The 57671-nt window shown below is 46.9% G+C and carries 45 protein-coding genes and 1 tRNA gene (1 of these 46 running past the window's edge); 29 read left to right on the forward strand and 17 right to left on the reverse strand.

Annotated elements, in window-relative coordinates; translation table 11 throughout:
• Positions 1–560, forward strand: a 560-nt coding sequence (locus B9A32_RS12345) for a transposase (protein WP_232367020.1), incomplete at its 5' end; no start/stop codon positions are given.
• A gap of 123 nt (positions 561–683) precedes the next feature.
• Here the strand turns inward: B9A32_RS12345 and B9A32_RS12350 are convergent.
• Positions 684–1325, reverse strand: a complete 642-nt coding sequence (locus B9A32_RS12350) for a GntR family transcriptional regulator (protein ID WP_084069758.1) — start codon at positions 1323–1325, stop codon at positions 684–686.
• A gap of 1007 nt (positions 1326–2332) precedes the next feature.
• Between B9A32_RS12350 and B9A32_RS12355 the strand changes: the two genes are divergently transcribed.
• The 15 genes from B9A32_RS12355 to B9A32_RS21750 all read left to right on the forward strand — a co-directional run bounded on the left by B9A32_RS12355 (position 2333) and on the right by B9A32_RS21750 (position 18587).
• The gene (locus B9A32_RS12355; protein WP_084069759.1) at positions 2333–3103 is read left to right on the forward strand and encodes an ABC transporter ATP-binding protein; all 771 of its coding nucleotides are present in this window, start codon (positions 2333–2335) and stop codon (positions 3101–3103) included.
• Between the two features lie 427 nt (positions 3104–3530).
• Positions 3531–4667, forward strand: a complete 1137-nt coding sequence (locus B9A32_RS12360) for a branched-chain amino acid ABC transporter substrate-binding protein (protein WP_084069760.1) — start codon at positions 3531–3533, stop codon at positions 4665–4667.
• A 192-nt stretch (positions 4668–4859) separates the two neighbouring features.
• Positions 4860–5771 (forward strand): branched-chain amino acid ABC transporter permease, encoded by a 912-nt coding sequence (locus B9A32_RS12365; protein ID WP_084069761.1) that lies wholly within the window; start codon positions 4860–4862, stop codon positions 5769–5771.
• Entirely contained in the window at positions 5755–6978 is a 1224-nt protein-coding gene (locus tag B9A32_RS12370) for an ABC transporter permease subunit (protein WP_084069762.1), read from the forward strand. Before B9A32_RS12365 ends, B9A32_RS12370 begins: the two co-directional genes overlap by 17 nt.
• A gap of 8 nt (positions 6979–6986) precedes the next feature.
• Positions 6987–7709 carry an ABC transporter ATP-binding protein gene (locus tag B9A32_RS12375; RefSeq protein ID WP_084069867.1) on the forward strand — a complete coding sequence of 241 codons (723 nt, stop codon included), beginning with the start codon at positions 6987–6989 and terminating at the stop codon, positions 7707–7709.
• Between the two features lie 98 nt (positions 7710–7807).
• A complete protein-coding gene (locus B9A32_RS12380; RefSeq protein WP_084069763.1) occupies positions 7808–9049 on the forward strand; it encodes a DEAD/DEAH box helicase in 1242 nt (413 codons plus the stop codon).
• Positions 9046–10086 carry a TRAP transporter substrate-binding protein gene (locus B9A32_RS12385; protein ID WP_084069764.1) on the forward strand — a complete coding sequence of 347 codons (1041 nt, stop codon included), beginning with the start codon at positions 9046–9048 and terminating at the stop codon, positions 10084–10086. Before B9A32_RS12380 ends, B9A32_RS12385 begins: the two co-directional genes overlap by 4 nt.
• Entirely contained in the window at positions 10070–10612 is a 543-nt protein-coding gene (locus B9A32_RS12390; RefSeq protein WP_232367153.1) for a TRAP transporter small permease, read from the forward strand. The genes B9A32_RS12385 and B9A32_RS12390 overlap by 17 nt, the downstream gene beginning before the upstream one ends.
• Before the next feature lie 82 nt (positions 10613–10694).
• A complete protein-coding gene (locus B9A32_RS12395) occupies positions 10695–11996 on the forward strand; it encodes a TRAP transporter large permease (protein ID WP_084069766.1) in 1302 nt (433 codons plus the stop codon).
• Positions 11997–12228: 232 nt separating this feature from the next.
• Positions 12229–14091, forward strand: a complete 1863-nt coding sequence (locus B9A32_RS12400) for a bifunctional acetyl-CoA hydrolase/transferase family protein/GNAT family N-acetyltransferase (RefSeq protein ID WP_084069767.1) — start codon at positions 12229–12231, stop codon at positions 14089–14091.
• A 432-nt stretch (positions 14092–14523) separates the two neighbouring features.
• On the forward strand, positions 14524–14958 hold the full coding sequence (locus B9A32_RS12405; protein WP_084069768.1) for a M14 family metallopeptidase: 435 nt from the start codon (positions 14524–14526) through the stop codon (positions 14956–14958).
• Entirely contained in the window at positions 14955–17648 is a 2694-nt protein-coding gene (locus B9A32_RS12410) for a P-loop ATPase, Sll1717 family (protein WP_084069769.1), read from the forward strand. The genes B9A32_RS12405 and B9A32_RS12410 overlap by 4 nt, the downstream gene beginning before the upstream one ends.
• 179 nt (positions 17649–17827) lie before the next feature.
• Entirely contained in the window at positions 17828–18052 is a 225-nt protein-coding gene (locus B9A32_RS12415) for a helix-turn-helix domain-containing protein (RefSeq protein WP_232367144.1), read from the forward strand.
• A 61-nt stretch (positions 18053–18113) separates the two neighbouring features.
• Positions 18114–18266 (forward strand): helicase-related protein, encoded by a 153-nt coding sequence (locus B9A32_RS22535; protein ID WP_408607035.1) that lies wholly within the window; start codon positions 18114–18116, stop codon positions 18264–18266.
• Between the two features lie 18 nt (positions 18267–18284).
• The gene (locus B9A32_RS21750; RefSeq protein ID WP_212637920.1) at positions 18285–18587 is read left to right on the forward strand and encodes a hypothetical protein; all 303 of its coding nucleotides are present in this window, start codon (positions 18285–18287) and stop codon (positions 18585–18587) included.
• A gap of 58 nt (positions 18588–18645) precedes the next feature.
• On the opposite strand, the gene B9A32_RS12425 is transcribed toward B9A32_RS21750, so the two are convergent.
• Positions 18646–18721 (reverse strand) — tRNA-Phe (locus B9A32_RS12425).
• A gap of 35 nt (positions 18722–18756) precedes the next feature.
• A complete protein-coding gene (locus tag B9A32_RS12430; protein WP_139795815.1) occupies positions 18757–19515 on the reverse strand; it encodes a 16S rRNA (uracil(1498)-N(3))-methyltransferase in 759 nt (252 codons plus the stop codon).
• Between the two features lie 208 nt (positions 19516–19723).
• Between B9A32_RS12430 and B9A32_RS12435 the strand changes: the two genes are divergently transcribed.
• Both B9A32_RS12435 and B9A32_RS12445 read left to right on the forward strand, forming a co-directional pair.
• A complete protein-coding gene (locus B9A32_RS12435) occupies positions 19724–20086 on the forward strand; it encodes a hypothetical protein (RefSeq protein WP_084069772.1) in 363 nt (120 codons plus the stop codon).
• A gap of 317 nt (positions 20087–20403) precedes the next feature.
• Positions 20404–23064: a valine--tRNA ligase gene (locus tag B9A32_RS12445; protein ID WP_084069774.1), complete on the forward strand. Its 2661-nt coding sequence runs from the start codon at positions 20404–20406 to the stop codon at positions 23062–23064.
• Positions 23065–23270: 206 nt separating this feature from the next.
• Here B9A32_RS12445 and B9A32_RS21755 read toward each other — a convergent pair whose 3' ends face one another.
• Complete coding sequence (locus tag B9A32_RS21755; RefSeq protein WP_212637921.1) at positions 23271–23408, reverse strand: hypothetical protein; 138 nt, start codon at positions 23406–23408, stop codon at positions 23271–23273.
• A 156-nt stretch (positions 23409–23564) separates the two neighbouring features.
• Between B9A32_RS21755 and lepA the strand changes: the two genes are divergently transcribed.
• Both lepA and B9A32_RS12455 read left to right on the forward strand, forming a co-directional pair.
• Positions 23565–25358: a translation elongation factor 4 gene (lepA, locus tag B9A32_RS12450; protein WP_408607036.1), complete on the forward strand. Its 1794-nt coding sequence runs from the start codon at positions 23565–23567 to the stop codon at positions 25356–25358.
• 87 nt (positions 25359–25445) lie between these two features.
• Positions 25446–26018 (forward strand): chalcone isomerase family protein, encoded by a 573-nt coding sequence (locus B9A32_RS12455; protein ID WP_170923811.1) that lies wholly within the window; start codon positions 25446–25448, stop codon positions 26016–26018.
• Between the two features lie 353 nt (positions 26019–26371).
• Here the strand turns inward: B9A32_RS12455 and B9A32_RS12460 are convergent, their stop codons facing one another.
• From B9A32_RS12460 to ilvD, 5 genes are all read right to left on the reverse strand, one after another.
• Positions 26372–27919, reverse strand: a complete 1548-nt coding sequence (locus B9A32_RS12460) for a 2-isopropylmalate synthase (protein WP_084069777.1) — start codon at positions 27917–27919, stop codon at positions 26372–26374.
• Positions 27920–27927: 8 nt separating this feature from the next.
• A complete protein-coding gene (gene cimA, locus B9A32_RS12465; protein WP_084069868.1) occupies positions 27928–29529 on the reverse strand; it encodes a citramalate synthase in 1602 nt (533 codons plus the stop codon).
• A gap of 151 nt (positions 29530–29680) precedes the next feature.
• A complete protein-coding gene (gene ilvN, locus B9A32_RS12470; RefSeq protein ID WP_084069778.1) occupies positions 29681–30178 on the reverse strand; it encodes an acetolactate synthase small subunit in 498 nt (165 codons plus the stop codon).
• 123 nt (positions 30179–30301) lie between these two features.
• Entirely contained in the window at positions 30302–32002 is a 1701-nt protein-coding gene (gene ilvB / locus B9A32_RS12475) for a biosynthetic-type acetolactate synthase large subunit (protein WP_084069779.1), read from the reverse strand.
• A 1-nt stretch (position 32003) separates the two neighbouring features.
• Complete coding sequence (gene ilvD, locus B9A32_RS12480) at positions 32004–33677, reverse strand: dihydroxy-acid dehydratase (protein ID WP_084069780.1); 1674 nt, start codon at positions 33675–33677, stop codon at positions 32004–32006.
• A gap of 1035 nt (positions 33678–34712) precedes the next feature.
• Between ilvD and B9A32_RS12485 the strand changes: the two genes are divergently transcribed.
• The 3 genes from B9A32_RS12485 to B9A32_RS12495 all read left to right on the forward strand — a co-directional run bounded on the left by B9A32_RS12485 (position 34713) and on the right by B9A32_RS12495 (position 39265).
• Positions 34713–36389: a long-chain-fatty-acid--CoA ligase gene (locus B9A32_RS12485; protein WP_084069781.1), complete on the forward strand. Its 1677-nt coding sequence runs from the start codon at positions 34713–34715 to the stop codon at positions 36387–36389.
• A 71-nt stretch (positions 36390–36460) separates the two neighbouring features.
• Complete coding sequence (locus B9A32_RS12490; protein ID WP_084069782.1) at positions 36461–38599, forward strand: sensor histidine kinase; 2139 nt, start codon at positions 36461–36463, stop codon at positions 38597–38599.
• A 24-nt stretch (positions 38600–38623) separates the two neighbouring features.
• Positions 38624–39265: a response regulator transcription factor gene (locus B9A32_RS12495; RefSeq protein ID WP_232367145.1), complete on the forward strand. Its 642-nt coding sequence runs from the start codon at positions 38624–38626 to the stop codon at positions 39263–39265.
• Positions 39266–39498: 233 nt separating this feature from the next.
• On the opposite strand, the gene B9A32_RS12500 is transcribed toward B9A32_RS12495, so the two are convergent.
• Positions 39499–40473 (reverse strand): DctP family TRAP transporter solute-binding subunit, encoded by a 975-nt coding sequence (locus B9A32_RS12500; RefSeq protein ID WP_139795816.1) that lies wholly within the window; start codon positions 40471–40473, stop codon positions 39499–39501.
• 515 nt (positions 40474–40988) lie between these two features.
• Between B9A32_RS12500 and B9A32_RS12505 the strand changes: the two genes are divergently transcribed.
• The 3 genes from B9A32_RS12505 (at position 40989) to B9A32_RS12515 (ending at position 44588) form a co-directional block, all read left to right on the forward strand.
• Complete coding sequence (locus tag B9A32_RS12505; RefSeq protein ID WP_084069784.1) at positions 40989–41963, forward strand: TAXI family TRAP transporter solute-binding subunit; 975 nt, start codon at positions 40989–40991, stop codon at positions 41961–41963.
• Positions 41964–42218: 255 nt separating this feature from the next.
• Entirely contained in the window at positions 42219–43949 is a 1731-nt protein-coding gene (locus B9A32_RS12510; RefSeq protein ID WP_084069785.1) for a TRAP transporter permease, read from the forward strand.
• A 108-nt stretch (positions 43950–44057) separates the two neighbouring features.
• Entirely contained in the window at positions 44058–44588 is a 531-nt protein-coding gene (locus B9A32_RS12515) for a universal stress protein (protein WP_084069870.1), read from the forward strand.
• A gap of 12 nt (positions 44589–44600) precedes the next feature.
• Here B9A32_RS12515 and aat read toward each other — a convergent pair whose 3' ends face one another.
• The 6 genes from aat to argC form a co-directional block, all read right to left on the reverse strand.
• On the reverse strand, positions 44601–45293 hold the full coding sequence (gene aat, locus B9A32_RS12520; protein WP_084069786.1) for a leucyl/phenylalanyl-tRNA--protein transferase: 693 nt from the start codon (positions 45291–45293) through the stop codon (positions 44601–44603).
• 170 nt (positions 45294–45463) lie between these two features.
• Positions 45464–47716, reverse strand: a complete 2253-nt coding sequence (gene clpA / locus B9A32_RS12525; protein ID WP_084069787.1) for an ATP-dependent Clp protease ATP-binding subunit ClpA — start codon at positions 47714–47716, stop codon at positions 45464–45466.
• Between the two features lie 3 nt (positions 47717–47719).
• Positions 47720–48034: an ATP-dependent Clp protease adapter ClpS gene (clpS, locus tag B9A32_RS12530; protein WP_084069871.1), complete on the reverse strand. Its 315-nt coding sequence runs from the start codon at positions 48032–48034 to the stop codon at positions 47720–47722.
• Positions 48035–48041: 7 nt separating this feature from the next.
• Positions 48042–50564 carry a preprotein translocase subunit SecA gene (gene secA, locus B9A32_RS12535; protein WP_084069788.1) on the reverse strand — a complete coding sequence of 841 codons (2523 nt, stop codon included), beginning with the start codon at positions 50562–50564 and terminating at the stop codon, positions 48042–48044.
• 101 nt (positions 50565–50665) lie between these two features.
• Positions 50666–51766 carry a M23 family metallopeptidase gene (locus B9A32_RS12540; protein WP_084069789.1) on the reverse strand — a complete coding sequence of 367 codons (1101 nt, stop codon included), beginning with the start codon at positions 51764–51766 and terminating at the stop codon, positions 50666–50668.
• Between the two features lie 216 nt (positions 51767–51982).
• A complete protein-coding gene (gene argC, locus B9A32_RS12545) occupies positions 51983–53020 on the reverse strand; it encodes an N-acetyl-gamma-glutamyl-phosphate reductase (protein ID WP_084069872.1) in 1038 nt (345 codons plus the stop codon).
• A 234-nt stretch (positions 53021–53254) separates the two neighbouring features.
• On the opposite strand from argC, the gene B9A32_RS12550 reads away from it, so the two are divergent.
• The 3 genes from B9A32_RS12550 to B9A32_RS12560 all read left to right on the forward strand — a co-directional run bounded on the left by B9A32_RS12550 (position 53255) and on the right by B9A32_RS12560 (position 57359).
• Positions 53255–55351 (forward strand): AsmA family protein, encoded by a 2097-nt coding sequence (locus tag B9A32_RS12550; protein WP_170923812.1) that lies wholly within the window; start codon positions 53255–53257, stop codon positions 55349–55351.
• Between the two features lie 27 nt (positions 55352–55378).
• Positions 55379–56038 (forward strand): DUF4126 domain-containing protein, encoded by a 660-nt coding sequence (locus B9A32_RS12555; protein WP_084069791.1) that lies wholly within the window; start codon positions 55379–55381, stop codon positions 56036–56038.
• Positions 56039–56111: 73 nt separating this feature from the next.
• Complete coding sequence (locus B9A32_RS12560) at positions 56112–57359, forward strand: CinA family nicotinamide mononucleotide deamidase-related protein (RefSeq protein ID WP_084069792.1); 1248 nt, start codon at positions 56112–56114, stop codon at positions 57357–57359.
• A 196-nt stretch (positions 57360–57555) separates the two neighbouring features.
• Here the strand turns inward: B9A32_RS12560 and B9A32_RS12565 are convergent, their stop codons facing one another.
• Positions 57556–57671: the 3' end of a DUF2156 domain-containing protein gene (locus tag B9A32_RS12565; RefSeq protein WP_084069873.1), read on the reverse strand. It continues 787 nt past the right edge of the window; 116 of the gene's 903 nt are visible here — the last part of the coding sequence; its start codon lies beyond the right edge, outside the window; it ends in the stop codon at positions 57556–57558.

Here is a 57671-nt window from a genome sequence, read left to right on the forward strand (position 1 = left end):
AATCCCATAAAGATTTTGATTTGCTACAGGCTGAGGGAAAACATTTTGTATGCCGAATCAAAATCAAAACTACGCGAACTATCATCAAACAGAACTTTGTGCCGGAGGACACTCATATTTTTTATGATGCAGAAGTCCTACTTGGAACTCCAGGGGTAAATCAATCAGAGACACCAGTCCGAGTCGTTGGATATAAAATTGCAGGCTCAACATTTTACGTGGCAACTGATCGACATGATCTGACTGCCGAGCAAGTGGCAAAAATCTACAAGCTCAGGTGGGACATTGAGTCTTTTTTCAAATGGTGGAAAAAACATCTCAAAGTGTATCACTTAATTGCTCGCAGTGAGTATGGAGTCATGGTACAAATCCTTGGTGGGCTTATTTCATATCTACTCATGGCCATATATTGTCATGATAAATTCAATGAAAAAGTTTCCATCAAAAGAATCCGCCAACTGAGAAATGATATACAAAATGAGCTCAGATACCCTTTATCAGGCGATAGGGCTGTCAAAAAAAGGACCAAAAAAAAGAAAAAGAAGTCTGCAAAAACCTAACCGGACATCACTGGCCCATGGCAGTTTTATATGAAATACTCCGCAAATCTGTGGAAAATTTCTATCTTTGTTGTGGGCGGAGCGGGATCAAAATACGGTCCGCCCGTGGCGGTTATATGAAAATCAGGCTTGTCCCATGAATTTTTTACTGATTCTGTCGTAGTGGAAACTTAAAAAATTTTTTTTAAGTTTTGCAGATTTTATGGGATCTTTCTGGGCCAGTGCTGCAATCAATGCCTCCATTTCCCTGGAGATAAAACGCACTTCCTCTTTCCAGGTTCCCTTATCCATGGTGACCACCCATAATCTCAGGGTCAGCTCATACAATGACTGGGCAATATTTTCCAACACACTGTTTCTGGACGCTGAATATAAAATTTTTCTGAATTGTGTGTCCAGTCGGACCAGTTTCTTTTTGTCTTTATTGTTCTCCAGATTGGCACACTTTTTTTGTATCTTTCTAAGCGCTGCAAGGTGCTTTTCGGTCATCTCTTCGGCGGCAAGTTTACCCAGGAGCCCTTCAATTTCTCCTCGCACCTGAAGTGCATTCATCATTTGCTGAAATTCCAGCTCAGTCACCATGGTTCCCATGCGTGGAAAAATTCGAACCAGATTTTCATTTTTAAGTTGATTGAGCACCTCACGAAGCGGGGTTCTGCTCACATTGAATTCTTTGCACAATGTACTTTCGTTGAGAATGAATCCCGGGGTATATTCCAGAAATAATATTCGTTCTTTGATGGTTTCATACATGTTTTGGTTCATTAAGAATATCCTTGATTTTTGTATGAAACCCTGACCGGACTGCTGCAATGATAAGAGTTTCAATCTTTATTTTGATTTTTCAGTATATAAATTAAAATTTCAGTGGTCAATAAATAAATACGACATTGAAATACTTGCGGTATGGAAAATTTTCATTGACACATTTTAAAAAAGCAGATACAAAATTTTATTATATACAATTCAGTTTTTAAGTTTTGGTTTGGTTTTTTGGCGTTTATTTTGTTTTGTCAGGGCTGTGCGATGTAAGGTGCTTCATCTCCGCAACGGGCGGATTTCGTTTTAACTTTTTTCGTAACCACTTACATTGATAAAAACGTTGGCTCAACCTTTCGTCGTGCATTGCCAATGAAGGAAATAATCATCATTATATCAAAACTGTATTTTTTATTGCCTATAATGTATCGCAATGGTTAGATAAACACCGATATGCTGCGATGAATTCCATCATAATTATATCACCGCCACGGGCGGATCTTTATTCTGACCTCGTTCCGCCCACAACAAAGCTTACATACGCTCGTGACCAGCGAAGTCTTTAATATAACGGGCCTCTCCCGGCGGATACAACAAATATAGGGTCGTAGACGCGGAGCCAAATGGTATTATACCGCCGCCCCCCCCCCCCCCCGATGGGCAATGGACCCGGACCGGAACTGTAGACGGCTCAATTGTCCGGTTCCTATTACCCATCGGGGAGGCGGCTCTGCTGAGGTTGCCCTGGAGGTTGCCTCTTCATATAATGGTCATGATGCGCTGCATCACAACAAATAATGAAAGTCTATTATAAAAACACCCAAATGGTTCTACCATTTTGTATGTGTCTGAAATTATGACATTTAAAATTGCTTTTTTATAAAAAAAAGTGGCCACACATTTTAATTTTTAATCTGACTATACGGTGGATCAACCCCTGGTCCTTTAATCTTATCACAATGCACGATTCAAGCATTGTGGCTTAATCTTTATATGGTGAATGGCTTTATACTATGGCAGAATTGGAATTAAGAAATATCACCGTAAAATTTGGTGGGCTGTCTGCCCTTTCTAATTTGAGTTTTTCCATTAATTCCGGGGAAGTGCTGGGGTTAATTGGACCTAACGGTGCAGGAAAAACAACAGTTTTTAACGTATTAACAGGTGTTTATCAGGCGACCAATGGCGATGTCTTGTTTCAGGGAGAAAGTATTCTGGGGCATCGTCCCTATGAAATATTTTCCAAGGGAGTGGCAAGAACTTTTCAGAATATTCGCCTTTTTGCCAATATGACAGCTGTGGAAAACACCATGGTTGCAAGGCATTGCCGTTCCAGACGGGGGATTGTCAGTGCGCTATTCAAAACCCGTTCCCAGCAGGAAGAAGAGCGATTTATTCGGGAAAAAGGGCAAGAAGCCCTTGATTTTATGGGGGTGGGCAAATTCGCAGACACTGTGGCGTCAAATTTGCCTTATGGGCTACAGAGACGACTTGAAATCGCCAGAGCCATCGCATCGGAACCCAAGGTGTTGCTTCTGGATGAACCTGCTGCCGGAATGAACCCTTCTGAAAGTTCAGAATTAATGAAGGATATTTCACGCATATCAGATCTTGGCATAGATATACTCCTTGTGGAGCATGACATGAAGGTGGTCATGGGGGTGTGCAATCGTATTGTTTGCGTTGATCATGGCGTTAAAATTGCTGAAGGGTCATCACAGGATATCCAGAATGATCCCAATGTGATTGAAGCGTACCTGGGGCAACCTGCCGCTGCCGATTAAACCCACTGCTGAGAAAAAATTAATTGCGCGTTATATGTTTTTAAGGGACTCAGGCCTTATTGATTTAACATTTAATACTCAACTTTCGGTGTTGGCATTTCGTGGTGGGGTCAGGCTTTCGTTATTGACATTATCGAGGCTTTTTTCGTTGGCAAAGGCCTTGGTCGATAACATCAATAACAAAAGCCTGACCCCGTCGGCACACTGAGCCCATCGGTACATTTAAAAATGCTGGCTTTGAAATGAAGCCCGAAAGTTGAGATTTAATAGTATCTGGTTATTCTCTTTCGTGAATGAGATCCTGAATAAACAGGCATTACCAATGTTATTGAAGCATCTTACCCATCAGCAAATTCGGTTGATAACCATAATTAAATTCAGAATTGCTGAAAGTTGAGTGAACAACTAAACCCTAAGGAGAATTAAGATGAGGAAAAAAAGCATTACACTGTTAATCATGGGATTGATGATTGTGCCTTTTCTGGTGACCATGGCTGCTGCCAAAACCCTTCACATCGGCTCCATGAGTCCTTTGACCGGTCCCTATGCCTCGGATGGTACGGATATTAAAAATGGGGTACTCACCGCCATTGAGGTGTTTGAAGAAGCAGGCGGAGTCCCCGGTTATGATAAAATTGAACTGCATGCCCAGGATACAGCATGCGATCCCAGGCAGGCCGTTGCCTCTGCCAACAAACTGATTAATCTGGAAGTGGCAGGTGTCATCGGTGCTTATTGCTCATCTTCAACTATTCCTGCATCCACCACACTGGATGAAGAAAGTATTCCCATGATCACCCCTGCTTCCACCAATGAAAAAGTGACAGACAGAGGCCTTGAATACATGTTCAGGATGTGCGGCAGGGATGATGATCAGGCACCGGCATCAGCAAAGTTCATGAAAGAGTCTCTTCAGGCCAAGTCCATTTTTATTGTGGATGATAAAACCACTTACTCCCAGGGCCTTGCTGACGGAGTTAAAAAAAGCTGTAACGAATTGGGTATTAAGGTTCTGGCCCATGAGCATGTGAATCAGGGAGATAAAGATTTCTCTGCCATTTTAACCATGGCAAAAACCGCAAATGCAGATGTGCTCTACATGTCTCTCCAGGGATTTTCCCCGGGTTCCATGATGGCCATCCAGGCCAAACGCCTGGGAGTGAAATCCCAGATCGTAACTCAGGATGCCATGTTTCAGCCCAAGTTCATGGAAGTTGCCAAAGATGCTGCCGAAGGCATTTACCTTACCTATGGTTTCACAGACCCCACCACCCCGGAATATAAAGCATTTGAAAAAAGATATGTTCCCAAATACGGGGCCATTGCCGCCTATGCCACCTATGCCTACGATTCTGCCACAGCACTGTTAAAAGCCATTAAAGCTGCCGGATCCACAGATCCTGCTAAAATAAAAGCAGAATTAATGAAAATGGAATTTGCCGGTGTTTCCAAACACGTAAAATTTAAAGCCAATGGTGATACCGGATCATCCTACATTGCATTTAAGATCATTGACGGCAAATTTGTTCCCTACTGGGATCCTGAAAAAGGATTGTTAAAGTAACGGATTTTCCATTGATATGTCCACCGGCAGTGCAGGGGTGGGCATATCCGGCACAATGATAGGATGCCGTCCCCGGAGATCTTTTTCTCACCGGAAAAGATTCTTCGGGGGGATTTTCAAGCTTTGTTGTGGATAAACCCGGGTGCAATACGAGGTCTGTCCGTGGCAGTTAGATGATAAAAAGTAAATACTATGGAATATTTTATTCAGCAATTGATCAACGGACTCACCCTGGGTGGTGTATATGCCCTGATTGCACTGGGTTACACCATGGTTTACGGTGTCATCCAGCTCATTAACTTTGCCCATGGTGAATTTTTTGCCGCAGGTGGCTACATGGGTGTCATTGTTTTGAGTTATTTTGCAGGTCTCGGTTACATGGAAACCCATCCTGTTTTTTGTCTCACTGCTTCCTTTGCCCTGTCCATGGCATTTTGTGCCTATCTGGCCATTGGTGTGGAAAAAATTGCTTACAAACCCCTGCGAAAAGAATCGCGTCTTGCTGCGTTGCTGTCAGCCCTTGGTATGTCAATTTTTTTATCCAACGGGCTCATGCTCACCCAGGGAGTATATGACAAGGCTTATCCCAGTGAGCTGTTCCAGGGGGGGCTCAGTTTTGGTCTGGTAACCGTCAGCTATCTGCAAATGCTCATTGTATGCCTCACCGGGGCGTTATTGGTGGGACTCAATATTCTGGTGTTTAAGACCAAAATCGGTATGGCCATGCGGGCCACGGCCCAGGACAAAACCATGTCTGCCCTGGTCTCCATCAGCAGTAACCGGATCATATCTCTTACCTTTGCCATTGGTGCCGGACTTGCGGCAGCGGCAGGTATCATGGTGGGGCTTTATTATGGTTCTGTGCGGTATGATATGGGGTTTGTGCCGGGTATTAAGGCCTTTGCCGCCGCCGTACTGGGGGGAATCGGTAATATCACCGGTGCCATGGTGGGGGGCCTGATCATCGGCATGGTGGAAATTTTTGGTGCCGGGTATCTTTCTGGAGAGTATAAGGATGTATTTGCATTTATTATTTTGATTGCGGTTCTCTATTTTAAACCGACTGGAATTATGGGCGAGAATATCGATGATACAAGAGTTTAAAAAAATCTGGAAACAGTATGCCATTGGCATGCTTTGGCTGCTGGGGCTCTTATGGCCTTTATTGGGAATACACCCGGACGGAACTCTTACCTTTCAAAAAACCTTCACCGTGTGGCTCTATATTCTGGCAGGAACCCTGGTGTGCCTGTTTGTTTATGTGGCCAACCAGGGGGGACAGCTTCGGTTCATCACAACCCCCGTTGACGGTGTTAAAAAGAGCATATCTCTTTTTGTGAAGCCCTTTCCCAGGTGGGTGTGGTTTGTTGTTATCTTTGTCCTGGCCGTTATTTATCCCCAGATCACCGGTCGGTATGCCACGGATGTGGCCATTAATGTGCTTCTTTATATCTGTCTGGGGCTGGGGCTTAACGTGGTGGTGGGCCTTGCCGGTATGCTGGATCTGGGCTATATCGCATTTTATGGTGTGGGAGCCTATACCTATGCGGTGCTCAACGTTACCTATGGTGTGGGATTCTGGTTCTGTCTGCCCCTGGCTGCTGTCTTTGCCACCATTGCCGGTTGTATTGTTGGATATCCCACTTTGAGGATGCGCGGGGATTATCTTGCCATCGTTACATTGGGATTTGGCGAAATTGTGCGCATTGTTCTCAACAACTGGATGGAATTGACCAATGGTCCCAACGGTATTCTGGGAGTTAAGCCGGTGTCCATTTTAATTCCGGTGTTTGAAAATGGATTCTCCTTTGAGATTTTCTGGGTGAAAAAACTCCAGTTTTTTTACTATTTTGCACTGGCTCTGGCTATTTTGGTTATTATTGGCGTACATCGGTTGAATTATTCCAGAATCGGCAGGGCCTGGGAATCCATCAGAGAGGATGAAACCGCAGCAGAACTCATGGGGGTTAACACTTTTATTTATAAACTGCTGGCCTATGCCATGGGCGCTTTTTTTGCCGGTCTTGCCGGTGCTTTTTTTGCCGCCAGAATGCGATTTGTCAGCCCGGAGAGCTTTACTTTCCTTGAATCTGCCATGGTGTTGTGCATGGTGGTGCTCGGTGGGATGGGTTCCATTCCCGGAATTATGCTGGGGGTGGTTGCTCTGATTGCACTTCCCGAGGTGCTGCGGGATTTTGAATCCTATCGAATGCTTATTTTTGGTGCCACCATGATTATAATGATGCTGTTCAGGCCCGCTGGACTGATCCCTGCCCAACGCGTTGGAAAAAGATCTGAAGAGAAGGAGTGATGCAAAATATGTCGGCTGAACCCATCCTTGAATTAAGAAATGTTCATTCCGGTTACGGAACCATTAAAGCGCTCAAAGGGGTATCACTTAAGGTATATCCGGGTGAGGTGGTTGCCATCATCGGTGCCAATGGTGCCGGTAAATCCACCACTCTTATGACCATATGCGGCATTATTGCAGCAGAAAAAGGGGAGGTGCTGTATGATGGCAAAAAGATTAATAAGGTTTCCCCGGAAAAGCTGCCCATAAAGGGGTTGTGCCAGGTACCCGAGGGGCGGCGTATATTTCCCCGGCTCTCTGTGGAAGAAAATTTGATCCTGGGGGCCTTTCACCGAAAAGACCAGGAAGGGATTAATAAGGACATTGAGTATATGTACTCACTTTTCCCCATTCTGGGGGAGCGATGTAAACAGCACGGGGGAACCCTTTCCGGTGGAGAACAGCAGATGCTTGCCATTGCAAGGGCATTGATGACCCAGCCCAAGGTTCTGCTGCTGGATGAACCCTCCCTGGGGCTTGCCCCCATCATTATTCAGCAGATTTTTGATATCATTAAAGATATCAATGAAAAAAACGGCACCACCATTTTGTTGGTGGAGCAAAATGCCAACCTGGCCCTCCAGGCTGCCACCCGGGGATATGTATTGGAAACCGGTGAAATTACCCTGGAAGATAAAGCCGATGCCCTTTTGCACAATCCGGAAATTCGAAAAGCCTATCTCGGGGAGTAGAATTATGGGTTAGGATTGAAATCGGTTGTTTTTTTGGAAATTTAAAGGTACTTTAGAACTTCATACGCAGTGATTGACCCAAAACCCATTGAGGTAATATGAAGTTCGAAAAGTATCACATATCAAGTGCCATTAAAGACAATCTTGCCGTCTTAGGATTTAAACGTCCCACAGATATTCAGTTTAAATCCATACCTGCCATTTTAAGGGGGGAAGATGTCCTGGCCATCGCCCAGACAGGCACCGGTAAAACAGCAGCCTTTGCCATTCCCATCATTGACGGTATTCATAAAAGAAAATCCAGTAAACGCTCCCTTGGAATAAAATGCATTGTAATGGTGCCCACCCGGGAGCTTGCATTGCAGATCGGAGATGTATTCAATGACATTGCCAGACATACAAAGGTAAAAGCCTTTGCTTTGTTTGGCGGTGTGGAGCAGGATGCCCAGATCAAAAAACTCCAGGACGGTATTGATATTCTCATTGCCACCCCGGGTCGCATGTTTGATCTCATCCATCAGGGATATATTCGCCTTTCAAACATCCAGACCCTGGTGCTGGACGAGGCGGATCACATGCTGGACCTGGGATTTATCCAGGATATCCGCTCTGTGAAAAAAATGCTCACCAAAAAACACCAGACCCTTTTCTTTTCCGCCACCATCAACAAAGAAATTAAAAAACTTGCCTATTCCCAGGTGAGAACCTCTGCCATTCGCATTGAAATTTCCCCGGAAGATCCTGTGTCAAAGAATGTCACCCATGGCGTGGTGTTTGTAGAGATGGATGACAAGCGATTTTTCCTTGCCGGTTTTATCAAACAGCATTCCCAGAGTCGAATCATTGTGTTTGTGAGAACCCGTGTCCGGGCAGAGCGGGTGGAAAAGGCCCTGGCCCGGGAGAACATTGTTTCCTGCAATATCCATGGGGGCCGGGAACAGGCCCTGCGCACCCAGGCCATGGACCGATTTAAAAAAGGTGAATTTAATGTTCTCATTGCAACGGATGTCTCTGCCCGGGGCATTGATGTGCCGGATGTGGATTATGTGATTAATTATGATATGCCTGAAAAAAATGAAAATTATGTCCATCGGGTGGGAAGAACCGGCCGGGGGGTGCAAAAGGGCACGGCACTTTCCTTTTGCAGTGAAGGGGAAAAACAACGCCTTACCGAAATAGAAGGATTTTTGCAGAAAAAAATTGAGGTATTTCATCTCACCCGAAGAGAGTATGAAACGGTGATTGAAAAGCCCCTGGAAACAATGGATATTCAAGAAATGATTGAAGAGAATGAATCATTTCTGAAAAATAAAAAGAAAAAAAGGAAAAATCGAAAATGATCAAAAAGATTGTTTTTATCATCATGGCGTTGCTCTTGACAGGGGTATTGTTCTTGGTGCCGGACACTAAGGCGGGGGATGGAAAAATCAATATTCGTTTCAGCACTTGGCATGTACCTGCAGGTGCTGATGTGCAGAAGTTGTGGATACCCATGCTCGAAGAGATGAAAAAAAGAAGTGACGGCCGCATTACTTACACCATGTACGCAGGGGGGGCACTGGGCAAAGGACCCCAACATTATGATATTGTAAAAACAGGGCTGTCTGACATGGGGTATGCCACCCTGAGCTGGACCCCGGGTCGCTTTCCTTTAACTGACGTGCTCTCTTCCCCCATTGTGTGCCCGGCAAAATGGAAAGGGGTGGAAGCAGGCATGGCCATGCATGATAAACTGCTGCACAGTGAGTTCAAGGATGTGAAAGTGCTTCACATTAATAATTGTGTCATGGCCCATCTGTGGACCACCCGAAAGGTGACAAGCCTTGAAGATTTAAAGGGTATGAAAATAAGAAGTCCCGGGGGGCTGCAGACCAAAGCCATTGAAGCCCTGGGTGCCACCCCCATATTCATGCCGTTGGGGGATGTGTATCTTTCCATGGAGACCGGTGTCATTGACGGGGTGGTCACCTGTCCTGCCCTTGTTAAGGCATTTAAACTTTATGAAGTGGCAGAATTCGGGGTTCCCACCTCCTTTGGATGTGTGTCTGAAGGTCTTTTTGTGAATAAACGATTCTGGAAAAGGGTGCCTGATGATTTAAAGGAGATCATTGAAGATGTGGGCCGCAACGCCTATGCCGTTGCCGGTATCTTTGATGAGCACTGGTATGAAAATACCATGTCCGGATTTAAAGAAAAAATCAATATTGTTCCTTTAACCCCGGAAGAGCAGAAAGTGTGGGATGCAAAACTCAGTGCCATGCTGTCAAACTGGGCATCGGAACTGGAAACAAAGGGACTGCCTGCAAAAAAAGCGTTGACCATGTTTAAGGATGAACTTGAAAAGGTGGATGTTCATTTTGATGCCTGCCCCTACTGATTTCGGCCTGGAATTATTTCTGTCCAGGTGTAAAACCGTCACCCGTCAGCTGAATCGCTGGGCCTTGGCACTTGGCATGGGATGGGTTCTGGTCATGATGTGCCTGACCACTCTGGATGTGGCCGGTCGTCATTTCATGTCGTCCCCTGTTCCCGGGACCATTGAGCTCAGTGAGTTCATGCTGGCCGTTTTTGGCATCCTTGGCATTGCATATACCCATGAAAGTGGTGCCAATGTTCGAGTGACCCTGCTCATTGATAAGCTTCCCCGGCGCATTGTTTTATTTTTAACGGCCTTTACTGATTTTTTGGCCTTTCAGATTATTTCCATGCTGGCATGGTATGCCGGGGTCATGGTGCTGGAGGAGTTCCACAGCGGCACCACCACAGACACCCTGGCCATTCCTGTGTATCCCTTGTATGTATTGCTATGTGCGGGGGCTTTTCTGCTGGCCCTGGAAATTATGGTGGACATGATTGTTTCTTTTGTCAGTGCTGTCAGGGGAAAAGAGATAACGCTTCAATGATGTTGTGATGGTTCATCTCCCGGATCACAGATTTTGGGAGGGAACTTTTCGCTTAAAAATAAAAGGGTAAGTTTAAGCTGGAATGGATCCTCAGACCGTTGGATTGATTGGAATTGTTGTATTGTTTTGTTTGTTGCTTCTGGGCATGCCCATTGGGTTTTCCCTGGCCTTTGTGGGTTTTTGGGGGATCAGTTTTTTAACGGATATTTCCGTTGCCCTGCCTGCCATGGTAAGATCTTTTTTTGGCACTTTTACCACATACTCATTCACCGTGATTCCTTTGTTTGTGATCATGGGGGAACTTGCCACGGTGTCCGGTCTGAGCCGGGGAATCTATGATGTGGCTGACAAGTGGCTTCGAAGATTGCCCGGAGGACTTGCCATTGCCACCATTGGTGCCTGTTCCGGGTTTGCTGCGATCTGCGGATCATCTGTGGCCACGGCCGCCACCCTGGGACGGGTGGCCCTTCCTGAAATGAAAAAATATAATTACGACATACACCTTGCCACGGGAAGTGTGGCTGCCGGGGGAACCCTTGGGTTTTTAATTCCCCCCAGCATCGGGTTTGTGGTGTATGGTATCTTAACGGAACAATCCATTGGAAAACTTCTTATTTCAGGGGTTGTGCCGGGGTTTCTTCTGGCCTTGACCTATGTTGCCATCATTGTTGTCTGGGTTGGCGTCTCTCCGGCAGCGGCCCCCAAAAATTCCCAAGGTGTTTTGTTCCGGGATAAAATGGCCTCACTTTTAAAGGTGTGGGAGCTGATTGTGGTTTTTTTTCTTGTCATGGGGGGCATTTATCTTGGGATGTTTACCCCCACCGAAGCCGGTGCCCTGGGGGCCTTTTTTCTATTTGTGGTGACCCTGCTCCGAAGAAAATTGACATGGAAATCCCTTGTGACTGCCATGACCACCACCACAAAAGTGTCTGTGATGATTTTCATGATCCTTGCCGGTGCCTATGTCTTTACCTATTTCATGGCCCTGACCATGATCCCCATGGATCTTTCCGTGTGGCTTTCAAATATCTCTTTGTCCCGTTATTTAATTTTAACCATTATTTTGTTGATCTATCTGTTACTTGGGTGTTTTTTGGATGCCACTGCCATGATGGTGCTTACCCTGCCGGTGATTTTTCCCACCATCGTGGCCCTGGGGTTTAATCCCATCTGGTTTGGTGTGATATCGGTTCTCATGATGGAGGCAGGTTTGATCACCCCTCCACTGGGATTGAATATATTTGTAATCGCCGGGGTGGCAGATGTTCCCATGGAGGTTGTTTTTAAAGGGACTGTTCCCTTTCTCCTGGCCATTGCAGTGGTGGTGACGCTGGTTACTGTTTTTCCTCCCATTGCATTGTTTTTATCCGGCATTATGGGGTGAGAAAGACAGGGGCAAGGCGTGTTCTATGGCCTTCCCCCCCAATGACCTGCCATCTGTTTTTCAAAATTTTTTTAAGATTTGTTCCGGGTGGACAAGGTCAGAATACGCTCCATCCGTGGCGGTTATAAACTCGTTTTATCTGTTGTCATAAAGTTACGTTCATGATTTTGAGTTCTGAATCCGAAAATTGAATATCTATTTTTTTAATATTCCTCGAACTAAGGAGCTTTTCATGCCAAACACCAGCTATTGGGCGGATGATATTGTCACAAAAAAAAGAACCGTTGAACAGGCCATCGGGATGATCAAATCAGGGCACCGGGTATTCATCGGTTCATACTGTGGAGAGCCCCAGGCCCTTGTCAAAGGCCTTGCCGATGCCCATCGACGACTCACCGATGTGGATATCATTCGGCTCATGTCCCGGGAGATTACCCCCCTTACCCGCATTGCCGATGAAACACTGGATAAGAACATGAATATCCGTTCCATTTATCTGGGATCTGCCAAGTGCGAGGCATTGGCACAAAATAAGCGTTTTTATACCCCGGTGAACATGGCGGCCATACCGGAACTTTTTTCCAGCCGTAGAATCCCCATTGATGTGGCATTGATCCAGGTAAGTCGTCCGGATGATTTTGGATGGATGAGTCTTGGGGTGTCCGTGGATGTCACCCTGGCTGCGGCCATGGCAGCCGATGTGGTCATTGTCCAGGTGAACGCCAAAATGCCCATGGTATTGGGTGAAAGTTTTATTCATGTCAATGATGTGGATGCCATCGTGCCCTACGACGAAGATCTCATGGCAGTCTCTTCCTCACCCCCTTCTGAGGTGGCATTGAGCATTGGCCAGAACATTGCCCGGCTCATTGAAGACGGCTCCACATTGCAGATTGGCCTTGATGCCGCCTCCCAGGCAACCACCCAGGCCCTTTCCAATAAAAAAGATCTGGGAATTCATTCCCAGTTTCTCACCGATGATATCATGCATCTTTATGCCATGGGGGTGGTGAACAACCATAAAAAAGGATACAAAAACGGCAAACTTGTGGCCAGCTGCTCCGTGGGAAGCCATGCGCTTTATGAATTTCTTCATCTCAACCCTGCCGTTGAGTTCATGTCATCGGAGGATGTTAATGATATTGAGGTGATTGCAAGGCATAATAAAATGGTTTCAATGAATGTGGCCGTGGGGGTGGATCTGGCAGGCCAGGTGAGCTGTGAAGCCCAGGAACATACCCATTTTGCCGGGGTGTCCGGTATTTCTGATTTTATCCGGGGGGCCAACCGGTCCAAGGGGGGTAAATCCATTATCATGGTCAACTCCACCACAGATGACGGCAGTGAAAGCCGCATTGTTCCCTTTATGAATAATACGGTGATCACCGTTCCCAGGGAGGATGTCAGATATGTGGTAACAGAGTATGGGGCTGTGAATCTTTTTGGAAAAAGCACCCAGGAAAGAGCCCTGGCACTTATCAGCATTGCCCATCCGAAATTCCGGGATGATTTGTTAAACAGCGCAAAAGAGCTTGGCATGATTGGGCAGGATCGGCACCTTGGTGAGTCTGTGTACGGTATCTATCCGGTTAAGCTTGAAGAGGTATTGACCATCAAAGATCACTCTGTGACCTTTCGGCCGGCAAAACTGGTGGATGAAAGAAGAATCCAGGAGCACTTTTATCATCTTGATAAAAAAGATGTGGTCTCCCGGTTTTTCAATGAAAGGACCCATTTTTTAAGGGATGATGTGGAGGTGATGAGCCACATTGATTACAAGCGAAACCTCACCATCATTGCCCTGGTGGGGGAGGCCGGTTTTGATACGGTTGTGGGTATTGGCAGTTATTATCTGGAACCTTCCACCAACATGGCAGAGGTGGCGTTTTCCGTGAGCAAAGATCACCAGAGCATGGGGCTTGGCCGCATTTTAATTCGAAAACTTGCCGAGGCCGCCCGGGATCTTGGCATAAAAGGGCTTTTTGCCGTCACCTCTCCCGGAAATACCAAAATGGTGAAATTATTTAAAACTTTGCCCTACAAAGTTACTTCTGAACTGGATGAGGATATTTTGCTGCAATGTCTTTTTGAGTGATCTGTTTGATTATTAAATCCTTAATGTATTCCATGGGGTTGGTCTTGATGTGGCCGTTTGTCATAACCGGCGAACCGACGGGCTCATAATAAAATCCGCCCGTGGCGGTTTATAACGGTCATGTTCTGACGAAAACAACGAATATAAAAAATGGTATCATGCCGCCCCCCCCGACGGTGAATGCTCCCGGCCGGAACCGCATACGGCTCAATTGTCCGATTCGGGGGTGATCATAAGCTGGGGCACTATACGTGAGATTAAATTTTATTAGCCATAAGATGCTGCAATTAAAGGTGTTATTTTTTTATCGTTAAGGCTTTTTTGCAAAATGGCCCACGTTATGACCAAGCCCAATAATGTAAAATGGTGTACAATGGATTTTAAAAAAGAGATGCCGGAAATAATAACTGTTGGCACCCCTGGAAAGAAATCATGATTCATGTCAGCCAGAAAAAATTGGATAAATCCTATCGCCACCTGAGACAGGAGTGTGAAAAGAATACTCCCGGCTCAAATGCTAAACTATTATTGTTTATCTATGCCATTGAGTCCGGTGTAAAAGCTCTATTGCTAAAAAAAAAGCATATAACTGACACATATAAACTCTCAAAAGATAAAGAGGAGTCAGAAAATTTAACCCATAATCTGAGGATGCTTTTAATTAATGCCTCTTATCCTGGTCCCAGACCGCTTCCTGAAAATTTTAAATTTCTAAACCGATCCCGGAAACCTGAAACTGTATCACTGGCAGATTTGCACCAAGCCCTGAGATACGGGGGAACCTTTGTCGATTCCATTGACAAAGAAACACTCAACGCCAAATTACAAAAAATAGATTCCTGGTTGCAGGAGGAGTTGGAATCATGAAATATATCAGCTGGCTGGATATTAAGAATAAAATCAGAAAAGAAACCGATAACTTCAGAATTTTGCCCCAAGGGATTAAAAATCTTCATTTTTATCCGGATGAAATTATCGTTGAACAGAAAGAAGAAAATGCTGATACCGTAAAGGCGGCCTTTGAAAAATGGTTTCCAAATCCGGACACTTATGCTGCTGAAGATCAAAGAATCTATCTGGATATTGCCCGTTCAAGTATGGAGATTTCCATTGAAACGAATTCTGAAGGCCGTATGGGGCTTGCAGAAAGACCAAGATTTGATCAACTTTATTTTTCAAAGGTGTTTCTTTCCGATGATGCATTAAAGCAAACTCCTAAACCTCGGCATAAAATCATTGCATTCCATTCCTTTAAAGGCGGCGTGGGAAGAACGCTTCACCTTGCGGCAATGATCAAATCCCTGAGCGATGTAGTTAAAAAAAAAGGAATGGAAAAAAAGGTGTTGATCATTGACGGGGATCTTGAAGCACCGGGCATTACCTTCTGGGAAAAAAATAAAGTCGGTGGAACTGCCAACATTGGATTTACACAGTTTCTGGATGCTGTCCAATATGCTGACCCGGATACCGATTACACCATGGAGGCCATAACCCAGTATTTTGCCGAAGAAATTCAACGGTTCGAGCAGGTTGTTGAAACTACCAAACTATATGTTTTGCCGGCGTTCAGCGACCCTGCGGACCTGTTCCATATCAACGTCAAGCCCGAACATCTTTCACACCATGACCGCCCATGGAAACTCAGGGAGTGCATTGACAGGCTTGCCGGCGAGATCAATGCCGATTATGTGTTCATTGACCTGCGTGCCGGAATCAGTGAACTGAGTGCACCCTTTCTTCTTGATCCGTATATTGACCGTTTTCTTGTCACAACATTATCGGAACAGTCCATTTCAGGAACGGAACTCATTTTGAAAGAAATGGCAAAAATAAATATGACGGAAAATAAAGTTAAAAAAACATTGCTACCTGAAATTCTTATTTCCATGGTATCGCCGGATCAGGATGATAAACGTTTAATAGAGGCCAAAGCCCGGTTTGACAAAACGATTTTCGGTATTGAAAATGCGGCTGGAACCGATCCGGATACGGAAGGGGAGTTATTATCAGATCCAATTGCAATAAAGCAAACCCCATTCAAGAGTGAATTGCTCGGAGTTAGATCATGGGAAGATGTCTGGCAGAACGGCGGTTCTTTAATTCAAACATTTACGGATTATTTTGAAGGCCTTGAAGAATCTGAGGATGAGGACAGCTTGCCTGGTGGCGGGGATCATGATGAGCAGTTGAAAAAATTGAAAGATTTTTGCTCAAACCATGTTTTTGCTGAAAATGTTCAATCGGGCAGTTTTTTAAAAACCGGTTTTTTTAAAGAGTTCCCAAGGCAATATTTTCGGACCCTGCCTTTGGTCGTGTCTCTGGGCACGAAAGGTGCCGGAAAAACTTTCCATTTTATGCGCATGACACAGTTAATGGCCTATAAAAAATTTTGCGACAGCATTGAACCCGATAAGGTTGAGATCAACGCAGATTTTTTTCCAATATTGCGATCCAGTGAAATTGATGGGGAATCCGATATTATACAGCAACTGAAATCAGGCCTGCCCTTGTTTGACGCCTTTGATTATGATGACTTTACAACAAGCATAGAACGGTTTCGGGATGAGGAACATTCTGAATCTGAGTGGAAAGATTTCTGGGGAAAAAAGATCATTCAGGCAGTATCCGGGAACAATGATAATATAACGAGCTTCAGACAACTGAATGAGACCTTGAAAGATAAGCCTCTTGTTCTCCTCATTGACGGATTGGAGAATTTTTTTCCGGATATTCATTCAAGTGAAAAACAGCAAAATGCCATTTCCGCATTGCTCAATATTCCAGGCCGGCTCAGCGAAATACGGGAGCGTCATATGGGCTTGATCATTTTCCTGCGTCAGGATTATCTTGACAGTGCCAAAAGACAGAACAGCGGTCAGCTTGAAAAGAAATATGAAAATTATAAGCTTTTATGGGATGAAACCGCTTTTTTACGTCTGGTGTTCTGGCTTGCTATAACTTCAGGAGCCCTTGAAACAGAGAGGGCGCTGGACCCGTCTGCCATGGGCAAAGAACAGTTGAACCGGCAACTGAAAAAACTCTGGGGTCTCAAACTGGGGCAGGACAAGTCCAAAGAAGCTTATACCATTAACTGGGTATATGGGGCTTTATCCGATTTTAAAGGGTACCTCCAGGCCAGGGATGTGGTTCGTTTTCTTGCAGAAGCAGCAAAAGAATCTGAAATACTTGCAACGGGCCAATGGAAAGGTCGATTGCTTCCCCCTGCTGCAATACGAAAGGCCATCAATGGGTGCAGTACGGATCGTGTTAAAGAATTGAAACAAGAATCAAAAGTGTTCCGGAAGTGGACCGAGTCTCTGGAATCCCAAAAAGAGGAGCTTGTCATTCCTTTTTCTAAATCATTGCTCCCTGAGGACAGCAGAGAATTGAAAAAGCTGGGTGTTGTTTACGAAGATATCAGTGATTCCGGTGAGGAATTTCGGTTTTATATTCCCGAGATTTACCGCCTTGGCCTGGGATTTAAATTTAAAAGCGGGGCTCGGCCCAAAGTATTGAGCATTAAACGCAAGGCAGTGGGAAAAGGCCTACTTTCATAGAATTTCATTTTATTTGTTGTGAAAAATGAATTTAAAACTTATATTATTAGGTTTTAGCACTATTAAAAACTAATATTATGGTGTTTAAAATGAAAAGACAATTACCTTTGCCGGTCCGGTCAGGGTTAAAAAAATTGGGGGATGATATCAGGAGAGCCCGCTTAAGAAGAGGCCTTAAAATGAGCGTTTTGGCGGACAGGGCCGGCATCAGTCTTGAGACATTGTCCAAAATTCAAAAGGGACATCCCGGGGTCGGAATGGGTAAATATGCGGCTGTTATTTTCGGATTGGGTCTTGGGGTGGAGTGGATGAAATTGGCATCCATTGAAAATGATACCATGGGCCGTATGCTGGACGATGAAAATATGCCCAAAAGAGTCCGGGATAAAAAAAGAAGTACCTGATGTCAAAAACAATTTTGGTCCATATTGATTTAAATGGTCTGATCCACCATGAAAAGCAGCAATAAAGAGTCGAGATATCCGAATTGTTGTGGCCACTGATGCTGCTTGTGAAGGATTGAATCTTCAAACCCTTGGTACCTTGATTAATATCGATCTGCCCTGGAATCCATCCCGGCTTGAACAGCGTCTGGGGAGAATTAAACGGTTTGGTTAGGCCAGAAAATTTGTGGATATGGTAAACTTGGTTTATAGCGGCACCCAGGACGAAAAAATTTATAATGTCCTTTCCGAACGTTTAAAAGATACCTACGACATTTTTGGGAGTATTCCAGACACCATAGACGACGATTGGATAGATGAGGAAGAAAAGTTAAAAGAAAGAATGGATGCGTATATGCACGAAAGAAGAAAAGCTCAGAATGCTTTTTCCATAAAATATCAATCGAGCCTTAATCCCGAAACCCATCTCTGGGAACGATGTGCAAAAGTCCTTTCCCGCAGGGATATTATAAACAAGCTCAGCCAACCATGGTGATTTAACAGCACAAACAAAAAAAGAGTTGCACCCTTTAAGGATGACAACTCTTTTTTTGTGGTGCCCAGGAACAGAATCGAACTGCTGACACGGGGATTTTCAGTCCCCTGCTCTACCGACTGAGCTACCTGGGCCCGTCAAAAACAATGACGTTATAGTTGAATGGCCCCTATGTGTCAAGGGCTTTTTTGCCAAGATCTCCAAAATAGTGCTGCACAAGGGCACAGGCCGTCAAAGAAGCGGTTTCGGCCCGCAGTATTCTGGAACCAAGGGAAAAGGCTGAAAAACCGGCAGCCCTGGCCGCTTCAATTTCAGATTCCGGGAATCCACCCTCGGGGCCGATGAGCACCATGATTTTTTTGGGGGGAGACGTTTTGGAAATAGCAATGTTGCCAAAGGGAACAGATTCCTTTTCCCAAAAGGCAATTTTTTCATCATGGTCTTGGCTCATACCAAGCAGAGCATCAAAGGAGACAGGGGGGGCAATAAGGGGCAATTGGCTTCTTTTGCATTGTTTCATGGCTTCCCTGGAGATTCTTTGCCACCTTTCCACCCGGGCTGAAAGCTTTTTGGGATCCGGCCGGGGGATGGAGCGGTGGGCAAAAAAGGGAATCCATTGGGTAATACCAAGCTCTGTGAGATGGCGGATAATCATATCCATTTTTTTATCCTTGAGCATTCCCTGGGCCACGGTGATGGACACAGGGGATTCCCCCCGGGAAATTGTCCGGGATAAGAGGGACAGTTCAACTTTCCCGGCATCCATGGATACAATGCAGGCTTCCCAGCAGGTGCCGTCCCCATGGACAAGTTCCACACGGTCTCCAATGTTTTGCCGAAGGACCTGGGTCAGGTGTCTGGCATCCTGTCCTTCTATGAAAGCGGTGTTTTGTGAGATATTTTGCCGGGGGATGTAAAATCGATGCATGGGCTTTCCTTTTAACCTGATTTGGGGGCAACAACCCAGGTGATAGCCTGGGTGGGCTTTGCCCCGGGGTGTGCCTTTGCATTGTCCGGTTGATTCAGGTTCACTGACAGGACTTGACACAAAAACGCGCCTTTGATATTTCTATTATGTTTTGGAGTGAACAATAATTTTAAAATGAGCTGGTGTCAACAGCTTGTCAGGAGTTTTCATGGTAAATCCGGAAGACCTGAAATTGGATGATGTTCAAGATTTTGACCCTGATGGGGAAATCATTGAATTGACCCAGATTGTTGACGAAGACGAATCTCTTGATGATGTCATTGAATTGACTGAGCCCATTCAGGACGATGACCCATCAGCACCTGTCATTGAGAAAACCGTTACCGGTGATGAAGCGGTTTCCCATGAACAGGTTTGCCGGGCACTGGAAAAAATCATTGAGGAAAAATATGGCCATCGCATGGATGCGCTGTTTTCCGAGGTGATTGAAAAAGTGGTGACAAAAGAGATGGATGCCATTAAAAATAGTTTATTAAAGGTCCTTACAGAAAAAACAATCCCCCTGGGCTGAAGACCCAGGAGGTTAAGGCCCCTTGTAAGGAGTACTTTTTTTAAAATACACGGGTTGAAAAAAATATGCCGTACCCGGCAGTTCATTCCTTGGGCAATGGGGTTCATGGGCTTTTTTGCCGTTTTTTTACAGGGCCGTATTTTGACCTTGATCTGTGCGCAAAGATGGAAACTCCCCACGGATGTGGGGTACGTTTCCCATAAAGCGTTTTGCCGGCGGGTTTGTATATTGATGCGGTACATGGCGTGATGAAATGGATTTTGAGGGGGACTCTATGTATCCCCTTTTTTTATTAATACGTTTTTAGGAGTTAGTGTATGAGTTCTGATTCTCTTGACAAAGGATATGATCCTTCTGGAATTGAGGAAAAATGGTATAAATACTGGGTGGACAACGGTTTTTTTAAAGCCAATGAAGAAAGTGATCAAAAGCCCTATGCCATTGTGATCCCCCCTCCGAATATTACAGGTGTGCTTCACATGGGTCATGCCCTGAACAATACCGTACAGGATATCATGTGCCGTCACAGACGACTTTGTGGAGATAATGTCCTGTGGATGCCGGGGACAGACCATGCCGGTATTGCCACCCAGAATATTGTGGAGAAGAATCTGGCAAAAAAAGGGGTGACCCGGGATCAGCTCAAGAGAGAAGAATTCATTGACGAGGTGTGGAAGTGGAAGGAGCATTCCGGCGGTGCCATCATCAATCAGCTGAAACGTCTGGGGGCGTCCTGTGACTGGGATCGTGAGCGATTCACCATGGACGAGGGCCTGTCCGATGCCGTGAGAAAAGTTTTTGTAAGGCTGTACAAGGAAGAACTCATCTACCAGGGCCTTTATATCATCAACTGGTGTCCTCGGTGTAAAACCGCTTTGTCCGACCTTGAAGTGGATCATGAAGAGCAGGACAGCTTTCTTTATCACATCCGCTATCCCTTTGAAAGTGGTGAAGGTGGGCTTGTGGTGGCCACCACCCGGCCGGAAACCATGTTCGGGGATACGGCAGTGGCTCTTAATCCCAATGATCAACGCTATCAGGATCTCACAGAAACCCATGTGTGTCTGCCCCTCACAGACCGTAAGATTCCCATTATCCGGGATGACTATGTGGACACAGAATTTGGCACCGGTGCCCTGAAAGTGACCCCGGCCCATGATCCCAATGACTTTCATCTGGGCAATCGCCATAATCTGGAAAGTATTAAAGTCATTGACGATGACGGTATCATGACCGACGGGGCAGGGCGGTTTAACGGCCAGGAACGATTTGAGTGCCGTAAACAAGCCCTTGAGGCCCTGGAAGCCGAAGGGTTTCTGGTGAAAAAAGAGCCCCTTAAGAATTCCGTGGGCCATTGTTATCGTTGTAAAACCGTGGTGGAGCCGTCCCTTTCCAAGCAATGGTTTGTAAAGGTGGGACCCTTGGCCAAGGAGGCGGCAGATGCCGTAAGGGAGGGAAAAACCCGTATCATCCCTGAAAATTGGTCCAAAACTTATTTTGAGTGGATGGACAATATCCAGGACTGGTGCATCTCCCGGCAGATCTGGTGGGGACACCGCATTCCGGTGTGGACATGTAAGGATTGTGGTAAAATCATGGTGGAAGAAGTTGATCCCACCGCCTGTGACAGCTGCGGTTCCAAAGAGCTTGTCCAGGAAACCGATGTGCTGGACACCTGGTTCAGCAGTGCCCTGTGGCCCTTTTCCACCATGGGATGGCCTGAACAGACTCAGCTTTTAAAGACCTTTTATCCCACCAATGCCCTGGTCACCGGATTTGATATCCTCTTTTTCTGGGTGGCCCGGATGATGATGATGGGCATTCATTTCATGGATGAAGTCCCCTTTAAAGATGTTTATATCCATGCATTGGTCCGGGATGAGCATGGCAAAAAAATGAGTAAATCCAAGGGCAATGTGATTGATCCGTTAAAGGTGATTGACCAGTATGGTGCCGATGCCTTCAGGTTCACTCTGGCCGCCTTTGCTGCCCAGGGGCGGGATGTGAAAATGTCCGAGGACCGGGTGGAGGGATATCGCAATTTTGTGAACAAATTGTGGAATGCGGCCCGGTTTACCCTGATGCACCTTGAAAAAGGTCCCGGTGAAATGGATGTCTCCCTTTTGTCTCTGCCTGAAAAATGGATATTGTCACGATCCAAGGCCACGGCAGATGCCGTACACCAGAGCATTGAAACCTTTAAGTTCAATGAAGCGGCAAGTGCGGCCTATCAGTTCACCTGGCATGAGTTCTGTGACTGGTATGTGGAGGCTGCCAAACCGGCCCTCTACGGCAAGGAAGGCGAAAAACGATGCCGGGTGGTAAGAGCGGTTATTTCTGAAGTGTTGGAAAACACATTGGTTATGCTTCACCCCTTTATGCCCTTTGTCACCGAAGAAATCTGGGAAAAACTTCCCACCACATCCGGTTCTGTCATGTCTGCCCGGTTCCCCGGGATTGAGGACAATGAACTTCTGGTAAGAGATGAAGCTGTGGAAGGCGACATGGAGCATGTCTTTGGTGTGATTTCTGGCATCAGGAACATTCGAAGCACCATGAATATTCCACCATCCATGCAGCTGGGTGTGAGCATGCAGACCATGGATGCCCGTGAACGTCGCATCATTGAAGAGAACCATGCCATGATCGAAAATCTGGCACGGCTTGATTCCCTTGAAGTTACAGAACCGGGAGAGGCCCCACCCTCATCTGCCACCGCCGTGGTGAACGGAACATCCATCTATGTTTCCCTCATGGGGGTCATTGATTTTGACAAAGAAGCAGCCCGTCTGGACAAAGAGATTGCCAAAGTAACCAAGGAGCTTGTTGCTGTTTCCAAACGCCTGAACAATGAGAGCTTTCTTGAAAAAGCCCCGGAAGATGTGGTGGAAAAGGTCAAGGGAATTCAGCAGGGTCTGGAAGAAAAGAACGACAAACTCAGGGAAAATCTGGATCGAATTAATAAAATAGCCGGATAAACGGTGGGATAGGTTCTGCCCCCCCCGGAGCTGGGGTTTCCAGGGCTTTTAACACCAATGTCAGGCAGTTTAAATATCACAAGGCGGTCGGGGATGTTAACTTATTCCCGGCCGCCTTTTTGATATAACTGCCACGGGCAGACCGTATTCTGACCCGGTTCTGCCCACAACAAAGCTTGAAATACCCCTCTGATTTGCGGAGTATTTCATATAACCGCCACGGGCAGACCGTATTCTGATCCGGCTCCGCCCACAACAAAGTTTGAAATACCCCCCGGTTTGTGGAGTATTTCATATAAAATTGCCCATTTGAGTTCCCGGGGGATCTGCATCCTTCTTGACACCAATTAACGCACCTGTTAAAAATGAACCAAGATGTAAAATCAGTGCCACAGAATCCATTAATATTTTGTTTTGTATGATCTTCCGGTGTCAATATCTTGTTGATGCAAACCCCCAATAATATCAATGTTTTATTTGAGGTTAACTTGTCTGTAAAGATAGAAAATATTAGAAATTTCAGTATTATTGCCCACATTGACCATGGTAAATCCACCCTGTCTGATAGATTGATTCAGCTGGCAGAAATTGTGTCAGACCGAGACTTTAAAGACCAGATGCTCGATTCCATGGACATTGAACGGGAACGGGGGATCACCATTAAAAGCCAGACGGTGACCTTGCCTTACACCGCAGCGGATGGTGAAACCTATCTGTTGAACCTTATTGACACCCCGGGGCATGTGGATTTTTCCTATGAGGTTTCCCGGGCCCTGGCCTCCTGTGAAGGGGCCTTCCTGCTGGTGGATGCCAGCCAGGGGGTGGAGGCCCAGACCCTGGCCAATATCTACCTTGCCATGGAGCATGATTTGGAGATTGTGCCGGTGATCAATAAAATTGATCTGCCTTCGGCTGAAATTGAGTGGGCCAAGGATCAAATTGATGAAGATTTAGGCCTTGACGGGGACTCAGCTCTCCAGGTTTCTGCCAAAACAGGGCAGGGCGTGGAAGCGGTGTTTGAGGCTGCCGTAAATTTAATGCCCTCCCCTGAAGGGGACAGTAATGCCCCTTTGCAGGCATTGATATTTGATTCCCACTACGACCCCTACCGCGGTACCATTGTCCATGTTCGTATTTTCCACGGTACCATCAAAAAAGGGGATAAAATAAGCTTTTTATCCAACAACTCCCAGTATAAAGTGGAGGAGGTGGGGCTGTTTCAAATTGTGAGAAAACCCATGGATAAACTTGAAGCCGGGCAGGTGGGATATATCATTGCCGGTATCAAGACCATCCGAGATGTGAGCTGCGGCGATACCGTCACCCTTGCGGAAAACCCCTGTGTCCAGCCCATGCCCGGATTCAGAGAACCCAATCCCGTGGTTTTTTCATCCATGTATCCTGTGGCTTCCGATGATTATGCGGAACTCACCGAGGCCCTGGAAAAATTAAAGCTCAATGATGCCTCTTTGATATTTGAAAAAGATGCTTCTGCTGCCTTGGGATTTGGTTACCGGTGCGGTTTTCTGGGGCTGCTTCACCTGGAAGTGGTCCAGGAGAGGCTGGAACGGGAGTATGATATATCTTTGATCCTTACCTCACCGTCGGTGCAGTATGAGATCACCCGCAGTGACGGCACCGTTGAAATCATTGATAATCCGGCCCTTTATCCCGATCCCATGGAAATAGAGAAGACCCGGGAGCCTTTTATCAAGGCCGCCATTATTATTCCGGACAGATACATGGGAGCAGTGATGCAGGTGTGTTTGGAACATCGTGGGGTAAGTACCAATTATCAATATCTCACCAGCAACCGCATTGAGATGAAATTTGATCTTCCCCTGGCCGAGGTGGTGTATGAATTTTATGACCGCCTGAAAAGTGTCACCCAGGGATACGGCTCCTTTGACTATGAAATTGCAGGATACCAGGAGACTGATCTTGTAAAATTGGATTTTCTGGTCAATGGGGAACGTGTGGATGCCCTGTCCCAGCTGGTGCACCGGGACAAGGCTGTGGACCGTGCCAGAAATGCCTGTAAACAGCTCAGGGAGGAGATTCCCCGTCAGATGTTTAAAATTGCCATCCAAGGGGCCATCGGAGGAAAAATTATCTCCCGGGAGACCGTGTCTGCATATCGAAAGGATGTTACAGCCAAATGTTATGGCGGCGATATTTCCAGAAAGCGAAAACTTTTGGAAAAACAGAAAAAAGGAAAAAAGCGCATGAAAATGGTGGGCGCTGTGGAGATTCCCCAGTCCGCTTTTCTGTCAGTGCTTAAATCCGGTAAATAATACTGGCCACCTCTGCTATAAATTGCTATAGGATAAACGGTGTTCATGATGTTAAACCTATTATTTTATAACCAGGAGGAAGGTATCGTGGCCAAAAGAATATTTATCCTATTGCTGGCAGGGCTTTGCTTTGTTTTTACCCCCGGTATTCAGGCAAAAGAGCTCCAGGGGGTGTCGTTTCCCCAAGAAAAAATTGTTGACGGAAAAACCTTGACCCTTAACGGAGTGGCTTTGCGAAAGGCCCTGGGCATAATCAAGGTGTTTGCCGGAGGATTTTATCTGGAAACCCCCACCACCGATTATAAAACTGCCATTGAATCGGAACAGGTGAAATATTTTTATCTGGAATATCTTACCAGTAAGGCCACGGCAAAAAAGCTCCAGGACGGGTTTCTTAAAAGTATTACAAAGGCCAACCCCCCTGAATTGGTTGCGGCCCAGCAGAAAAATATTGAGCTTTATGCTTCCTGGCTGGATCAGGACATGAAGCCCGGCAGCACTTCAGAATCAATCTATGTCCCGGGAAAAGGGCTGACCCTGATTGTGAACGGTAAGACAAAGGGAACCATCAGCGATGTCTCCTTTGCCCGGATGTATTACCGTTACAGCCTGGGCAAAAAAGCCGATAAAAAATTGAGAAAAGGGTATCTGGGCTTGTAATTTTACTTTTTTTTTTATTAGAAAATAAAACTTCCGGGCAACCTCAGCAGAGCCACCCCCCGATGGGCAATAGGAACCGGACAATTGAGCTGTCTACAGTTCCGGTCCGGGACCATTGCCCATCGGGGGGCGGCGGTATAATACCATTTGGCTCCGCGTCTACGACCCTATATTCGTTGTGTTCGTAAGGAGATGTGGGTTTATATGAAACTCCAGCCAAAGCCCTGTAATAATTAGGGTTTTCATTTTTCATTGTGGGCAGGTCAAACCCCAATATGATCTGCCCGTGGCAGTTATATGAAAACCGTTTCGGGATAATTAAAATTATTTCCGGAAACGGTTTTTTTATGTTTTTACAGACTCTGTTTTCGCACGGAGGTGGGATTTTCTTTGAGGTATTCCAGTCGGTTCAGCCCATTGATATAAGCCAGGGCGCTGGCAGTGAGAATGTCAGGGTCTGCCCCTTTACCCAGGGCCACCATGCCGTCTTCACTGAGACGGACTGTTACTTCACCCTGGGCATCGGTACCTGCGGTGAGGGCGCTGATGGAAAAGCGCAGCAGTTCCGACTGGGTATGTGTCAGTTCTGAAATGGTGGCAAACACGGCATCAATGGGGCCGTTTCCTTCGGTGGTACCTTTCACCGTACGATTATGTATTTTCATGTGTACTGTGGCACAGGGATACACTGTTGTACCTGTGGATACATGGAGATATTCCAGTTGAAATACCTGGGAACTTCTTAAAACGCCTTCATTTACCAGGGCCTCAATATCCTCATCCTGGATGCTTTTTTTTCTGTCACAAAGGTGCTTGAATTTTTTAAAAACCATCTCCAGCTCTTCGTCGGAGAGATTGTAACCCATGTCTTCAATGTGGGAATTTAACGCATGGCGACCGGAATGTTTTCCAAGAACCAGGGAGTTTTTGTTCAGGCCGATGGTTTCAGGCTTCATGATCTCATAGGTCATGGGATTTTTTAACACCCCGTCCTGGTGAATTCCGGCTTCATGGGCAAAGGCGTTGGCCCCCACAATGGCGCGGTTGGGCTGCACCAGAATACCGGTGATCATGCTCACCAGACGGCTGGTGGGGTAGATCCGTGTGGTATCAATGGAGGTGGTTTCCGGGAAAAAATTGGGACGGGTGTTCAGGGACATCACCACCTCTTCCATGGAGGTGTTGCCTGCCCGCTCCCCAATGCCGTTGATGGTTACTTCTGCCTGGCGGGCACCGGCCCGGATGGCGGCCAGGGTATTGGCCGTGGCAAGCCCGAGATCATTGTGACAATGAACACTTAAAACAGCTTTATCCATATTGGGGGTGTTCTTCATTATGTATTTCACCAGATCGCTGAACTCTCCCGGGATGGCATATCCCACGGTGTCAGGCAGGTTCAGTGTGGTGGCTCCGGCCTCTATGGCAGCCCCGAAAATTTTACACAAAAAATCAGGATTACTGCGGGAGCCGTCTTCGGCGGAAAATTCCACGTTGGGGGTGAGGGATGCTGCATGGGAAACAGCCTTTACGGCCGCTGCCACCACTTCATCCCTGGACATTTTAAGTTTATACTCCATGTGGATGTCCGAGGTGGCAATAAAGGTGTGGATGCGGGGATTAACGGCCTGGCGTACGGCATCCCAGGCCATGTTGATATCATGTTCCGTGGCCCGGCAAAGGGCGGCAACCTGGGTCTTTTTCAAGGCCTTGGCCACCATTTCAACAGCTTTGAAATCGCCTTCGGATGCTGCTGGAAAACCGGCTTCAATGACATCCACCCCCAGCGCTTCAAGCTGGGTGGCAATGCGCAGTTTTTCCGCTTCGTTCATGCTGGCACCGGGGGATTGTTCACCATCCCTGAGGGTGGTGTCAAAAATAATGATTCTATTGTCCTTAGTCATGATTACCTCTATGTATTTAAGTTGTCAGTTGGTTGGTTTTGTAAAGAAAGCTTATATTGAAAACTGTCGGCCAGGGCCTGCCAGCTGGCTTCAATGATATCCTCGGAAACCCCGATGGTGTTAAAAATATCGTTTTCATCCCTGGATGAGATAATGACGCGGACCTTTGCATTGGTACCTGCATCTCCCTCCAGTACACGCACCTTAAAGTCAACCAGATGCATGGCATTAAGATCAGGAAATATATTGGTCAAGGCTTTACGAAGGGCATTATCCAGGGCACTCACAGGCCCGTCTCCTTCGGCGGCCGTGATTTCAACGGTATCCCCCACCCGTATTTTAATCATGGCATGGGCATAGCATGGCCTTTCTTTATCCTTTTCAATGGTCACCCGAAAGGATTCAAGATCAAAATGGGGCTGGAATTGTCCAGTGAGTTTTTCCATGAGGATTTTTAAAGAGCCCTCTGCCACGTCAAACTGGTACCCTTCATCCTCAAGTTCCTTGATGTTGGAGACAATGCCATGGTGTTTTCGACTGTCTCCGTCAATGGCCACGCCCATTTCCCGGGCTTTATATTTGATGTTGCTTTTTCCCGACTGTTCCGACACCAGTACCCGCCTTGCGTTGCCCACCAGGACGGGGTCCATGTGTTCGTAAGCCCTGGCCTCTTTCATCACCGCACTGACATGGATGCCTCCTTTGTGTGCAAAGGCGCTGTGTCCCACAAAGGGACGGCTGTTCAAGGGGGTCATGTTGGCAGTTTCACTGACAAATCGGGACAGCGGTCTCAGTTTTTTTAAATTGTCCAGGGAGCAGCAGTTCATCTGGAGTTTTAATCGAAGTATGGGCATGACGGCTGTCAAATCTGCGTTGCCGCACCGTTCTCCATATCCGTTGATGGTACCCTGGACCATGGTGGCCCCGCATCGAACAGCTGTGACGGAATTGGCAACGGCCATGCCGCAGTCATTGTGGGCATGGATGCCAAGGGCAATGGGTTCCTGAAAGCTTTTCTGGAGGGCTTTATCCACATCCCGGGTGATTTTTTCAATATCATGGGGCAGGGTGCCGCCGTTGGTATCACAAAGGATCAAGGTGCGGCAACCGCCGTCCACAGCAGATTTGAGGGTTTTCATGGCATATTCCGGATTGTCCAGATACCCATCGTAAAAATGTTCTGCATCATAAAAAACTTCCCGGTCATGATCCATCAAAAAGGCAACGCTTTCCCGGATCATGGCAAGATTTTCCTCAAGGGTAATTTCCATGATGTTTACATGCAGATCCCATGATTTGCCGAAAATGGTCACTGTTCCCACACCGCAGCTTATCAACGCTTTAAGAGTGTCGTCTTTCTCCACAGGGGTATGGGGCCTCCGGGTGGAGCCGAAGGCTGTGATTTTACTGTTTTTAAATTGGGTCTGGGACACCAGTTCAAAAAAACGCATGGCATTGGGATTGGCACCGGGCCATCCGCCTTCAATATAGGGAATTGCCATATCGTCAAGTCGAAGGGCAATTTTGATCTTATCTTCAGGGGAGAAAAAGATATTTTCCCCCTGCATGCCGTCCCGGAGGGTGGTGTCGTATAAATTTACTGTTTTCATGGGACTCTTTTTTTCCTGCTTTTTATGGCAGGTCTCCTTGGGGTTTTCAATCGTATCTGCCATGCTTGTGTTAAGGCCGTTGACGGAAAAGAATATACCGGAAAACAAAACCATCAACCGGTATATTCTTTGACAGAAACAACTTGAACCATTAAAGTTTTTTCTTTTCTCTGCCCAGTGCAATGGAGCCTGTGCGGGCGGTTTCAATGATTCCCATGGGCTTTAAAAGATCAATGAACGCCTCAAGCTTGCCCTCGTCTCCTGACATTTCAATGGTGTAGTGGTCCGGCCCCACATCCACCACCCGGCATCGAAAGATATCAACGATTCTGAGTATTTCCGCCCGGAGTTCCGGTCTTGCATGGACCTTTATAAGAATCAGTTCCCTTTGGACATATTTTTTTTCTGTGAGATCACTCACCGTGATGACGTTGATTAATTTATGGAGCTGTTTTTTTATTTGCTCAATGATATGCTCATCACCGTTGGTGACCATGGTGACCCTGGACAATTTCTGGTTCTCGGCTGTCTGGGCCACACTTAAACTTTCAATATTGTATCCTCTGCCACTGAACAGTCCGGCAATTCTGGAGAGAACCCCCGGCTCATTGTCCACAAGGATGGAGAGTAGATGTTTTTCAATTTTCATTGGTTAAGCCTTTTGTCTTTGCAATTTAGCCTGGAAATGTAAAAATCTTCCCCGACATTTTCATTCCGGACAGAGCAGACGTCGGGGCGGTATAATACCATTTTTCATATATGTTAAATGCTTTTACACCAGAAGCATCTCGTTGATGGCACCACCGGCGGGTACCATGGGATATACCAGTTCTTCCCGTTCCACCAAAAACTCCATGATCACGGTGCCCGGCAGATTTAATCCTTCTTTGAGGATGGATGCCACATCTTCGGGTTTGTCGGTTTTTAATCCGGTGGCTCCATAGGCCTGGGCAAGTTTTACAAAGTCCGGGGTCATTTCCATGTTGGTGGAGGCGTAGCGTTTGTCGTAGAACAGTTCCTGCCACTGGCGCACCATGCCAAGGTATCGGTTGTTGAGAATGACAATCTTAACGGGCAGGTCCGCAGCAATGGCCGTCATGAGTTCCTGACTGTTCATCTGAATGCTGCCGTCCCCTGCCACGCACACCACTGTTTGATCCGGGCAGGCGGCCTTGGCACCAATGGCGGCGGGCAGACCAAAGCCCATGACGCCAAGTCCGCCGGAGGTGATAAAATGGTTGGGATGGTCAAAGTGATAATACTGGGCCGTCCACATCTGGTTTTGACCCACCTCTGTGGTGATGATTGCGTTGGGGCCGGCCAGTTCGTGAAGGGTGTCAATGACAAATTGAGGTTTGATCACATCAGGTCCCTGGGTGAACCGCTGGGGAGAGGTGGCCTTCCACTGGGCAATCTGGTCAATCCATTCTTGTCGGTTCATGGTGCTTCCGTTAATTTCTTCCGGATCTTCTTTGGCCAGAAGTTCATTGAGCAAGGCCAGGCTGATTTTGCAATCCCCCACAATGGGGCAGGTGGCTTCAACATTTTTATGGATGGACGTGGGATCAATGTCAATTTGAACAATGGTGGCACCGGCGGCAAATTTATCGGTTCTGCCCGTTACCCGGTCATCAAATCGAACCCCGGCAGAGATCATGAGATCACAGTTGGTAACAGCCATGTTGGCCCGGTAGGTGCCATGCATGCCGGGCATGCCCATCCACAGAGGATCAGATCCGGGAAAGGCCCCCAGCCCCATGAGGGAGGCTGTCACCGGCATTTGGGTGGTGCGGGCAAGCTGGGTGAGTTCCGGGGACGCTTTGGACAGCACCACCCCTCCTCCGGCAAAGATCACCGGTTTTTTTGCCTTTTTAATGAGTTTCACCACCTTGGCCAGCTGTTTTTTATTGGGATCATAGGTGGGTTTGTAGGAGCGCAGTTTTGCCTTTCCCGGGTCTTCAAATTCAATGGTGGCTGCCATGATATCCTTGGGAAGATCCACAAGCACCGGTCCGGGTCTGCCTGATGTGGCAATGTAAAAGGCATCATTAATGATTTTGGCCAGCTTTTTGATATCTTTTACCAGATAGTTGTGCTTTGTGCAGGGCCGGGTGATGCCCACAATGTCCACTTCCTGGAAGGCGTCATTGCCGATGAGGGCCGTGGGAACCTGACCTGTGAAAATCACAACAGGGATGGAATCCATGTAAGCCGATGCAATGCCGGTGATGGTGTTGGTGGCACCGGGGCCGGACGTCACCAGGGCCACCCCGACGCCGCCCTTGGCCCTTGCATAGGCATCTGCCATGTGAACCGCTGCCTGTTCATGGCGGACAAGGATGTGACGGAGATCATTGTGGTTTTCCAGTTCATCATAAATATCAATGACAGCCCCTCCGGGATATCCGAAAATGGTGTCCACGCCCTGTTCTTTAATCATTTTTATCAGGATCTGTGCGCCTGTGAGTTTCATTTTATTGCTCCTTTAAGATGGCACCGTTGCCGGCGGAACTGACCTGCCGTGCATACCTTGCCATGTATCCCTTTTTAATTTTGGGTTCCGGTTTTTTCCATTGGGAAAGACGATGATTGATTTCTTCTTCTGACACCAGAAGCTCAATGGATTTTCCCGGAATATCAATTTTAATCTGGTCATTTTCCATCACCGCAGCCAGTGTTCCTCCCTGCATGGCCTCCGGAGAAATGTGGCCAATGGATGCGCCCTTGGACCCGCCGGAAAATCGACCGTCGGTGATCAATGCCACATCACCGTCAAGCCCCATGCCGGCAATGGCCGAGGTGGGGGTGAGCATTTCCCTCATGCCGGGTCCCCCTGCAGGGCCTTCATAGCGGATGACAATGACATCACCTTTGTTAATGCTGTTGGAGAGGATGGCTTCTGTGCCAGCTTCTTCGGAATCAAACACCCGGGCCGGACCCTGGTGGGTGAGCATCTCTTGTTTCACGGCCGATTGTTTCACCACACATCCTTCCGGGGCAATGTTGCCAAAAAGAACGGCAAGTCCCCCCTCTTTGTGATAGGGATCATCAAAGGGGCGGATTATATTTTTATCTTTTACGGTGACCCCTTTAAGATTATCAGCAAGGGATTTTCCCGTGGCAGTGATGCAGTCCCCTTGAACCAGGCCCTGTTCCAGCAGTATTTTCATGACAGCGCCAATGCCGCCGGCATTGTAAAGATCCACAATGTGGTCTTTGCCCCCGGGGCTTAATGAGCATAGATGGGGGGTGATTTTACTGATCTCGTTGATGAGATCAAGCTCAATATTAAGCCCTGCTTCATGGGCAATGGCCTTTAAATGAAGCACTGTGTTGGTGGAACAGCCCAAAGCCATGTCCACGGCCAGGGAGTTTTTAAATGCTTTTTCCGTTAAAATATCAAGGGGTTTTATATCTTGTTGATATAATTCCATCACGGCCATGCCCGCCTGTTTGGCCAGTCGGATTCTTTCGGACATGGGACCGGGAATGGTGCCGTTACCGGGCAGCCCCATGCCAATGGCTTCGGTGAGACAATTCATGGAATTGGCGGTGAACATTCCTGCACAGGATCCGCAGGTGGGGCAGGCGGCATCTTCAATGAGGGTGAGTTCTTCTTCTGCCATTTTATCGGCACTCACCGCTCCCACGGCTTCAAACACGGAGATGAGGTCTATTTTCTTATTATGATCATGGGGGTGTTTTCCCGGCAGCATGGGACCGCCGCTGACGCAGATGGCGGGAATGTTCAGCCGGGCTGCGGCCATGAGCATGCCTGGAACAATTTTGTCACAGTTGGGTACCATGACAATGGCATCAAAGGGGTGGGCCGTGGCTGAGACCTCTATGGAATCGGCAATGAGTTCCCGGCTGGCCAGGGAGTAATGCATACCCGCGTGGTTCATGGCAATACCGTCACACACCCCAATGGTGGAAAATTCCATGGGAGTTCCCCCGGCCATGCGGATGCCGGCCTTAACAGCTTCAACAATGGTGTCAAGGTGCATATGCCCGGGGATCAGCTCGTTGGCAGAGTTTGCAATACCCACCAGGGGTCTTTTAATTTCTTCATCTGTGAACCCCACTGCTTTCATCAGACTTCTATGGGGTGCCCTGGCAATGCCTTTTTTTGCTATGTCACTTCTCATTATATGCTTTCTCCTTTAAAACATTTTTGAATCTGTTCAGGTCTCTTTGGATCTCCGGGACCAAATTAAGTTTGATAAAACTAAAAAAAGCCGTTATCAGCGCTGGGGCTGATAACGGCTTTTTTAATAATTCTTAATGCTTATGCCACAGTCAGCCCTTTCTTTGCCGGGTGATAATAATCACCTCCACAAGAATGACAGATAGTAGCACGTTAAGAATAAATATATTGATCATGTTTTTTCTTTTTCTCTAAGGGGGAATTCCGATGAATCGGAAAATATTCTTTCTGCTGCGGGCATGCCCGTCATAAAATGGGATTTGCCTGCTTCAGTACTTTTAAATTCTGTTGAACAAAAAGCTGTTCAATCGCCATGGATATTTAATATCATCCATACCTATGGATAACTTAATTCCCTACAGTAGGCAAAAATATATGTCAAGGTAAAAAAATATTATGGCACAATAAAGGGGGGAATTATCTTGACATAGCGGAATCTTTGAACCTATTCTTTTCTTATAATTGTCACGGGAGGACCGTATTTTGATCCGGTTCTGCTGAGGTTGCCCGGAAGTTTTATTTTCTAACTCAACTTTCGGTGTTCGCATTTCGTGGTGGGGTCAGGCTTTCGTTATTGACATTATCGAGGCTTTTTTCGTTGGCAAAGGCCTTGGTCGATAACATCAATAACAAAAGCCTGACCCCGTCGGCACATTGGCCCCATCGGTACATTTAAAAATGCCGGCTTTAAAATGAAGCCCGAAAGTTGAGTTTCTAATAAACGGCCATAATGCGCTGCATCACAATAAATAATGAAAGTCTATTATAAAAATGGCATGTTTCATTTTCCAGTTTACACTTTCCAGACAGATATATCCATTTCCCGGAAAAACTTGATAAAAAAGTGTAAACTACTTTTGAAGTTGTATGAAAGATGCCATAAAAATATCTGAATGGTTCTACTATTCTGTATATATCTGAAATTGTGACATTTAAAATTATTTTTTATAAAAAAATCGGACTGGAGAACACTTAATTGAATAACAAAAAGTTGTATGGACAAAAAAAATGGCTGGATTTTTATGAACCGGAGGTGGTTGAAACACTGAATTACAAGCACCTTATCATGCCGGAATTTCTGGACAATACAGTGGCGGAGTTTCCCGGCAATATTGCCCTTATTTTTCAAGGGTATAAAATGACCTATGCTGAACTTCATGAAGCTGTGGGGCGTTTTGCCGCGGCTTTGAAACAGTTGGGAATTAAAAAAGGCGACAGTGTGGCCATTTTGCTTCCCAATGTAATTCCCTGTGTGGTGGCGTACCATGCAGCCCTTAAACTGGGCGCTGTTGTGGTGATGAACAATCCCTTGTATTCGGATCGGGAATTGACCCATCAATTTAATGATTCCAATTCTAAGGTGTTGATCACCCTGGATCTGCTTGCCCATCGCATGGTAAAACTCCGGAAAAAAACAACGGTTCAAAAAATTGTCTATACTTCCATTGGTGATTATCTTCCCTTTGCCAAGCGGCTGCTTTTTCCTCTGGTGGCAAAGAAAAGGGGATTGGTTGCAGATGTTAAACCGGCAAAAGACCTCTTTAAGTTCAAGGACCTTCTTTCCCGCCATGAACCGGATCATACCATGGCGGATATTGGGTTTGAGGATACTGCCATGTATCAATACACCGGGGGAACCACCGGAGTGTCCAAGGGCGTGGTGCTCACCCATGCAAACCTGAGCTGTCAGGTTCAGCAGCTTGAAGCATGGTTTCCTCATTTCCAGAGGGGAAAAGAGGTTATACTGGGCGCTCTGCCTTTTTTTCACGTATTTGGCATGTCCACTTCCATGAATTTTGCCATCTATATGGGCCTGGGCAATATTCTGGTTCCCAAGCCCCGGCCGGATGCCCTTCTGGAGACCATTACCCGGTTCAAACCCACCTTTGCCCCCCTGGTACCCACCATGTATATTGGTATTCTTAACCATCCGGATCTTGCCCGGAGCGATTTGACCAGTCTTAAAGGGTGTTTTTCCGGAAGTGCCCCCCTTCCCATGGATGTGATCAATCAGTTCCAGGACTGCACCGGTTCCATCATTGTGGAGGGATATGGATTAACAGAAACCACCCCGGTGACCCATGTGAATCCCTTCCATGGTAAGCGAAAACCCGGCAGCATCGGCTTACCCATCACCGATGTGGAATGCCGCATTGTGGATATGGAAAAAGGGGATATTGATCTGCCCCCGGGGGAAAGCGGGGAGTTGCTCATCCGGGGGCCCCAGGTGATGAAAGAGTATCTTAACCGGCCCGATGAAACCCGGAAAGTACTCACTGCAGATGGCTGGCTCCACACAGGAGATGTGGCCAGAATGGATGATGAAGGGTATTTTTATATTGTGGACCGCATTAAGGATGTGGTGTTGTCCGGGGGATATAATGTTTACCCCCGGGAAATTGAAGAGGTGCTTTACCGGCATCCCGATGTGGTGGATGCCGGTTGTGTGGGGATTCCCCATGAAACCCGGGGGGAGTCCATTAAAGCATTTCTGGTATTAAAAAAAGGGGCGCATTTGACCCCCAAAGAAGTCATTGACTTTTGCAAAGGAAAATTGGCAACATACAAACTTCCTGTGGCCGTTGAGATCCGGGAGGAACTGCCTAAATCCACGGTGGGAAAAATTCTTAAAAAAGATCTAAAGCGTGAATAAAAACAATAAATTAAAAAAATCCAGGTCCCTTGCTCCACATTTGACAATCTGAATTTTTAAGGAGTTCATGCATGCGGTTAAGGGTTATTGTTCTTGTACTTGCCATTCTGGCCTTTCTTTCGGTGTCCACCGGTGGGGGGCTTTATTATCTTTCTTTGAGAAAAACGGTGTTCAGCCAGGCGGAAGATTATGCAGAGACACGTCTTGAGCTGCTTCAACGCCAACTTACCACCTTTTTGTCGGAACACATTCGCCCTGTGAAAATACTGGCAGGCCTTAAAGAACTCAGGATGATTCTGGAAAAAAAAGATGCGGTATACCAGGCCAATGTGGACAGCATTCTGGATAATTTTGTGAAATCCTTGAATGTTGAGGTGTGTTATCTCATGGATGCCCATGGAGAGACCATTGCTTCCAGTAACCGCAGCAAATACGATAGTTTTGTGGGAAAGAATTTTTCCTTCAGACCCTATTTTAAAAAGGCTGTCAACGGCACACCTGCGGTCTATCTTGCCCAGGGAACCACCTCCAGAAAGCGTGGTATCTATTATACCCACCCCGTTTATGACCGCCATGGCCATGTGGTCCTGGGGGTGGCCGTGATCAAAGCCTCTGTGGAGCGCATTGAATCCAAATTGTTTGCCGGTTCTGAAGGGGTCCTGCTGGTGGCAGATGCCAATGGCGTGATTTTTATTTCAAGCAAACAGGAATTGCGGTTCATGCTCTTATGGAAACTGTCCAGGGATCGCATCCGTGCCATCAATGAATCCCGGCAGTTCGGGGACGGGCCCTGGCTGTGGACCGGTTTTAAAAGGGAAAATGAGCTCCATGTAATGGATCGAAGTCAGGCCCGTTTTTTATATTCAGACATGGCGCTTGATGGGTTTCCGGGATGGAAAATTGTCCACTTAATGAGCTGGGAAAATATTGGAAAACACTTGGCTGACCCCTTTGTCCGGGTCATCGGACCTGTGATTGTGGTGGTTTCCATTTTCATCGGTATTGCGGTTTTTATTTTATATAACATGGCCTCAAAGGAGATTGTCCGGCGGAAAAAAGCGGAAAAAGAGTTACGCTACAGTGAGGAGCGGTATCGGCATATCTACAACCATACGCCGGTGATGCTCCACTCCATTGATACCAGTGGCACCATCATCCGGGTCAGTGATTACTGGCTGGATAAAATGGGGTATGAACGCCATGAAGTGATTAACAAACCCCTCACCGGTTTTTACACCCGGGAATCCCGAAAAATTGCAGAAGAGGTTATTTTCCCTGTGTTTTTTAAAACAGGCTTCTGCAAAGATGTGCCCTATACCTATGTGAAAAAAAACGGGGGACACATTGAGATTCTACTCTCCTGTTTCGGGGTGAGGGATGATGACGGGAAGGTGGTAAGATCCCTGGCCGTGAGTGTGGATGTCACGGAGAAAAATCAGGTGCAAAAAGATCTTGAGCAGGCCAAGGAACAATTGTCCAGGTACTCCCAGGATCTGGAGCAGCAGGTGGAGACCCGCACATTAGAGTTAAAAAAGGTACATAATACCCTGCGGCAGTTGTCCGGTAAAATCATGGCTGCCCATGAAAATGAAAGACGCAAGGTGGCCCGGGAGCTCCACGATCATCTGGGGCAGATTTTAACTGCCCTTAAAATGGACACGGTGTGGCTGGAAAAGAATCTTATGACATCCAATGAAACAGCGGCCCTGCGTGCCCGGCGCATTTCATCCCTGATTGATGATACCATTGAAGATGTCAGACGCATGGCCTTCCAGCTCCGTCCCGGTGTATTGGATGATCTGGGGTTGGTGGCGGCCCTGGAAATTTTGACCCGGGATTTTGAGGACCGATCGGAGATTTCCTGCATTTTTCTCCATGACAATGTACCAGAGGTGGACGATACCCTGGCCACAGCTTTTTACCGCATTGCCCAGGAAGCCATGACCAATACGGCAAGGCACGCCAATGCCACTGCAATTAAAGTGGCATTAAATTTAAACCGTGGTGTTCTTGTGCTCTGTGTCACAGATAACGGGTGTGGATTTTCTCCGGGGGATCAAAATGGAAACGGTTCTGAAGGTCTGGGACTCACGGGCATGAAAGAACGGGCCTCTCTGGTGGGGGGAGAGCTTTGCATTGACAGTTACCCCAGTGGGGGAACCCGGGTGTGCTGCCATGTGAAAATTCATGGGGAAGCTCAATTGAACTGAACAAAAAAACAGGAGCTATAAATTATGATGATCAAAGTGCTGCTGGCCGACGATCATAAAATTGTAAGAGAGGGGTTGCGCCGGATAATAGAAGAAAGCGGAGAAATGGAAGTGGTGGCCGAGGCCGCCGATGGCAATGAGGCCATTTCCCGGGCCTTGGAAACCCGGCCTGATGTGGCTGTGGTGGATATCTCCATGCCGGGCATGGATGGGCTTGAAGTGGTTTCTCAGTTAAAGACCCTGGCACCCTCCATGCCGCTGCTGATTCTCACCATGCATGATGAAGAGCAGTATGTGGTGCGGGCTGTGGAATCCGGTGCCATGGGCTATGTAACCAAACAGTCGGCCCCGGAACAGTTGGTGGATGCGGTGAAAAAATTGTATGCAGGAGGTCTCTATCTCACGGAAAAAGCCAGTGAAGCCCTGGCATTAAGGGTTATCCGGGGCGATAAGGCCAAATCCGATGCAGAGTCCCTTTCCATGCGCGAACTCCAGGTGCTCAGGAAACTTGCATTGGGCCAGACCAACCACGAAATTGCAGACAGCTATCATCTCAGTGTTAAAACCGTGGATACCTATCGATCCCGCATTTTAAAAAAACTCAACCTTCGTAACAATGCAGAGCTGTCACGGTTTGCCATGCAGAATAAAATTATTCAGATTTAAGGGAGTCAGATCTTATTGATTTACCATTTACAAAACTCAGACCGCCATATTTTATAGGTGGCATATTGGATAAACGGTAAATTAAAAACTGCTGACTCCCCAAATACTGACAACTGTTTGTGCCCGTCAGTCATAAATTTTCCAATTTGTCACCGTATAATGTGTGTTTTTTTGAATTTAAACACATCTCATGTGGTATGAAAATGAGAGATTTAGATCCATGGGTGTTTGTGTTACATGTTTTTTATGCTTGAAACCCATCGTTCGGGTACGATGGTGGAAAATTTTTTATAAACAGGCAGCATGGCTTTTTGCAGGTTTTTTTTCTGGTATTCATTTAAAGTGCTGATGCCGGGACGATCATGGGTTTTTGCGTATATTTTGATTTGTTCTGATTGCTGTCTGTCAAGTTCTTGGGCCTTTTTTCTGACGTTTTTTGTTACATCTTCCAATATAGCGGTCAGTTTGTTTTGAATGTGGCCGGGTAGTTTTTCCCAAAATGCCTCATTGATGATCACCAGATACCCAAGGTATCCATGATTTGAAAATGTAAGATATTGCTGTACTTTGTGGAAATTGCCCGTGTAGATATTGGACGCCGTATTTTCCTGGCCATCCACAATCCCTTTTTTAAGAACCTCGTACACCTCCTGGAAAGGGAGACGAAGCCCTGTTGCCCCCAGGGATTTCATCTGGGTTTCCAGAACATCGGAACTCATGATTCTGAATTTAAGTCCCTTGAAATCATCTGGAGATAAAAGGGGATGAACATTACAAGTAAATTGTTTAAAGGCATTGTCCCAGAAAGTGAGAAGCCGGATACCCAGGTTTCGGTTGAGGAAAATTTCTTTCATTTCCTCTCCAATGGCACCGTCCATGGCATTGTGGACAGATTGGATGTCAGAAAAGAGAAAGGGCATGTCAAACAGCTGCAGTGCCGGGACAATACCCATGAGTTTAGCAGACGAAGGTGCTGCCATTTCAAGATCTCCTGCGGCCAGGGCTTCAATGGCTTCATTATCCCGGTAAAGGGTTCCATTGGCAAAAACCTCCACCCGCACCTTTCCATTCAATTCCCGGTTAACACGTCGTGCAAATTCCTTGGCCCCCCAGCCTTTGGGGGTATTGGGGGCAACCACATGGGAAAACCGGATGACAATGGGGGCATTCGATGCCAGTGATTTTCCCAATATTACGATGAAAATCATTAGACTCAATAAAAAAAATCCATATTTATTTCTCAATGATTTTTTCCCTTTGATTCTGAAATAACTGCCACGGGAAGACCTTATTCTGATCCGATTCCACCCACAACAAAGATTCAAATACACCCCTGATTCGCGGAGTCTTTCATATAAACCGCCACGGGCGGACCGTATTCTGCCCCGGTTCCGCCCACAACAAAGATAGAAATACTCATCGGCTTTGCGGAGTATTTCATATAAAAAAAATATGATTTATGATGATTCGGATTTTACAATCAAAGGATGAGTGAGGCAATCAGAGAATTTTGTATTGTCATGTAGGTAAAAATACTACATTTGTTATTTATTTTAATTATATTAGTTAGTTATCTTGATTTGTAAGAAAAATACCTACATTATAATCAGAAATACCCGCATTGATATTTCTTTTTTGCACTGTTAGACAATTACCATGTAGTATTTTACGATCCACACCCGAAATTTATTTAAAACAACGCATTTAATCCAAGGAGAATTTCATGAAAAGCAAACACATTGCTCTTATTACGGGAATTTGTCTTTTTTCTGCCATGACATTAATTTTTTCAGGATCTGCCTTTGCCAAAAAAGAAAGAATTATTTTTGGCGGCGGTCCTGCAGGCGGTACATTCCAGGTGGTGGCCAATGCCGTTCAGGTTTTTAAACCCATTAAAGCAGCTGAAAACTTCAAGGTGCAGGCCCAGTCTTCGGCCGGATCTGTGGAGAATTTACGAAAAACCAATGCAGGTCGACAGCACATGAGCGTTGTTTACTCCGGTCATGTATGGCTGGGCAGCAAAGGTAAAATGAAAAACGATACCAAGGTATATGAAAATGTTAAGGCGGTATCTTATCTTTATGGCGCACCCGGTCAGCTGGTTGTCCGTGCCGGTTCCGGCATCAAAAGTGTAAAAGATCTTGTGGGTAAAAAAGTGGGCGTGGGCAATGCCGGTTCCGGTGCCTTTGCCAATTGCGAGCTTTTCTTTTCCTACATGGGTGTATGGGATAAGATTGAAAGAAATGCCATGGGTTACAATGATGCAGCCCAGGCCTTTGGTAATAAACAACTGGATGCTTTCTGGCTGTTTACTGCATTCCCAAGCGGTGCCGTTATCATGGCGGCCCAGACCAATGACATTGAAATGGTAAACCTGGGTGCAGATGCTGAAGCTTCCGGATTTTATAAAGAATATCCCTACTTTTCAAAACTTATCATCCCTGCCGGTACCTACAAAGGCGCTGATTATGACTCTCCTTCCTTCCAGGATTCAGCCCTGTGGGTTGCCAATGCAAAGGTTTCTGATGACGTGGTATATGAGATGCTTTCCATTATTTACAGCGATGAAGGCCTTAAGCACATGATCAGCCAGAAAAAGACTTTTAAAGAGATGGCAGTGGAAACCGGTATTAAAGGTATTGTAACCCCGCTTCATCCCGGTGCTGAAAAGTTCTGGAAAGAAAAAGGTCTCTTGTAATTCATCATCCCCCATGATGCAGATGAAATTGTTGTGATGACAATTTCGTCTGCATCTTTTTCTTTGAACTTCCCACCAGCCGGTTTTCTGAACTGAAAAAAGAACCATAACAACCAGCCATTCTAATTTTGGACTGATCTGCGTTTGGAATCAAAAAGATGAGTGTTTTCATCAACGTGCTTTCAAAAACTGACACACCCATAAATCAATTAACAACCAGAATTTGAATTGCTGCATAACAACAGGCGGCCAACAGTGTACGAAAAATTAAATCAATTTGAAAAGATAGTATTTGATGTGTGCTCGGTGATTCTTGTACTGTTTTACTCCTATGCCGCGGTCATACAGCCGGCATCCACCCAGTATCACAGGGGCATATATGTTATCATCACCTATGTTCTGATTTTTTTGCTGTATAAATCAAAATCGAAAATCATGCGAATGGTGGATTATCTGTTAATATTTTTGTCCATTTTTTGTGTGGGCTATTGGATTTTGAATTTTGAAGCCATCAATTATCGCACCGGGGCAGAAACCCAGTTTGACATGATGGTGGCCATTGTCGGGGTTCTCATTGGTATTGAACTGGCCCGCCGGGTGGTGGGGAATGTGTTTGTTCTCATCGGGATTGTCATGCTGGTTTACGGGGTATATGGATACCTGGCTCCGGATCTGGTTTCCCATGCAGGAGCCCCCTTTATTGAGCTTTGCACCAGTATTTTTTATAAGAGTGACGGTGTGTTTGGCATCATGGCCAATGTACTTGCCACCTATGTGATCTTGTTTGTTCTTTTTGGTGCCTTTCTGGAAAAATGCGGGGCCCAACGATTTTTCATTGACTGGCCCCTGGCAGCTGTGGGCCACAAACTGGGGGGGCCTGCCAAGGTTTCTGTTATTGCCAGCGGTCTTTTTGGTTCCATTTCCGGAAGCGCCATTGCCAACACTGTTTCCACCGGCGCTTTTACCATCCCCATGATGAAAAAAGCAGGCTTTAAACCCCATGTGGCCGGCGCCATTGAACCGGCTGCTTCCATTGGCGGCATGTTCATGCCCCCCATCATGGGAGCCGGGGGATTTATCATGGCAGAGCTCACCGGGCTTCCCTATTCCAGAATCATGCTGGTGGCCATTTTCCCGGCTTTCATGTATTTTTTCTCGGTGTTTGTCATGGTGCACTACGAAGCCAAACGCTTCAACATTGTGGGTGAAAAATCAGAACACAGTGCCATGGAAATATTTAAAAAAGAGTGGTTTTATACCCTTCCCCTGGTGTTGATAACGATTTTCATGCTGGCAGGTTTTTCTCCGGGATATTCTGCCATCATCGGTCTTATTTCCTGCATTGCCATCAGCTGGGTGAGAAAAGATACCCGCATTGGGTTTAAGAGATTTGTTGAAGCCTCCCGGGAAGGAACGGAAAACAGCCTCAAGGTGGGGGCCACGGTGGGAATCATCGGTATCATCATCGGTGTGTTGACCTTTTCCGGCCTGGTATTGACCTTTGCTGACATCATGATTGAACTTGCCAGCGGATCCCTTTTAATGACCATCATGATGGTGGCCATGGCCTCCCTGGTATTGGGGATGGGGGTGCCTGTGACAGCAGCATACCTTATCACTGCTGTTGTGGCGGTGCCAGCCCTGACCCATCTCGGGGTCAATGAACTTGCGGCCCACATGATTGTTTACTGGCTTTCCCAGGATTCCAACATTACGCCGCCGGTGTGCATTGCCGCCTTTGCCGGGGCCACCATTGCCAAGGCCAATATGTGGAAAACAGCCTTTACAGCCTTTAAATTTGCAAAATTTCTTTATCTTGGTCCCTTGCTTTTTGGTTATGTTCCCGGTTTTTCCCTGGACGGCTCCACCATGGATATCACCAAGGCTTTTATTTTCATTGTTTTGGGTACCTGGGCTTACTCCTGGTTTTTCAGTTTTATTTGGATTGATTACATCAAGGGATTGTTTCAAAAGAAAGCTGTCTAACTTCTCAATAACTGCCATGGGCAGGCCTTGCTCTGACCTCGGTCTGCCCACAACAAAGCAATGCCAAAGCCGGGCACCCGGTATCCATTTTCAAAATATGAGGTTAAGATGAAATTACCCCAGGTAAACGTATCCAATATTTTATATCCCACAGATCTGTCAGACAATGCCCGGTATGCTTTTGCCTATGCCGTGAGCCTTGCCGAGCTTTACCAGGCAAAAATCACCATTCTTCATGTGATGCCCGAAGAACAGAGCATCATGGAAGCCAATGTTTCCGGTTATATCAAGCAGGAAAAGTGGGATGAAATTAAAAACACCCATTACAACCAGACCCGGGAATCATTGATTGCAAAAAAGCGGGATCATGTCCTCATCCGGGAAGTACTGGATCAGTTCTCCCAGGATGTTCGCAAGGAAAATGATACCTCATCCCTTGCCGATGAAATCATCATTGAGCGGGGAAACCCGGTAAAGGAAATTTTAAAACAAAGTAAAGAGCGAAACTGTGATCTTATTGTCATGGGAAGCCGGGGCCATTCCACCCTGGCAGATGTGATGATGGGAAGTATTACCAAAAGGGTGCTCCGGCGTTCTGATATCCCGGTTTTAGTGGTACGCCTTCCCCATGAAGAGTAAAATTTGATTTTTTTACATAAACCCGTTAAAGGTCCAGGAGCCTTTAACGGGTTTTTTATTTAAAGAGCGGGTGAGTTTTTGCAGAAACAGGCTCCTTGGGATTTCCACGGCTCCCATGGATGCCAGATGGTCTGTGGCCACCTGGCAGTCAATGAGATCAAACTTAAGGGCTGTGAGATGGCGGCATAGTGCTGCCAGGGCCACCTTGGAGCTGTTGCTCTTAAGGGAAAACATGGATTCCCCAAAAAAGGTGCGTCCCAGAGATACCCCATAAAGTCCCCCCACCAGTTTGTCGTCCTGCCACGCCTCCACGGAATGGGCCACCCCCTTTTCATGGAGGCGGGTATATGCCGCTATCATGCCATCCACAAGCCAGGTATCCTGGCCATTTTCTGTGCGCGAATGGGCACATGCCGTAATCACAGCCTTAAAGCTTTGATCCATGGTGATGGTGAATTTTTTTTGGCGGATGCATTTATTAAGACTTCTGGATATGTTGATGTTCCGGGGATAGAGAACCATGCGGGGGTCCGGGGACCACCACAAAAGGGGCTCTCCCTGGGAAAACCATGGGAAAATACCATTTTCATAAGCAAGAATCAGGCGCCGGGAAGAAAGATCTCCCCCAACGCCCAATAAACCGTCTTCCCTTGCCAGGTGGGCCGGTGGAAAAATAAGAGCCTTGGATAATCTGAAAACCGGCATTTATTTTTTATAACCGCCACGGGCGGACCGCATTCTGATTCGGTGCTGCCCATAACGAAGGTTGAAATACGCCCCTGATTTGCGGAGTATTTCATATAAATTGCTGCGGACAGAGCATATTGTGATCCGGTTCTGCCCACAACAAATCATGAAATTTAAATCAGCCATATCTATATTTTCTTATAATTAAAAGAAAGTTCGTTGTTGCGAAGTCCCAGAGAAACGGTTCCTCCTTTTTCCAGCTGACCAAAAAGAATCTCATCGGTGAGCCTGTCTTTGATCCGGGTTTGGATCACCCGATCCAGGGGACGGGCACCAAATTTGGGGTCATACCCTTCCCGGGCCAGCCAGGATCTTACTTTGGCATTGTATTTCAGGGTGACATTCTTGGGTTTTAACAATTCCCGCAGGGCCTTCATGCCCTTGTCAACAATGCATTCCATGATTTCCTGGGACAGGGCATTGAACTGGATCATGGCATCCAGGCGGTTTCTGAATTCCGGGCTGAAGGTGCGTTCAACGGCCCGGGACCCCTTGGCCTTGACGTCCTCCATCTGATCACCAAATCCAATTTTGTTGACAGTCATATCCCGGGCTCCGGCATTGGAGGTCATGATGATCACCACATTTCTGAAATCAGCGGACTTTCCGTTGTTGTCCGTCAATGTGGCATAGTCCATCACCTGGAGCAGGATATTAAACAGATCCTGGTGGGCCTTTTCAATTTCATCCAGCAGCAGCACCGAATGGGGATGCTTTCGGATATTATCGGTTAAAATTCCCCCCTGTTCAAATCCCACATAGCCGGGAGGTGCGCCAATGAGTCGGGACACGGCATGTTTTTCCATGTATTCACTCATGTCAAACCGCAGGAAGTTGATTCCCATGTTAAAGGCCAGTTGACGGGCCACTTCGGTTTTTCCCACCCCAGTGGGACCGGTGAATAAAAATGACCCAATGGGTCTGTCCGGGGCCGAAAGCCCGGCCCGGGATCGTTTAATGGCTGTGGTCAGGGTATCAACGGCCTTGTCCTGGCCAAAAATTACCTGGCACAGTTTTTTGTCCAGATTTTCCAGGTTGGATTTGTCCGTTGCCGTTATACTGGAGGCAGGTATCTTGGCCATTTTTGCAATGGTTTTTTCAATGTCCCCCACCAGGATGTTTTTCCGCCGGGCATTGTCTGACAGACGAATCAAAGAACCGGTTTCGTCAATAACATCAATGGCCTTGTCCGGCAGGAACCGGTCGTTGATATGTTTGGCAGACAGTTTGGCCGCCGCTTCCAACGATTCATCGGTGTAGCTCAAGCCGTGGTGGTCCTCATAGCAGCCTTTAAGACCTTTTAAGATATCTACGGTCTCTTCCACCGAGGGTTCGGGTACTTCAATTTTTTCAAATCTCCGGGAAAGAGCCCGGTCCTTTTCAAAGTGGTTTTTATACTCTTCATAGGTGGTGGACCCCACACAGCGAATGCTGCCCGTGGTCAGAGCAGGCTTTAAAATATTGGAGGCATCCATGGAGCCGCTGCTGGTGGCACCGGCCCCCACCACTGTGTGGATTTCGTCAATGAACAACAGGGCATTGTCTTTATTTTCAAGGGCTGTGATAACATCCTTTAAACGTTGCTCAAAATCCCCCCGGTACTTGGTACCGGCAAGAAGTGCTCCCATGTCCAGGGCAAACATTTCAGCGTCTTTTAAAAAGTCCGGCACCTTTTTTTTAAAGGCCTTCAGGGCAAGGCCTTCGGCAAGGGCGGTTTTACCAACGCCGGGGTCCCCCACAAATATGGGGTTGTTTTTTCGTCTTCTGCACAGCACCTGCATGGCCCTGTCTGTTTCATTCTGCCGACCGATGAGGGGATCAATTTTACCGTCTGCCGCTTTTTTGAGCAGATCAACGGTGAACATCTCAAGGGGGGTTTCTTTTTTGGTTTGCTGGCCGGGTTTGCCCGCCGGTCTGATGGGTTTCAATCCAGGGCCGGAGGAGGTGGGTCCCGGTGGGGATCTATGGGAGATGTAATTCAGTACATCCAGACGGGTGATCCCTTCGGCCTCCAGGTAAAAGGCGGCATGGGAGTCCTTTTCCTGGAAAATTGAAGCCAGGATATCCCCCAGATTCACCTCTGATTTTTCCGCAGAGCGGGCATGGTTAATGGCCCGTTGGATCATGCGCTGGAAACCGATGGTCTGCTGGAGAACATACTCTTTGTCCTCGTCCATGGCTTCCATTTTTTCCTGAAAAAAAATGTCCAGATTTTTCTTTATATTTTCAGTGTTGCCGCCACACTCTTTGACGGTTTCAGCACCTTTGCCATGTTTCAGGATGGCATAGAGGACATGTTCCACGCAAACATACTCGTGGCGTCTTTTTTTGGCCTCTTTCACTGCCGCACCCAATGTTATGCTTAACTCTTTGCTTATCATGGCTTACTCCTTCTCCATTGTGCTTTTTAAGGGGAATCCCTGTTCCCTTGCAAGGTTGTGCACGGTGTTTACTTTTGTTTCTGCAACCTCACGGGTATAAATACCGCAAAGACCTATCCCTTTTTCATGTATATTAAGCATTATCCGGGTTGCTTTTTCAAGGGATTTCCCAAAAACAGTTACCAATATTTCAACAACAAATTCCATGGTGGTATAGTCATCGTTGTGCAAAAACACCTTATACATGGGGGGGTCTTTTTCCCTTTGGGAGGTGTGTGATGTGGTTTCTTCCCGGATGTCCGGTTCAATGGTACTCATATGAATATCAGGCTCCACAGCATTTTTTATATTTCTTCCCGCTGCCACAGTGGCAAGGATCATTTCTGCCTATTTTTGCCGAGGACCGCTTAACAGGTTGGCGGGGCAAAGAGTTATCTGACCCCGACAGAATCAAGTTGTCATTTTGGGGTTTTTTCATGACCGGTGCCTCGGCACTGGGGGCAATTTGAATTCTGAAGAGAATGGCAAGGGTCTCTTCCCGAATCCGATCAATGAGGCCCTGGAACATTTCATACCCCTCTTTTTTGTAAATAATCAAGGGATTTTGCTGGGCATAGCTTCGAAGGCCGATGCCCTCCTTGAGATGATCCATATTAAGAAGATGTTCTTTCCACAGGGTATCCACGGTCTGCAGCATGATGTATCGTTCCAGCTGGCGGGTATCTTCTTCTCCGATCAACGCTTCTTTGGCCGCATACAGAGCCATGGCGTGGTCTGCAATGTGCTGGGAAGCATTTTCCTTATTGTCAGTTTCTGTTTTAAGGGTCTCAACATCAATGGTGAAGTCAAACTGGCGCTTCACGGCATCGGAGATACCCTCCCAGTCCCACTCTTCCAGGGGAAGTTTGTCATCTTGAAAGCGATGCACAATATCCATGGCTTTTTCTTCAATCATTTCAATGATTTCAGATTTAAGATCTCCTTCCTTGAGCGCCTGGCGTCGCTGGCGATAGATCACTTCCCTTTGCTGGTTCATGACATCATCGTACTCAATGAGCTGCTTTCTGATCTCAAAGTTGTGACCTTCCACCTTGGACTGTGCATTTTCAATGGCCCGGCTGATGAGCTTGTGTTCAATGGGTTCCCCTTCATCAATGCCCAGACGATCCATGATGGCGGTGATGCGGTCTCCACCGAAAATTCGCAACAGATCATCTTCCAGGGAAAGATAGAAACGGGAAGAACCCTCATCTCCCTGACGGCCGGATCGACCCCGGAGCTGGTTGTCAATACGCCGGGATTCGTGGCGGGAGGTCCCCAGAATATGAAGTCCGCCAAGTTCTTTTACCCCTTCCCCAAGTACGATATCAGTACCACGGCCAGCCATATTGGTGGATATGGTCACCGCCCCCTTTTGACCGGCATTGGCCACAATTTCTGCTTCGGCCTGGTGATGCTTGGCATTGAGAACGGTGTGTTTGACCCCCATTTTTTTTAATTTTTTACTCAAATCTTCAGATACATCAATGGAAATGGTACCCACCAGCACCGGCTGCCCCTTGCGATGAAGCGTGATGATCTCCTGGATGGCGGCATTGTATTTTTCTTTCTGGGTTTTATAAATAAGATCCGGGAAATCCTTTCGAATCATGGGGCGATGGGTGGGGATCACAAGTACATCCAAGTCATAAATTTTCTTGAACTCCGCAGCTTCTGTTTCCGCTGTACCGGTCATACCGCTCAGTTTGTCGTACATGCGAAAATAATTCTGAAAGGTGATGGAGGCAAGGGTCTGGTTTTCATTGGCAATCTTAACCTTTTCCTTGGCTTCCAGGGCCTGGTGAAGTCCTTCGCTGTAGCGCCTGCCGGCCATTAATCTGCCGGTGAATTCATCAACAATGACCACCTCATCATTTTTAACAATGTAGTCAACATCCCGCTTGAACAGGGTGTGTGCCTTTAATGCCTGGTTCAGATGATGAAGGATTTCAATGTTGGCAGGATCATAAATATTGTCCACCCCCAGAAGTTTTTCCCCCTTGGCAATGCCTGCCTCGGTGAGCATGACACTTTTTGCCTCTTCATCAATGGTATAATCTTCTTCCTTTTTAAAGGCCGGGATGATGGTGTTTGATTGTTGGTAGAGATGGGTGGATTTTTCCGCCGGGCCTGAAATAATTAACGGGGTTCTGGCCTCATCAATGAGAATACTGTCCACCTCATCCACAATGGCAAAGTTTAATTCCCTCTGGGCCAGGGATTCCCTGTCAAATTTCATGTTATCCCTGAGATAATCAAACCCAAATTCATTGTTGGTTCCATAGGTGATATCAGCATTGTAGGCTTTTTTTCGTTCCTGATCATCCATGTCATGGACAACCACCCCCACCTCAAGACCCAGAAAATTGTAAATCTGGGCCATCCACTCGGCATCCCTTTTTGCAAGGTAGTCATTCACTGTAACCACATGGACACCTTTACCGGACAATGCATTGAGATAGGCGGGAAGGGTGGACATCAGGGTTTTTCCCTCACCGGTTTTCATCTCTGCAATGATACCCTGGTGCAGGGCGATGCCGCCGATGAGCTGCACATCAAAGTGACGCATGTTCAATTTGCGCCAGGAAGCCTCCCGCACCAGGGCAAAGGCTTCGGGCAAAAGGGTGTCCAGGGATTCTCCTCCCTGGTGGCGCTGCTGGAATTCAGCTGTTTTTTTTGTGAGTTCCAGGTCTTCAAGCTGCTGAAAATCGGGTTCAAGTGAATTTATCGTTTCCACAATGGGTTGAATTTTTTTGATTGCCCGGTCATTGCTGGAGCCAAATATTTTAGTGAGTAAACTGAATACCATATGATTAAATTACCTTCAAAAGTTGAAAAAAATTTTATGTTAACAATATATAAGCACGAATTGAAAAAAATGAAATGTTTTTTGGCATTCTTTATTGGCTGTTATTGTTTTTTTGAGATGGCAAACTTGCCTGGAAAATAGTTTGCCGGGTTTTCAGGCTTACCATTGACCACCACTTCATAATGGACGTGGGGGCCGGTGCTTTTACCTGTACTGCCCATGAGTCCGATGACATCTCCACGATTGACCATATCTCCTTTTTTTACCAGAAATTTATTCAGATGCCCATATTTGGTGATAATATTATTTCCATGATCAATGGTGACAAGATTCCCGATGAGCCATTTCTTTTTTGCAAAAATGACCTTTCCCCGGGCCGTGGCATATACCTTGGTTCCTCTTTTATTGGCAATGTCCATGCCAGTGTGAAATTCCCGTTTTCCTGAAAATGGTGACAGTCTGGAACCGAATTTACAGGTGACAACACCGGAAGTGGGTTTAATGGAAGGGGTACAGGCCAGAAGTTCGTTTTTTATTTCCAGCTCTTTTTTAAGAATGGCAAAGATTTTGGTTTGTCGGTCAAGAAGCTGTCGGGTGGCATCTATCTGCCCTTGGACAGGGTCCTTGATTTTGCTGTCATCCCGGGAGTCATCAAGGGAAATGGAAACCATGGGGGAAAGATCCCGGGCATTACCTCCGATTCCCGTATTTTCCCGGGAAGGGGCGGATCCTTCCATGTTGGTAAGGAGGCTGACCTGCTCACCCAGGGCTGCAAGTCGGGTGGCTTGACGGTGAAGTTCTGTGAGCTGTTGTGACATGGTTTCAAATCTATGTTTTACTTCTTCCAATGCCAGATTCTTTTTGACGAGCTCATTGTTTTGTTCCCGGGCCTTGCGATCCTGGATTGTTATTTTCTGTTTTTGGTCAGAAAGGGTGGTGTGTTGTGTGTAAATGGTATTTATCAGCGAGTTGTTGATGGAAATCATTTGCTTTAACTGTCTGTGCTGGTGGCCGCAATAAAAAAATAAAAGCAATGCCAATAAAAAGGGAGTGCTTTTCAACAGGGTGGACCAGGGAAAGGAGGAGATCTTTTCCCATAAAAAAAATCTATATTTTTTGTATAAAACAGGAGGGTATTGAAAAACAATGGGATGTTTTTCATAAATTTTGGATTTTTTGGGGAAGAAACGTTTTTGAGTCAATGCCCTTTGCTCCTGAATTGTTTTTTTGGGGGGTATCCATCATATGACCTCCAAGGCAACCTAAGGCAGAGCCGCCCCCGACGGGCAATAGGAATCGGACAATTGAACTGTCTACAGTTCCGGTCCGGGTCCATTGCCCGTCGGGTGTGGCGGTATAATACCATTTGGCTCCGCGTCTACGACTCTATATTTGTTGTGTCCAACAGGGGATGCCTGTTATATGGCTCCGGGAATCAGTTCAAGTCCCAACCTCTGCTCCATGCCAAACATAAGATTCATGTTTTGAACAGCCTGGCCGGCGGCTCCTTTTAAAATATTGTCAATGGCAGAAACCAGGATGATTCTTTGGCTGTCGTTATCCACATGGACACCGATGTCACAAAAATTGGTTCCCCGGACATGGGCACTGTCTGGGAATTTTCCCTGGGGCAGGAGCCTTACAAAGGCGTCTGAACCATAATATTGTTTTAATGTGTTCATCACCGCGTCATGGGTGGTGGGTGCTGTTACCTCTGCATAGATGGTGGACACCATTCCCCGGGTCAGGGGGATTAAATGGGGAACAAAGGTTATTTTTACAGGCTCTTTGGCATGAAAGGAAAGAATTTCTTCCATTTCAGGCACATGGCGATGGTTGCCGACCTTGTAAGGCTTAAAGGATTCATTAACCTCGCAGAAATGGGAGGAGAGGGAAAGGGCACGACCGGCACCGCTCACCCCGGACTTGGAATCAGATACAATGCCCCGGGTGCTCACCATCCCCTCTTTGATCAAGGGAATGAGGGGCAATAGCAGGCTTGTGGGATAGCATCCCGGATTGCCCACAAGATCGGCTTTTTTGATGGCATCCCCATAGATTTCACTTAGTCCGTAAACGGCATTTTTTAGAAGATCCGGTGCACTGTGGGGCTGATAAGCCGCTTCATAGGCTTTGGGATCTTTAAACCTGAAGTCTGCAGAAAGATCAATGACTTTGATATTGTTTTCAATGAAAAAAGGGGCATAGCTCATGGATACTTTGTGGGGAAGGGCCAGGAAAACGCAGTCAATGCGTCCTTTAAGGGATTCCATATCCATGGGTTCACAGGTGATATCCACCATTCCACCCAGGGCCGGGAAAATATCTGTCAGCTTTTGACCGGCATAGGAACGGGAGGTCACTGCGGTTATCTCTGCGTTGGGATGCCCTGAAATTAATTTGACAAGCTCTGCGCCGGTGTAGCCGGTCGCCCCTGCAATGCATGTTTTAATCATAGTGTTTCCATTGTGAAAAAGATGAATAATACCCATTATTATAATGGGTTGAGTTAAAAAAAAGATGGTATCAGACAATGGTGTTCTTTTCAAGTTAAGATTCATTGGCATGGGCGCATCCCCTTGCTTTTTCTTGACACCGTTTTATGCAGCCATGATAATAAGCTCATGGTCTGGAGCTTTACTATAATGAGAAATTCTGACCCAATGAGTATCTATCTTAGGAGGTGTTCCATGGTAAAAATATTTAAGTGGATGTCGGTGATCCTGGGTTTCACTATTATTTTGTCGGTGGCAGCTGTTTTTCTGGTTCCCCGGCTGGTGGATGTTCAGAAATACAAACCCCGCATGGAGCAGATGGTCAGCCATGCCACAGGCCGGCCATTTCTCATGGGGGGGGATGTTGAATTGTCCTTGTTTCCCTGGGTGGGAATCTCTTTGTCTGATTTGACACTGGGCAATCCGGAAGGGTTTGATAAAGAAAAACCCTTTTTGACGGTGGGCTCCTTTGATGTCAAGGTAAAGCTGCTCCCGTTGTTATCCCGGGATATCCAGGTAAAGGAGTTTGTGTTGGATGGGCCCCGGGTGGTGTTAATAAAAAGAACAAACGGCATTGGTAACTGGGAAAACATGGGATCACCCCCGACCCATGACGGCAATGCCGGAAAAACAAAAAAGCCGTCTTCCCCGGAAACAATTGCAAAGCAAGACAGTGGCATTCCCACAGCCCTTCCGGTGAACGCCCTGGCCGTGGAACGATTTGCCGTTATCAATGGGGTTGTGGAGTGGCATGACAGGGCACGGCAAACTTCCAATGTGGTGTCAGACATTGATTTGCAATTAACAGACATTTCCCTTGATGCACCGGTGGCTGTGGATTTTTCCGCCCGGGTGGACAATGAACCTGTTTCCCTCAGCGGACAGGTGGGACCTGTGGGAAATCCTCCGGGAAAAGGGAGTCTTCCCCTGGATGTAACTGTGAAATTATTGGAAGATATTACCCTGGCTGTGAAAGGGACAATTGTGGATGTCACCGCTGCCCCCCGGTTTGAACTGGCCCTTGATCTGGCAAATTTTTCCCCCCGGTCCCTTGTAACGCGGCTGGGAAAATCAGATCTTTTGCCGTCCTCCCATGGAAACAGTTTTAACCGTTTCTCAGTTAAGGCGGATCTGTCCGGTGATTTATCGGCTCTTTCCATTGTCAATGGGATCCTGGTCCTGGATGAATCCACCATGGCTTTTTCAGGGGGTATTAAAGCCTTTTCAAAACCGGATATCAGGTTTGATATCACCATTGATGAACTTGATCTGGATCAATACTTACCTCCTTCCAAAACCGCCACAGCGCCATTGGTAAAAGAGAGCAGCGATAAAGAAAGTCCCGGGGCCGCTTCCGGCAGTGGGGAAAAATTAAAAACCGTTGGAATTTCCCCACAAAGGAAAATGGACTACACCCCGTTGCGCAAACTTGTCTTAAACGGCCGTGCCGCTGTGAAAAACCTGAAAGTAAAGGAAATGGTACTTCGTAACGTGGAGATGGGCATTGATGCTGACAAGGGGATTTTTAACCTGGATCCCTTTACAATGGATCTTTATGGGGGGCAGATGGCCTCTGCTGCCATTGTCAATGTTCAGAAAAATACCCCCAAAGGGTCGTTAAAATTGAAAACAGACAAGGTCCGGGTGGGACCCGTTATCCAGGCCCTTAGCCGGAAAGATTTTCTTGAAGGGGCATTGAATGCCCATGTGAATTTGACCTTTACAGGTGATGATCCAGATGTAATAAAACAAAATCTCAATGGCAAGGGAACCCTTGTTTTCACGGATGGGGCCATTGTGGGGGTGGATCTGGCAGGCATGGTGAGAAATGTTAAAGCTAATTTGGGTCTGGGGGAAAAAACAGCCACAAAACCACGAACGGATTTTGCAGAACTCAAGGCCCCCTTCATCCTCACCCAGGGGCTGTTTCACACCCCGGGGATAACCATGATGTCTCCTTTGATTCGGCTACTGGTGCTGGGTCGTGCCGATTTGGTTCAAGAAACCCTTGATTTAAAAGTACAGCCCAAATTTGTTGCCACCCTCAAGGGTCAGGGGGATACCAAAGAGCGTTCCGGATTAACAGTGCCGGTTCTTGTGACTGGGACTTTCGATAAGCCTGAGTTTAGACCGGACATGGAAGCCCTTGTGAAAACATCCATTCCCCAGGTTAAAGAGATTAAAAAAGAGGTGAAGTCCCTCATTGAGAACAAGGGAGATTCCAAAGAGCAATTGAAAAATATCGAGGACAAAGCCAAGGATTTGTTGAAAAATTTTTCCTTTGGTCAATGAGCTGTTTAACCCCGGAAAGAGGTGATTATGGAACATTATGATGAACTTGTTAAAACCTTATCCATGACCATGGGGGCTGCCTGGGCCAGTGGTATTAACCTTTATGCCACCCTTCTGGTGTTGGGAATCATGGGAACAACGGGGAATATTGTATTACCTGAAAGCCTTCATATCCTCATGGACCCCATGGTTCTGGGTGCCGCAGGGATTATGTATTTTATTGAATTCATTGCAGATAAAACGCCGGGGGTGGATACCGGGTGGGACACGATTCATACCTTTGTCCGTATTCCGGCAGGGGTGATGCTGGCCGCCGGTGCCGTGGGGGATGTAGATCCCGGGGTTGCCGTTGCAGCGGCCCTTTTGGGGGGTGGACTTGCTGCGGGTTCCCATGCTGCCAAGGCCGGGTCCCGGGTATTGATCAACGCTTCTCCTGAACCTTTTTCCAACTGGATCGCCTCCATTCTGGAAGATGTGGTGGTGGTGGGAGGAATTTGGACTTCCCTGACCCACCCCGGGCTATTTATTGTATTGCTGGTGATGTTTGTATTGATTCTTATCTGGCTAATGCCAAAATTGTGGCGGGGCATTAAAAAGCTGGCGACTGTTGTGGGGCGCTGGTTTGGCACTGAATCAAATTCATCTTCTGTGCCCAAAGTTGATTCCAATGATTCACAATATAAGTAATCTACCCGGTGTTTTGCATGCCCGGCCGGATGGGGCGTGTATTTCCAAGGTAAAAAATTGAAAGGTTATTTTAATGAAAGCTGAAATATTATCCACAGGTGATGAAGTACTTTGGGGAGAAATTGATGATTCCAATGCCAGCTGGCTTGCCCGGCGTCTGCGGGAGTGCGGGGTTGATGTCACCCGGGTAAGCTGCGTTGGAGATGACATCGCCACCATCAGTTCTGTCATGGCAGAAACCTCCTCCCGTTGTGACATGGTGCTGGTGACAGGGGGACTTGGCCCCACCGGTGATGACCTGTCGGCCCAGGCTGCGGCCGTGGCCACAGGGGATGACCTGATTCTCAATAAAGGGGCTTTTGAGTCCATGGCTGATTATTTTGCCCTTAAGGGTTGGGATATGACCAAGGGCAATGAAAAACAGGCCATGCTGCCTTCAAAGGCTGTGATGATGGACAATGTGTGCGGCACAGCCCCGGGGTTTTGCCTGGAGCACGGCCAGGCACGTTTTTATTTCATGCCCGGTGTACCCCGGGAGATGAAGGCCATGTTTAACCGTCACATCCTTCCGGAGCTTGATGCACGCTACCCGTCCCGGCAAAAAGCAACATTGTGTCGCCTGACATTGTTTGGACTTCCTGAATCCAAGACCGGCCACAAGCTCAGGGACTTTTACGCACATTTCCCCGGTATGCGGCTGGGGTTCAGGGCGTCCTTTCCCTTTATCCAGGTGAAGTTCGGCAGTGATCCCTTTGCCGGGGATGCGGGCCGGGTGACTTCTGATGACATGGCAGCGGCCAAGGCATGGGTGCTGGAACAGCTGGGAAGATATGTGATTTCCACAGCAGGAATTTCCCTGGAAGCCCGGGTGGGGGAGCTTTTAAAACAAAAGGGGCAGACCCTTGCCGTGGCGGAAAGCTGTACCGGTGGGCTCATTGCCAGTCAACTCACTGATGTTGCCGGAAGTTCGGACTATTTTCTTCTCTCCGCCGTTACCTATGCCAATGACGCCAAGATGGCGGTGCTGGGGGTAAAAAAAGAAACCCTGGCGTTCCATGGGGCCGTGCATGAACAAACTGCCCTGGAGATGGCACTGGGGGTGAGAGAAAGATCTGGGGCTGACTGGGGGGTTTCCACCTCAGGTGTTGCCGGTCCGGGGGGCGGTTCCGAATCCCGCCCCGTGGGAATGGTATGCATTGGTGTGGCAGGGCCGGACACGGCAAAGGCCTTTACCTATAATTTTTCCTATGGGGACAGGGGGATGAATAAAAAAATGTTTGCGGCCATGGCTTTGGAACGATTGCGCCGTGAACTTTGTTGAAAATGACGGTCATTGCTGATTTTTTTATATGAAATACTCCGTAAATATGTGGAGAATTTCTATCTTTGTTGTGGGCAGAGCCGGATCAGAATACGGTCCGCCCGTGGCGGTTATATGAAATACTCCGCAAACCCGGGGAATATTTCAAGCTTTGTTGCGGGCAGACCGAGGTCAGAATAAGATCTGCCCGTGGCAGTTATTCCCCCATGTTTTCATACTCCGGGGAGATAGCAACCATATTCCCGGGCCGGGTGATTTTAAATTTTTCCACAAATCCACTGGGTTTATAGCTCATTTTGGCCTGCCTGAGTC

This window comes from Desulfocicer vacuolatum DSM 3385 (assembly GCF_900176365.1).
In the GTDB taxonomy this organism is placed as follows: domain Bacteria; phylum Desulfobacterota; class Desulfobacteria; order Desulfobacterales; family Desulfobacteraceae; genus Desulfocicer; species Desulfocicer vacuolatum.

What these genes read in the sequence shown, in the direction of transcription:
- B9A32_RS12505 (WP_084069784.1), top strand. Translation starts at nt 40,989, where the DNA reads ATGAAAAGCAAACACATTGCTCTTATTACGGGAATTTGTCTTTTTTCT.
- B9A32_RS12460 (WP_084069777.1), bottom strand. Translation starts at nt 27,919, where the DNA reads ATGACTAAGGACAATAGAATCATTATTTTTGACACCACCCTCAGGGAT.
- B9A32_RS12390 (WP_232367153.1), top strand. Translation starts at nt 10,070, where the DNA reads ATGCCTGCCCCTACTGATTTCGGCCTGGAATTATTTCTGTCCAGGTGT.
- clpA (WP_084069787.1), bottom strand. Translation starts at nt 47,716, where the DNA reads ATGATAAGCAAAGAGTTAAGCATAACATTGGGTGCGGCAGTGAAAGAG.
- B9A32_RS12385 (WP_084069764.1), top strand. Translation starts at nt 9,046, where the DNA reads ATGATCAAAAAGATTGTTTTTATCATCATGGCGTTGCTCTTGACAGGG.
- B9A32_RS12405 (WP_084069768.1), top strand. Translation starts at nt 14,524, where the DNA reads ATGATTCATGTCAGCCAGAAAAAATTGGATAAATCCTATCGCCACCTG.
- ilvB (WP_084069779.1), bottom strand. Translation starts at nt 32,002, where the DNA reads ATGAAACTCACAGGCGCACAGATCCTGATAAAAATGATTAAAGAACAG.
- B9A32_RS12550 (WP_170923812.1), top strand. Translation starts at nt 53,255, where the DNA reads ATGGTAAAAATATTTAAGTGGATGTCGGTGATCCTGGGTTTCACTATT.
- B9A32_RS12400 (WP_084069767.1), top strand. Translation starts at nt 12,229, where the DNA reads ATGCCAAACACCAGCTATTGGGCGGATGATATTGTCACAAAAAAAAGA.
- B9A32_RS12430 (WP_139795815.1), bottom strand. Translation starts at nt 19,515, where the DNA reads ATGCATCGATTTTACATCCCCCGGCAAAATATCTCACAAAACACCGCT.
- B9A32_RS12555 (WP_084069791.1), top strand. Translation starts at nt 55,379, where the DNA reads ATGGAACATTATGATGAACTTGTTAAAACCTTATCCATGACCATGGGG.
- ilvN (WP_084069778.1), bottom strand. Translation starts at nt 30,178, where the DNA reads ATGAAAATTGAAAAACATCTACTCTCCATCCTTGTGGACAATGAGCCG.
- secA (WP_084069788.1), bottom strand. Translation starts at nt 50,564, where the DNA reads ATGGTATTCAGTTTACTCACTAAAATATTTGGCTCCAGCAATGACCGG.
- aat (WP_084069786.1), bottom strand. Translation starts at nt 45,293, where the DNA reads ATGCCGGTTTTCAGATTATCCAAGGCTCTTATTTTTCCACCGGCCCAC.
- B9A32_RS12360 (WP_084069760.1), top strand. Translation starts at nt 3,531, where the DNA reads ATGAGGAAAAAAAGCATTACACTGTTAATCATGGGATTGATGATTGTG.
- B9A32_RS12415 (WP_232367144.1), top strand. Translation starts at nt 17,828, where the DNA reads ATGAGCGTTTTGGCGGACAGGGCCGGCATCAGTCTTGAGACATTGTCC.
- argC (WP_084069872.1), bottom strand. Translation starts at nt 53,020, where the DNA reads ATGATTAAAACATGCATTGCAGGGGCGACCGGCTACACCGGCGCAGAG.
- B9A32_RS12395 (WP_084069766.1), top strand. Translation starts at nt 10,695, where the DNA reads ATGGATCCTCAGACCGTTGGATTGATTGGAATTGTTGTATTGTTTTGT.
- B9A32_RS12500 (WP_139795816.1), bottom strand. Translation starts at nt 40,473, where the DNA reads ATGATTTTCATCGTAATATTGGGAAAATCACTGGCATCGAATGCCCCC.
- B9A32_RS12375 (WP_084069867.1), top strand. Translation starts at nt 6,987, where the DNA reads ATGTCGGCTGAACCCATCCTTGAATTAAGAAATGTTCATTCCGGTTAC.
- clpS (WP_084069871.1), bottom strand. Translation starts at nt 48,034, where the DNA reads ATGAGTACCATTGAACCGGACATCCGGGAAGAAACCACATCACACACC.
- B9A32_RS12445 (WP_084069774.1), top strand. Translation starts at nt 20,404, where the DNA reads ATGAGTTCTGATTCTCTTGACAAAGGATATGATCCTTCTGGAATTGAG.
- B9A32_RS12515 (WP_084069870.1), top strand. Translation starts at nt 44,058, where the DNA reads ATGAAATTACCCCAGGTAAACGTATCCAATATTTTATATCCCACAGAT.
- B9A32_RS12495 (WP_232367145.1), top strand. Translation starts at nt 38,624, where the DNA reads ATGATGATCAAAGTGCTGCTGGCCGACGATCATAAAATTGTAAGAGAG.
- B9A32_RS12410 (WP_084069769.1), top strand. Translation starts at nt 14,955, where the DNA reads ATGAAATATATCAGCTGGCTGGATATTAAGAATAAAATCAGAAAAGAA.
- B9A32_RS12350 (WP_084069758.1), bottom strand. Translation starts at nt 1,325, where the DNA reads ATGAACCAAAACATGTATGAAACCATCAAAGAACGAATATTATTTCTG.
- ilvD (WP_084069780.1), bottom strand. Translation starts at nt 33,677, where the DNA reads ATGAGAAGTGACATAGCAAAAAAAGGCATTGCCAGGGCACCCCATAGA.
- B9A32_RS12490 (WP_084069782.1), top strand. Translation starts at nt 36,461, where the DNA reads ATGCGGTTAAGGGTTATTGTTCTTGTACTTGCCATTCTGGCCTTTCTT.
- B9A32_RS12560 (WP_084069792.1), top strand. Translation starts at nt 56,112, where the DNA reads ATGAAAGCTGAAATATTATCCACAGGTGATGAAGTACTTTGGGGAGAA.
- B9A32_RS12355 (WP_084069759.1), top strand. Translation starts at nt 2,333, where the DNA reads ATGGCAGAATTGGAATTAAGAAATATCACCGTAAAATTTGGTGGGCTG.
- B9A32_RS12365 (WP_084069761.1), top strand. Translation starts at nt 4,860, where the DNA reads ATGGAATATTTTATTCAGCAATTGATCAACGGACTCACCCTGGGTGGT.
- B9A32_RS12380 (WP_084069763.1), top strand. Translation starts at nt 7,808, where the DNA reads ATGAAGTTCGAAAAGTATCACATATCAAGTGCCATTAAAGACAATCTT.
- cimA (WP_084069868.1), bottom strand. Translation starts at nt 29,529, where the DNA reads ATGAAAACAGTAAATTTATACGACACCACCCTCCGGGACGGCATGCAG.
- B9A32_RS12370 (WP_084069762.1), top strand. Translation starts at nt 5,755, where the DNA reads ATGATACAAGAGTTTAAAAAAATCTGGAAACAGTATGCCATTGGCATG.
- B9A32_RS21750 (WP_212637920.1), top strand. Translation starts at nt 18,285, where the DNA reads ATGGTAAACTTGGTTTATAGCGGCACCCAGGACGAAAAAATTTATAAT.
- B9A32_RS12435 (WP_084069772.1), top strand. Translation starts at nt 19,724, where the DNA reads ATGGTAAATCCGGAAGACCTGAAATTGGATGATGTTCAAGATTTTGAC.